Raw genomic sequence first — 55376 nt, forward strand, 5'->3', positions numbered from 1 at the left:
GTGCCCGGGAAAGACCGGGCAAGGGAAGGGGGCGTCGTCTCACAGGGCGAGAGGGCATCCCCCGCCGTGTCCCCGTCCCTGTAAGAACGACACCGGTACCCTAACGCGAATTCGCTCGCGTTAGTGTTTCACGGACGATACGTGGCATGACCCCACACCGCAATACGGAGCCCCTGTGACCCCCGCGCACCAACCGCCGGGAGAGATCCGCCCCGGAGGACGCACCGCCCGCACCCGCGCGGCCGTACTCGCCGCCGTGCAGGACGAGTTGAGCGAGGGCGGATTCGCCGCGCTGAGCATGGAGCGCATCGCCCAGCGCTCCGGCATCCACCTCGCGACGATCTACCGGCGCTGGCGCTCCGTGGAGGGGCTCGTCTGCGAACTGCTCATGGAGGCGTCCACCGCCATCCCGCTCCCGGACACCGGCAGCCTCCCCGAGGACCTGCGGTTGCTCGCCCGTCGCATCGGCACCTTCTACACCGCGGCACCGATGCGCCGCCTGGTCGAAGCGGTCGTCTCCTCCGCCGGACGCAACTCCCGCGCCGAGGCCGTGCTCGCCGACTTCTTCCACGACCGGCTGCGGCTGGCCGGCGGGCTGGTGCGGCGCGGCATCGAGCGCGGCGAGGTACCGCCCGACACCGACCCGGAAGCGGTGATGTCCGCCGTCGGCGCGCCCTTCTACTACCGCATCCTCATCGCCCGCGGCCCGGTCGACGCGGACCTCGCCGAGTCCACCGCCACCGCGGTCTGGGCGGCGACCCTGGCCGGCGCGTACCGGGCGGGCGGCGCGGCACCGGTCGTCGTACGGCAGCGCACGGACTGTACGGAGCGCCGCGGCCCGGCCCCCACGGACTGACGGCCGGGCCGGACGGGCGCACCCTGGAGGGAGAGGCGTCTCCTCGGAGGTGAGCATCATGACGGCGAACACCGTGGTCGGCTGGCACATCGAGATGGAGTTCCAGGAGGACACCCACCACACCCGCGCCGCGGCGCTGGTCCGGCTACCGGACGGCACGGAGGTACGCGGGCACGGCTACGCCAGCCGCCACCCGGTCGACTCCAACCAGCCGCGCGTCGGTGAGGAGGTCGCGGCCGCCAGAGCCCTCCACGAAGTGGAGGAACGGCTGCTGAGCAAGGCCCACGGCGAGATCGACCAGGCGTCGGGACGGACGTCCCACCCGCTGACGGTCTGACCGCGCGCAGCGACGCGACGGCCGGTGGCCCCTTCCGGGACCACCGGCCGTGGTGTGCGCAGGTGCGGGTCAGCCGCGGAGTTCGGCCATCCACGCCTCGACGTCCTCGGAGCGGCGGGGCAGCGCGGAGGAGAGGTTCCGGTTGCCGTCGGCGGTGACGAGGATGTCGTCCTCGATCCGGACACCGATGCCGCGGTACTCCTCGGGGACGGTCACATCGTCCGCCTGGAAGTACAGACCGGGCTCGACGGTCAGCACCATGCCGGGCTCCAGCGTGCCGTTGACGTACGCCTCGGTGCGGGCCGCGGCGCAGTCGTGGACGTCCAGGCCGAGCATGTGGCCGGTGCCGTGCAGCGTCCAGCGGCGCTGGAGACCCAGCTCCAGGACGCGCTCGGCCGGGCCCTCGACGAGGCCCCACTCGACCAGCTTCTCGGCCAGCACGCGCTGCGAGGCGTCGTGGAAGTCGCGGAAGTTCGCGCCCGGCTTCACCGCGGCGATACCGGCCTCCTGGGCCTCGTACACCGCGTCGTAGATCTTGCGCTGGAGGTCGGTGTAGCGGCCGTTGATCGGCAGGGTGCGGGTGACGTCCGCGGTGTAGAGGCTGGTGGTCTCCACACCGGCGTCGAGGAGCAGCAGGTCACCGGAGCGGACCGGGCCGTTGTTACGGACCCAGTGCAGCGTGGTGGCGTGCGGACCGGCGGCGCAGATCGAGCCGTAGCCGACGTCGTTGCCCTCGACGCGGGCGCGCAGGAAGAACGTGCCCTCGATGTACCGCTCGGAGGTCGCCTCGGCCTTGTCCAGGACCTTCACGACGTCCTCGAAGCCGCGGACCGTCGAGTCGACGGCCTTCTGCAGCTCGCCGATCTCGAAGTCGTCCTTCACCACGCGGGCCTCGGAGAGGTAGACGCGCAGCTCCTCGTCCCGCTCGGCGGTGACCTTGTCGCGCAGCGCCGCCTCGATGCCGGCGTCGTGACCGCGGACGACGCGGACCGGGCCGGTCGCCTCGGTCAGCGCGGCGGCCAGCTCGCGGACGTCCTTGCAGGCGACGCCGAGCAGCGCCGCGGACTCGGTGAGGCTGTTGCGGCGGCCGACCCACAGCTCGCCCATGCCGTCGAGCCAGAACTCGCCGTTCTCACGGTTGGAGCGGGGCAGCCGGTGGATCGTCGCGTCGTGGCCGTCCGCGCCGGTACGGGGCTCCAGGACCAGGACGCTGTCGTCGGTCTGGTCGCCGGTGAGGTAGACGTACTCCGTCGACGCGCGGAAGTCGTACTCGGTGTCGTTCGAGCGGGTCTTGAGGTTGCCCGCCGGGATCACCAGACGCTCGCCGGGGAAGCGCGCGGAGAGCGCGGCGCGGCGGCGAGCGGCGTTCGGCGCCTGCTCGATCGGCTTCAGGTCGCGCAGCTCGGTGTCGGCCCAGCCGCTCTGCATGCTCGCGGCGAGCTCATCCGAGACGCCCGGGTACAGGCCGTTCTTGCGCTGCTTGATCGGCTGCTCGTCCTCGTCCGGGGTCTCCGGGGTGAGCTCGTCCGTCACGGTGCCTCCTAGTAAAGACTGAACCGCACTCCATCGTATGTGCGGACGGAAAACGGTCCAGAGGGCGGAAGGTGTGACGTCTCAGGCACTTCGTCCTTCCTCGAAGTGGACGGCGAGCAGGACGACGTCCTCCGGGGAGGCCGGGTCGTCGAGCCCCTGGGGCAGCAGGCGGCCCAGCACGTGATCGATGAGGGCCTCGGGGTCCCGGCGGACGGCCCGGGGCGCCCCGGCGGCGGCCGCGTGCAGCCGGGCGAAGGCGCGGTCGGGGGAGTCGCCGGTGCGGTGCAGCAGCCCGTCGCTGTAGAGCAGCAGCGTCTCGCCGGGCGCCGGGTGGATCTCCACGCTCGGCGCCTCCCAGCAGGCCAGCATCGTCAGCGGCGCGGAGAGCGAGGTCTCGACGAACTCGGTCCGCCGCTCCCCGGTGAGCAGCGGCGGGCAGTGCCCGGCCCCGGCCAGCGTCAGCGTGCGGGGGAACGTTCCGCCGGGCCCCGCCGGCACCGCGCCGCCCGGCGCCCCGGACGACGCGCCGCCCGGCGCCTCCGTGAAGGCGAACAGCACCGTGGCGGAGCGGTCCGGCTCGGTCAGCCGCAGCAGCAGCTCCAGGTCGGAGAGGACGGCGACCGGGTCCTCGCCCTCCATCACCGCGTAGGCGCGCAGCGACGCCCGCAGCCGTCCCATCGCGGCGACCGCTTCGGGCCCGTATCCGGAGACCGCGCCGACGGCCAGCCCGAGGGCGCCGTCCGGCAGCGGCAGCGCGTCGAACCAGTCACCGCCGCCGCGCGGCCCGGTCGCGTGCCGTACCGCCAGCCGGACGCCGGGCACCCGGGGCAGCCGGTGCGGCAACAGCCCCTCGGCGACCGCCGCCGCGGCCCGCTGCTGCCGGTGCAGCTCCAGCACCCGGGTCAGATGCCCGGCGGCGTATGTGCGGTACAGGTCCAGCAGATGGCGGCGGTGATCGTCCGGCTCGGCCGGTTCGTCGTAAAGCCAGACGGCGACCCCGAGCCGCCCCACGGGCGCGGCGTCCAGCGGTACGGCGTAACTGGCCGCGTACCCGAGCCGCGTCGCGACCTCCCGCACCCGCGGATCGAGCCCCGGGGTCCCGAGGACGTCGGGCTCGGCGACCCCGGGGCGACCGGACGCGGCGGGGAGCTCCGTGTCGGCCGCGGGCACGGGGTGGCCGAGGGCGGGCTCGGTGTCGGCGGCCGGTCCGGGGCGGGCGTCGGCGCCGGGGGCGTGCGCAGGTGTGCCGTGCGCCGGGGGCGTGGGGTGCGGCCGGGCGGCGGGGGCGGTGTCCGGCACGGCGGTCGGCTCCGGGAGGCCGTCGAGCAGGCGGCCGTACGCCAGGGCGGCGCGCGGGACGGTTTCGAGCTGGCCCAGTTCGGCGTGGCAGAGGCCGAGACCGGCGGTGGTGACGGGGCCGAGGCCGTCGGCCGGTTCGAGGACGAGCAGTCCCCGGGGCGCGCCGACGAGCGTGGCGCCGGCCCGCAGCACCTCATGGAGCGCCGCGTCCGGTGTCCGGGTGCGGGTGAGCCGTTCGGTGAGGTCGTGGAGGGTCGTCAGCCCGGAGATCCAGCCTGCCATCCGGTCCTGGACGACGGCGGTCCGGTCGGGCGGCGCGGCCTCGGCGGGGGCGCCCTGCCCCGGGGAGGCGTCGGCTTCGGCGGCGTCCGGCCCCGGTGGTGTGTCGGGGGCGAAGGGGTGGCCGGCGGCCGGGGGCGCCGCGGGGGCGGCGGCAGTGTGCGCGTGTTCGGAAGAAGAAGGATCGATTCCGGCCACATTCGGGATATGGGAGGCGCTCACGAGCGGCGACGTCCGACGGGCCGGTCGTTTTCCCAGCTCAGCGCCGATTGGGGTGGGAAATGCAGCCTTTTGTTGAGCGATGTTGCGCGGCCCTGCCGCCGATTCGCTGCCCGGAATACCATCGCAAACCCCCATATCGTGCCGCTCAGCTCTCCACGCCTCCACATCTACACGGACCGGAGATGTGATGTCCAGCACTGTTCCGTGAGGGTTTGCCGCCTCCACTCACCCCTTTCGCGTGGCCTGAAAAGGGCCCTGCCCAAGGCGATTTGAGGTCGACTGGCCGCGATCGGCAGCGCGTCATATGCACGATGGCGGGTACGTACTCGGAGAGATGCGGGGCCAGTTGGGGCCGCACCGGAACCCACCGGCAGGCACGGGCGTCATTACGGAAGACGACCGCGACGCACCCACAAGTGGCGAGATCGCACCACCGCACCGCAAGCGCCCCCGGCGCGCCACCTCCCGCCACGTTCCACGCTCGGCGTACGGCGTGATGCGTTGCCCCTTCGACAACGCGGTGACCAAGCTCCACGTGGCGTGACCGGCCCCGGGCCGGACGATCGGGACGCACCACGCGCCGCGCAGCGGGATGAACCGGCATGTAGTGCGATGGACGCAACCCTCGGCGTTAACGAAAGGAACGAGCGCTCATGCGCGAGATCCTCGGCAGGCGACGCAAGTACCTGTTCCGGCGCACCGGGAAGTCGGCCCTGATCGGCGCGGCGCTCCACTGCGCCACCGAATGGCAGTGGCCGGTGGTGCCCGGCGTACGGCTCCGCTCCGGCGCCCGGCCGCCCGGCGCCCGGTCCGGACGCGGTGAACGCGCGGCGCCACGGTGCAGCTGTCCCGACGCCGGGTGCGTCGTACCGGGCGCGCACCCCTTCGAGCCCGGACTGCTCGCGGCGACCACCGACGCCCGGATGGTCCGCTGGTGGTGGACGAACCGGCCGGACGCCCCGGTGATCCTCGCCACCGGTGGCCGCGCGCCGTGTGCGGTGAGCCTCCCGGCCACCGCCGGTGCGCGGGCGCTGGCCGCCCTGGACCACTTCGGCGTCCGCCTCGGCCCGGTGGTGGCCACCCCCACCCGCGTCGCGCTGCTCGTCGCGCCGTACGACCTCGCGGAGTTGGGCGAGCTGCTGCACTCGCGGGACGAGGTGCCCAGCTCGCTGCGGTTCCACGGCGACGGCGGCTATCTGGTGCTGCCGCCCTCGCAGACCGGCGCCGGCGCGGTCCGCTGGGAGCGCGCCCCCGCCCCCACCCCCGCGGCGCCCTGGCTCCCCGACGTGGCCACGATCGTCGACGCCCTGGTCACCGCGAGCAACCGCACCCCGGACGGCAGCCGCCTCGCCTACTGAGGCGGGGCACCCGCGACCTCGATGGGCGCGCGCGTGCGGTGCGCGCGCCCCCGCGGTCCGGGCGGCCCGGTCCGCCGACCCGCCACGCAAATCACCCGGATGGCGCAGCGGTACGCGCCAGGAAATCCCGCGGCGGGGGCGGCGGCTGACGCCCTGTGACCTCGCCGGAGCCTCAGACGTGACGTCCGCCCCTCTCCGCCGCCCCGTCCCTACGCCCACCGTGTGCGGTACGGGGCAACTCCGCGGCACCCGGCGGGGATTCGCGGGCGCAAGCGCTCAGGGCAACGCCGTACAGGCCGTACGGGGCGGGGCTTCGGGGGCCGGGCGGAGCGGCGGGGGTGGCGCGCCGGGCGGCCGGAGAGGCGGGCGGGAGGCGCGGGCGCGGCGGGGACGGAACACCCGGCCGCGGACATGGAAACGCCCGGTCGCTGGCGACGGGGGATGCACCAGCGACCGGGCTCCTAGAACCGTAACAAGAGATCGGCGGTTCGCAAATTCGATCGCGGGATTCCGGACGCCTCTTTACCCGTAAGTAGAGGGGGTTGTGACGGGAGTCACGTCCGAGGCGTCCGGGGTCGTCACTGTCAGCTGAGCGTGACCTGACGGTTGGTGAGGCCGCCGCGCGCCCGGCGCTCCTCCGAGGTCAGCGGCGTCCCGTCGGTGAGCGCCTTCGCCAGCCGCTCACCGAACGCGACCGCCGGCGCCGTGACGTCCTCGGCGCTCATCGACGACGGCAGGTCCCACACCGGGACGACGAGCCCGTGCGCGCGGAACGAGCCGACCAGCCGGGTGTCCTCGCCGAGCGACGACTCCCCGGCGGCGTGCAACCGGGCCAGCGCGTCCAGCAACTGCTCCTCCGGGTGCGCGGTGACCCAGCGCAGGTGGTTCTTGCCGGGCGCCTCGCACCAGTACGCGCCCTCCAGACCGGCGATCCGGGCGGTGGGCAGCGCGGCGGCGTTCGCCCGCTCCAGGGACGCGGCGACCTCGGCGGACGCCTGGTCGGCGTTGTCCACCCAGAACTCGAACCCGGTGTGGACCTCCGGCGTGAAGGGCGCCTCGGTGTCCAGCAGGTCCTGGAGGCGCGGGCCGTCGGCGTCCGGGCGCCCGGCGGTCACCGGGGTGCCCGGCTCGGCGACCAGCGCGCGCCGCAGGGTGTCCGCGAGGTCGCGGCTGAGGTCGCCCGAGGAGGTGTCGTTCTGCAGCCCGATCAGGACCGCGCCGTCGTCCCGGCGCAGCGCGGGCCACGCCATCGGCAGCACCGTCGCCAGCGTCACCGACGGCACACCCTCGGGCAGCCCGTCCTTGAGCGTCAGCGGGACGGTCGCGGCGGGCACCAGCTCGCGCAGCGCGACCCAGTCGCACTCGCCGGGCAGCCCCTCGAAGGGGCGCCGCACCAGCTCGGTGACGGCCTGCGCCGCGCTCCGGCCGTGGCAGGCCTTGTAACGGCGGCCGGAACCGCACGGGCAGGGCTCCCGGGCGCCGACGACCGGCACCGGCCCGTCGTGGGCGGAACGGGCGGCGGCCTGGGGCTGGGGGCGGCGCTTCTTGGCCATGGCGGCGGTGTCTCCTGGTCGATCCGGTGCGTCGGGACGCGTGTCGGCGCGAGCCTAGAGGAGTACGCGCGCGGGCGCTCCGGCCGAGGGCACGGTACGCCGCGCGCAGGGTGCGCGGGCCCAGGGCCTGGCCGGATCCGGGCGGTGCGGAACGGCTGTGGCGCGGGGTGCGCGGGGTGCGGGCCGACCGGGGGCGGGAGCGGGCACCTCGGGGGCGCGTGGCGCAGGGCGCGCGCCGGGGCCGCCGTCCTCCCGCCCGCCGTCTCAGTGCGGTGGCAGCGGGTCGTCGAGGTCCGGGAAGGCGGACAGGTCGGCGAGGTCCGACAGCTCGGGCAGGCCCGGCAGACCGGCCCGGGCGGCAGGACCGCCGCGCTCCGCGTACGTGGCCTCCGGGCTCGGACTCGGGGCGGGGACGGTGGCGGACGCCGTGGCCGTCGGCGTCCTCGCGACGCGGTCGGCGAAGGCGTCCCGCAGCGACAGCTCGGCCCAGACCGTCGTCTCGCCCTCGATCACGTCGCGCACCCCCCAGTCGCGGGAGAGCGAACGGATGATGGCCAGGCCCCGGCCGCCACGGGCGGTGATCGAGGGCGTGGCCGGACGGGGACGGGTCGGCCCGCCGCCGTCGGTGACCGCGACCGTCAGCCGCTCCCGGTCGTCCACCCGCCAGGAGGCGAGCACCGCCTCGTACGGCGCCTCCCCGCGGTCGTCCTCCGGCCCGTACGCGGCGCCCTTCTGGCGCGGCCCGTACGCACCGCCGCGGCAGGCACCGTACGCACCGCCCGGGTGCCCGGAGCCGTCGCGCACCGTGTCGGGCAGATGCTTCGCGTCCAGCGGGCGGGCATGCCGGCAGGCATTGCTCAACAGCTCGGACAGCACCAGCGCCGCATCATCGATGACCGTGTCCGGAATTCCTCTTGCCGACAGCTCGCCGCGCATGCGTCGCCTGGCCATGCCCACGCCCGCCGGACCATGGGGTACGGCCATGATCGACGACGTCGGCACCTCCTGTGCCACCATCAACGCCACCCCCGAGACCTCCTTTGCCCCACGCCACGGGATGAATTCCCCAATGGACTGGACCGGAAACCGGCCACATACCGAGCAGTGACGCATCCGACATGTGGTCCCACAGGGCGCAGGCGCGGGCGCGCGGGCGGAGGGGGCGGCTACCCGAGGCCGAGCTGGTTCCGTACCTGTTTCGGGCGGTTCGTGATGACCGCGTCCACGCCGAGATCGCGGCAGAGCGCGACATCCTCGGGCTCGTTGACCGTCCACACATGGACGCGGTGCCCGGCACGGTGGGCGCGTTCGACGTACTCCGGGTGGGCGCGCAGGATCCGGATCCCGGGGCCGGCGATGGCGACGCCGGGCGGCAGCCGCCCGTCGCGGAGGCGCGGCGTGAGGAACTGCATCAGATACACCGACGGGATCTCCGGCGCCGCGGCCCGCAACCGGTGCAGCGAACGGGCCGAGAAACTCATCACCCGCACCGCGGGCCGCTCCGCCGCCGGGCGCCCCGGCCGGGCGGTGTGCCCGAAGCGGCCGAGGAGGGTCACCAGACGCTCCTCCACCTGTCCGGCCCAGCGGGTGGGGTGTTTGGTCTCGACGGCCAGCTCGACGCGCCGGTCGGCGTCCGCGACCAGCTCCAGGAGCCGCTCCAGGGTCAGCACGCCCGTCCGCTCCGGGTCCGCGTACCGCAGGTCCGGCGCCTCCGGCTCGTCCGGCGCGGCCTTCCAGGAGCCGAAGTCGAGCGTGGCGAGATCGGCCAGCTCCAGGGCGGAGACGGCGCCGCGCCCGTTGGAGGTGCGGTTGACCCGCCGGTCGTGCACGCACACCAGGTGGCCGTCGGCGGTGAGCCGGACATCGCACTCCAGGGCGTCCGCGCCGTCCTCGATGGCCTTCCGGTACGCGGCGAGCGTGTGCTCCGGCGCGTCCTCGGACGCGCCCCGGTGGGCGACGACGGACGGGGTGGGACGGCCCGGACCGGAGTCCTGGGCGGGGCGTGCACAGTTCACCGCGTTATCGTGCCATCCGCCGTCCCGGGGCCGCCCCGCGCTGACCGGGGACGGCTACAGGGGATGCGCCGTACAGGTCCGGCACCAAGGATGGGGACGGTCACAGCCTCGCCTTACGGTGCGCTGACGCACGGTGGGAAAGGCTGAGGCCGAGGCCGCCCCGGACCGGCCGGGACTCGCCCGGACCGCCGGGATCCGGAATCCTGGAGCCCGGTTCGTGGTCCCGCGGACGCGTCCCCGGCACCGAGGACCGGAACGTCCGGACACCGGAGCCCGGCCCCGTACCGCGGCGGACCGGAGCGCCACAGGGCGCCCCGGCCGACCGGACGCCCAGGGGCGGGCCGCGGGCCGGCACAGTCGTGAGCGAGGAGAGAGCTGTGAGCACCGAGAACGAGGGCGCTTCCGTCCCGCCGGAGGCCGAGCCGCAAACGGCGCCCCAGGCGCCGGCCGGCGCACCCACGTCCGCCTCCGCCGCCCCGGCTGCCCCGTCGGCCCCGGGCACCCCGCCCCCGCCCACGGCGGCCCCGGCCCCCGGGTTCGCCCCTGGCGGAGAGCCCGGACCCACGGCGCCCGGTGGCACGGCTTCCGGACCCGCCGCGTCCGGTCCCCCCGCCGGTCCTGCCGCCTCCGGCCAGGAGCCGCCGCACGGCCCGGCCGGGCACCCCGGTGCGCCGGGGCCCGGCGCCTCCGGCCCGTCCGCCCCCGGCGCGTACGGCGCTCCGGGCGCCCCCGGTGGTGAGCCCACCGCTCAGCTGCCGTCGTACGGCGGTGGCGGCGGCTGGGGCGGACAGCAGCCCCCGTACGGCGGCGGTGGCGGCGGCAACGGCTGGGGCGCCCCGGACGCGCAGCCGCCCCGGCGGCGCAGCGGCGGACTCGTCGCCGCGGTGCTGGTGGCCGCGCTGGTCGCGGGCGGTGTCGGCGGCGGTATCGGCTTCTGGGCCGCGGGCCGCGACGACCACGCCTCGACGACGGTCACCGGTTCCGGCGACACCGGCGCCCTCAACCGCAAGCCGACCTCCGTCGCCGGGATAGCGGCGAAGGCGCTGCCCAGCGTCGTCACCATCGAGGCGCAGGGCGCGACCGGCGAGGGCGGCACCGGCACCGGCTTCGTCTACGACAAGCAGGGCCACATCCTCACCAACAACCACGTCGTCGCCAGCGCCGCCGAAGGCGGCCGGCTCACCGCGACGTTCTCCGACGGCAAGAAGTACGCCGCCGAGGTCGTCGGCCGGGCCCAGGGCTACGACGTCGCCGTCATCAAGCTGAAGAACGCCTCGGGCGCCAAGCTGAACCCGCTGCCGCTCGGCAAGTCCTCCCAGGTACAGGTCGGCGACGCCACCATCGCCATCGGCGCCCCCTTCGGCCTCTCCGGCACCGTCACCACCGGCATCATCAGCGCCAAGGACCGCCCGGTCGCCTCCAGCGACGGCGGCGGCTCCAGCGCCTCGTACATGAGCGCCCTGCAGACCGACGCGTCCATCAACCCCGGCAACTCCGGCGGCCCCCTGATGGACGCCGGCGGCAACGTCATCGGCATCAACTCCGCGATCCAGTCGGCCGGCAACGGCGGCATGGGCGGCGAGGGCGAACAGTCCGGCAGCATCGGCCTGGGCTTCGCCATCCCGATCGACCAGGCCCGCCGCGTCGCCCAGGACCTGATCCGTACGGGCCAGCCGATCTACCCGCAGATCGGCGTCCAGGTCTCGATGAAGGACACCGGCAACGGCGCGACCATCGCCGAGACCGGAAACGGCGGCTCCGACTCCGTCACCCCGAACGGCCCGGCGGACCGCGCGGGCCTGCGCCCCGGCGACACGATCACCAAACTCGACGACACCGTCATCGACAGCGGCCCCACCCTGATCAGCGAGATCTGGCAGCACAAGCCCGGCGACAAGATCACCCTGACCTTCCAGCGCAACGGCAAGGAGCACACCGCCGAAGTCACCCTGGGCCAGCGCACAGGAGACAAGTGACGCGCTACCCTGACCCCGCGGCACCGCCCGGCGCTGCCGCGGGGAGGCTTGCCCGAGCGGCCTAAGGGAACAGTCTTGAAAACTGTCGTGAGGTGATCCCTCACCGTGGGTTCAAATCCCACAGCCTCCGCAGGTATACGGCCCCTGACCTGGGATTTCCCGGTCAGGGGCCGCTTTCTTTTTCCAGCGCCATTGGCCCGGCGCTGACCGCTCATGGCCGCGTGCGGCCGCGCTGTCTGGCACGGGTGTGGCACGTGCAGAGGGTTCACGCTGCCTGGGGCGGGCGCTGGCGGCCGGGTGCTTAAGTGCCCCGGCTTCTGATCGCCTCGTGGGGGCCGGTGAGGCCATCCGCTGTCTCCGCCTTCGCCACGAGCAGCTGTGTGAAAGGGCTGGCGCAGTGATATCAGCTGCGCCACATGGCGCACTGTATGCGTTTCCATCGCAAAATCTTGGATGTTGTCATCTTTTAGCTTGAGGCTCAGCCGAGCTTTATGGAAAAGCCGATGCGACTGTCAGTCAAGCAAAAGTTGTGTGCAGCGTTTTTCTCCCTAGCCGTCATGGGGGCGGTGACCACTCCGCTCGCTCCTGCGGATGGAAAAGGTGACGGTAAGGAGTGCGAGCACGGCAAGTGTAAAGCGATCCGGGATATCAACAACGGAAATTCATATAACTTCCAGGGTGTCGGAAGTATCACCGCCACCGGGCCGACGCCTCCCCCGCCGGAGCCGTGCAGCACTGGCTCGCAGGACAACAACATCGTCTATACGGCCATGCCTGCGGACATCCTGAAGTGCTCCCAGGTGCCTAGCCTCGGATACGAGGCGACGGGCACGAGCGAGTTCGGCGATGAGGATGGTCCCCTTCCCGTTGGTCGTAATCTCACGCAACTGCGGGTGCTTTTCCAAAGCTATGGTTGCAGCGTTAGCGGGCACTGGAATACCGGTAACTGCGTCACCAACTCCGGTGCGACGTTCACGCACCCCATCACGGCGAAGATCTACGCGGTGGACAACTCCTCGGGTACCCCCGCTCCGGGCGCTCTCCTGGCGTCGGTGACCCAGACGCAGACGATCGCCTACCGGCCGTCGGCAGATCTGACCAACTGCACAGGCACCGACGCGGGCAAGTTCCTGAACACGAACACCGGACTGTGCGCCAACTCGATCGGGCAACTGCTGACTTTCAACTTCCCGACAGGGACTACGCTCCCCTCGCAGGTCATCTGGACTGTGGCGTTCAACACCACCCATTACGGCAATCCACCAATCGGTGAAAACACTGCCTGCTTCACCTCCAACCCCGGCTGCGGGTACGACTCCCTCAACGTCGGCGTCTTCAGCTTCGCCGGAGCGCCGTACCGGGGAACCGACATCGACCCCAGTGGGGCCTTCCTGAAATCGGCTGTTCCCTCCAGCTACTGCGACGGCGGCACCGGCGGCACCGGCGTTCTGCGCCTGGACACGCCCTGCTGGGCCGGCTACCGCCCACTTGGAGAGATCAGAGCAGCCTGACCAAGGCCTCGCCCGGGTGAGACTCCGCCACTCAACCTGAGCACCGCCCAATTACGGTGACCAGCATGGCCGAATGCCCCACGGTTTCGGTGGCGCGGTGAAGCTGAATTGGCTCGCGGTGTCCGCACACTAGTCCACCTCATCTCGATTCGAGTGATCCCGAGGAGGTCACAACATGAGGAAACCGAAAATGAATGCGCTTCGCGCGCTGATCGTCGGCGGCGTCATGCTCGCAGTGATGGGTTGCCCCTTGGCCTATGCCGACGGTCGAGGTGACGACGGAAGCGTCATCAGCGACATCAACAACGGAAACTCGTACAATTACCAGGGCGTCGGAAATCTCACCCTGGAAAACGTTCTGGGAAGCGGCGCCGATTCGCTGCTTCTCGCGCCGATCCGTACTCTGGCCGGCCGTCTGGCCTTCTGACCCACGCCTTCCGAAGCATCCGCCGGTTCTACCGGCGGGCCTTCTGGTTTTTCCGGGTACTGGCATAACCGAATAAAGCAAGGTGGCTTCGTTCACTTCACCGGCAGCCCTTAGAGCCTGTAACACGATCTTGAGGGCTCGTGCAGGCAAACTGCGGCCGACGCCATCGCCCCGGTTTTGGGTGGAAGTAATACATCCGGGAAAGCGCGAGCTGGTCAGTCGGACCGGCCGAGATCCTTGCCGTAGCAGATCTCGACGTACAGACCCGTGCAGTACGCCGGGATCTCGTGGTAGCCGTGGCGGACGTACAGCGAGCGGGCCTCAACCAGGTCGAGGCGGGTGTTGAGGACCGTCCGGGAGGCGCCGAGTAGGCGTGCCTCACTCTCCAGCAGCTCCAGCAGGAGGCTGGCGCCCTTCTTGCCTCGGAAGGCGGGACGCAGGTAAATGCGGGTGAGCTCGGCGCGCTCGGGATCCAACATCAGCAGCCCGCCGCAGGCGACAGCCTCCCCGCCGAAGCGACCCACGACGAACTGGCCCGTGGGCGGCGTCAACAGTTCCACGCCGTCGTTGGCCAGGCCCTGGTCGATCTCCTCAGAGGTCGCGGGTCGCTTCCAGTAGCGGCTGGCGACCTCGTCGTAGTAGTCACGGCGCAGGCGGGTCGCGACCACTGTGCCGAAGGCTTCGGGGGCCAGCTGCCAGGTCATGAGAGTTCTATGGCCGAGGTGCGCCGCCTTCACCAATCGATTTCGGCGGCAGGAACTCGTAAGACGATCACGACCGGGCCTTCTTGAGGCGTCTCCAGCAGATGAGGCTGCAGGCCAGGGCGACGAAGGCGTCGTGGAATTCGGTTCGGCGTTCCCATTGGACGGCGAGGCGTCTGAACTGGTGGAGCAGGGCGAAGGTCTCCTCGACGACGTACCGGAGTTCGCCCAGGTCCTTGATGTCGGGTGCGCCCTTGCGTGAGATGACCGGCAGGATCCGGCGCTTGCGCAGCTCGCGGCGGTTGGGTTTGGAGTCGTAGCCCTTGTCGCCGAGAAGTGCGTCGGGTCGGCGGTGAGGGCGGCCGGGCCGTCCAGCCACGGGCGGGGCCAGTCCAGTTCGCCCGCCGCGTTGTGTTCGGCGAGCAGATCGTGTTACGGGCTTTCAGGGTGAGCCCACCCTGCCAGTGCAGGACCGCCTTTCCCAGGTTCTGTCAGAAAGTGATGCCCATATCAGGGCATTGGAGGGATGCTGCGACGCCTTATGCGAATTCTCGGGGGCTCACCGGTCGGTTTGTTGCGGGGTCCCGCCCATGCCTGGCAGGCGGCCCCGCTTCCGCCGGGATGACCCGGCCCGGCGGCCCGAACGACGCCACCGGCGTCACCGTCACCGACCAACTCCCCGACGGTCTCGCGTTCCTGTCCGCCGACGGCGTCGGCGGCTACGATCCGGCCACCGGGGTGTGGCGCGTGGGCGAATTCGCCGACGGCGCCGCCACCACGCTCGTCCTGCGGGCCAAGGCCACCCGGGCCGGCCGGATCACCAACACCGCCACGGCCGCGGCCAACGAGACGGACCCCGACACCAGCAACAACACCGACACGGTCCTCGGCTGCGCCGAACCGGCCTCCGCCTGCTGCAACCCCTGCGCCACCGACGACTGAGGTGTGTCGCCTCGCCGCTCCCCAGGGTGTGGTTCTCCGGGCGGGTCCACTACGGAAGCCGCACCCTGTCCCCTGGCCCCGCCACGCCTGATTTCCGTGCCGCGCGTGATCTCCGTGCGCGGACCACGACTGCCCGCCGCTCGCCGAACGCCCCACCTCCTGGCGGGCCTCCGCAGGTGGACGGTCCCCGGCCGGAGACTCCCGGCCGGGGCTGAAGCTCATGGTGTTCGCGGGGGCGGTCGGGATCAGATATGATCATGATGCAACTTCGCCTCCGGGAACGGCGGGTGGAGCGTGCGTCTGTGGTCCAAGGAAAGACGCCCACCAACCGGTGGGAAATGTAGGTGCAAGGCCTGCCGGGCGCTCTGGAGAAGGTCCCTTCCTCGTGATGAGGAGGGGACCTTTTGCGTGTGCCTTGAGTTTCTTGTGTGCTTGAGTGCGTTGCCTTGTGTCTGTTGAGGGGCGGCCGGGGGCGGTTCGGTGATGGGGTACGTCGAAGCAGGGGGTATCGCGTATGGGTGAGGTCACGTTCCGGTTTTCGCGGAGCGAAGCAGCGAGGCGGTTTCGGGCGTTGCCGGGGCATGAGGCATGGGGAGCCCTTCAATCGAGGACGAACGGGGTCACCGACGAACTGGTGCTGGCCCGGGTTCATCGCTACAGCGGAAGCAGCGACCGCGAGCCGGCCTTCACCCTGACGACGGCGGAAGAGCCCGTCCGGACGCTGTGCACCGTCACTCCGCAGCCAGTTGCCGCGTACTCCCGGGCCGCATACGCGGTGCATGACGGAGCCGGCCGCTGCGCGGGCCGGATCGTCCGCGGGGGCTCTTCGCCGGGAATTCGGCGGCAATGGCGGATCGAGGATGAGGGGAATCGGTGCAGTGCGGTCGCCCGTAAGGGGAATATCCGCGGTTGGATCGCGTATTGGGCGTTCTCACCTCTGTGGGCCGTCCTGGCGGTGGTCTATCTGGTGGGCGGTGACCTGCACCCGGGCCGTTCGCTGTGGGGCAAGCCTCAGCGTGCCCGCTGGCGGGTGCGGGGCGGGGACGGTGCGCGGAAGGTCGGCCTCGACTTCCATGACGGCCTGTACCGCGCAGACACCGGAGCGCTGGATGCGAGGCTCGTCTATACGCAGGCCGTGCTGTACGGCGTGCAGGTGGCTGCGGGGGAGAGGAAAAGCCGCTGACCACCGGTCGGAGTGGCGGGAATGGCCGGAGCGGTCGGGGTGGTGGGGCAGCCGGTGCCGAGGCTGTTGCCTGGGCGCTCATCGCGCCGGAGGGGTCAGCCTCGGGACGCAGGTGATCCCGGCCGGGCCATGAACCCCCGTTCGGCGAGGGGTGGCAGGCCGAGGCGGGCGCCGGTGTCCTCGTCGAAGGCGTCGAGGAAATCGTGTAGGGCGTCTGCCAGTTGGGGCAGGGAGTCGACGGCGAAGAGGACCTGTTGGTAGCCCGCCACCTGGTACGGGAGGCGGACGAGGTCGGGGATGCGGAAGGGGCGGATGGTGGCGCGGGGGAAGTGGGCCAGTTCGCCGTAGGAGGAGAGGAGGGCGGCGCCGTAGACCTTGGGGTGCCCGTTCTCCCGGGCGAGGCCGTATTCGAGGGTGAACCAGTAGACGCGGCTGATCAGGTCCAGGGCGTCAACCGACCGCACGCGGGCGGCGGCGCGGCCGACGGTGCGGTAGAGGTCGGCGAACCAGGGGTCGGAGAGGTGGATCCCGTGGCCGAAGACGTCGTGGAGGATGTCGGGTTCCGGGGTGTAGAGCGGCATCGCGGGGTGGCGGACGTACTGGACGGCGTGGAAGTAGCCGTCCGCCATGGCACCCAGGAAGCGCTTGTTCGGGACGATGCCGCCGGCGAGCGTGAAACGGAATCCGGTCAGCGGTTGCAGGCGGTCGGAGACCTCTTCGTGCTGCGGGATGCGGTCGGCGGGGATCGGCGCCGTCTCGCGGGCCCGTAGCACCGCCCGGCACACGCGTCCCTGTTGCGCCTCGGTGAGGGCGGCGTGCACGGTGCGCCAGGTGGCGTGTTCGGTGACCTCGTACGCGACCGGGGGCGAGGGGGCGCCGACGCGGTGGCCCTTGGCCGCGGCCACGATCGCGTTCCGGCGGCTGACGTAGGCGTGATCGGCGAACGAGGGGTGGTCCTCGGCGCGGCCGAGGCGCACACCGTGGGGATCCAGCGGGGTCTGGTTCAGCCAATCGATCACAGGGGCATCCTGCACGGCCGGTGGGGTGGGGGAAAGGATTCGGGGCCGTGTGCCGTGTGGCTCCGGGGGTGTCGGGAGCGGCGCCGGTCGCGCCCTGGGCCCGTCGTCCTGCCGGGCCGTGGCCGGATCGCTCCCTTGTCGGTGGTCGGTGGGCCTGTCACACAGGTCGGAGGCGGACGACAGGGGAGGGGGCTCCGGATGTCCGGGGTGGGTGGTGGTCAGGGGATGCCGTCGGAGTGGGCGGTGGAACGGTTCGGGCGGCATGCGGGGCGGCTCGCGGCGGTGGTTCCGGAGGCGTTGGCCAGGGCGCATGGGACCGCTCGTGCGGCGCATCACGCGGCGGGGCTGAAGAAACGCAGCCCTTACGGGGTCACCCTGGCGGAGGCTGTGCGCGAAAATCTGGCGGATGCGGCGCGGGCGCTGGGCGAGGCCGTGCGTGACGTGCGGGGATACGAGTACGCCGTGATCCACGAGTGCGCGCTCTTCCCCTTCAAGTACGCCGACCGGCCCCGGCCGCTCGCCCGTGCCCGGCTGGGTACCGGCGCCTCCCCGACGCGCCGCCGGCTGCTCCTGGGGCACGGGCCGCAGCCGGACGACGGGCTGTTCCCCCTCGGCGACGACCTGAAGACCGAGAGGTACGAGGAGCTGCACGAGACCTTCGAGGCGTTGGGCGCCGCCGCCAAGCTGGTCTGCCTGTTCTTCACCGCGAACGCGGAGGACGGCATCCACGCCATCCACTGGGGCGACGCCCGCCTCGAACCCGACCGCACCTTCACCTGGCTCCACAGCGAGCAGCTGCCCGTCGCGCCTCCGCGCCCGGCGTGAGCGCGGGCCGGGGCCCGGGCCAGGCGTGAGCGCGGGCCGGGCCGTTCCTCCGGCCCCGGTCGGTTGTCAGTGCCCCGTGTCACTCTGGGGGTATGACGGTGGAGGAGCTCGTGCGGCTGCGGCGGGTGCGGGATCTGGTGGATCGGGAGTATGCCCGGCCGCTGGACGTCCCGGCCCTGGCGCGGGTCGCGCTGATGTCCGCGGGGCACTTCTCGCGGAGCTTTCGGGCGGCCTTCGGGGAGACGCCGTACGGGTATGTCATGACGCGGCGGATCGAGCGGGCGAAGGCGTTGCTGCGGCGCGGGGACCTGTCGGTGACCGAGGTCTGTTTCGCGGTCGGGTGCACCTCGCTCGGCTCGTTCAGCTCGCGCTTCACGGAGCTGGTGGGGGAGAGCCCGAGCGCCTACCGGGCCCGTGACCACGAGGCGGCGGCCGCGGTGCCGCCGTGCATCGCGAAGATCTTCACGCGGCCGGTGCGGAGGCGGGAGATAGCCGGGGGCGGGGCTGCCGGAGCCGGCGTCGGAGCCGGTGCTGGTGCCGCCGGGGCCCGTTCCGGAGCCGTCGCCCGCACCGCCTCGCCAGGCCCGTGACCCGGCGGCCTCGCGGGCGCGCACTCCGCTCCCGCCGAACCCGTCACGATTGGAGAAGCGGATCCGGCCGTCGGACCGTAGCGTCGGGCGCATGGACATCACGCTTTCGCAGTGCTTCATCGCCGTCGACGATCACGACCGGGCGCTCGCCTTCTACCGGGACGTTCTGGGCCTTGAGGTACGGAACGACGTCGGGTTCGAGGGGATGCGGTGGGTGACCGTCGGGTCGCCGTCGCAGCCGGGGGTGAACATCGTCCTCGAACCGCCGCTCGCCGATCCGAACGCGTCGCCCGCCGACCGGCAGGCCATGGCGGAGCTGCTGGCCAAGGGGCTGCTGCGCGGGGTGATCTTCGCGACCGACGACTGCGACGCCACCTTCGAGCGGATCCGGGCCGCGGGCGGCGAGGTGCTCCAGGAGCCGGTCGACCAGCCGTACGGCGTGCGGGACTGCGCCTTCCGGGACCCGGCCGGGAACATGCTGCGCTTCACCCAGGCGCGGTCGTAGAGACGGACACGCCGGAGACGGACACGCCGGAGACGGACACGCCGGAGACGGACACGCCGGAGACGGACACGCCGGAGACGGACACGCCGGAGACGCGAGCGAAGCACACGAGAACGAAGCAGACGAGGGCGAAGCACACGAGAGCACGGAAGACGTAGCAGGCGTAGAAGACCTAGCAGGCGCAGGCGCAGGAGGCGGGACGTGGTGGGGATGCAGGGGAGAGGGATATGAGCAGGGGCACGGGTACGCGAGCGGGTACGGGCGGCGGGGCGGCGGGGCAGGCGGCGGGTGGCCGGCATCTCGCGGACAGCCACGAGATGATCCGGGTGCACGGTGCGCGGGTGAACAATCTGCGGGGCGTCGACATCGAGATCCCCAAGCGGCGGCTCACGGTGTTCACCGGGGTGTCCGGGTCGGGGAAGAGTTCGCTGGTGTTCGACACGATCGCCGCGGAGTCGCAGCGGCTGATCAACGAGACGTACAGCGCGTTCCTCCAGGGCTTCATGGCGAGTCCGGTGCGGCCCGAGGCCGATGTGCTGGACGGGCTGACCACCGTGATCAGCGTCGACCAGCAGCGGATGGGCGCCGACCCGCGGTCCACGGTCGGCACCGTCACCGACGCCAACGCGATGCTGCGGATCCTCTTCAGCCGGCTGGCGAAGCCGTACGTCGGTCCGCCCGGGGCGTTCGCGTTCAATGTGCCGTCGGTGTCGGCGGCGGGCGCGATCACCGTGGGGAACGGCAAGAAGGAGAAGGTCACCTTCAACAAGGTGGGCGGGATGTGCCCGGGCTGCGAGGGGCGCGGCACGGTCTCCGCCCTCGATCCGGCGCAGCTCTACGACGACACGAAGTCGATCAACGAGGGCGCGTTCACCATCCCCGGCTACACCGGCGGTGGCTGGAACTCCCGCCTCTACGCGGAGTCCGGTTTCTTCGACCCGGACAAGCCGATCAAGAAGTTCACCGAGCAGGAACTGCACGATCTGCTGCACCACGAGCCGGTGCGGATGAAGATCGCCGGGATCAACATGACCTACGAGGGCCTGATCCCGCGCATCCGGAAGTCGATGCTCGCCAAGGACAAGGAGGCGATGCAGTCGCACGTCCGGGCGTTCGTGGAGCGCGCGGTCACCTTCACGCCCTGCCCCGAGTGCGACGGGACGCGGCTCGCCGCGCACGCCCGGTCCGCCACGATCGGGAAGCTCTCGATCGCGGACGCCTGCCGGATGGAGATCCGGGACCTCGCGGAGTGGGTCCGCACCCTTCAGGAACCCTCCGTACGGCCGCTGCTCACCGCGCTCGGGCAGAGCCTCGACTCCTTCGTGGAGATCGGGCTCGGCTATCTCTCCCTGGACCGCCCCGCGGGCACCCTGTCGGGCGGTGAGGCGCAGCGCGTCAAGATGGTCCGCCACCTGGGGTCGTCGCTCACCGATGTCACCTATGTCTTCGACGAGCCGACCGCGGGGCTGCACCCGCACGACATCCGGCGGATGAACGAGCTGCTGCTGCGGCTGCGCGACAAGGGCAACACCGTGCTGGTCGTCGAGCACAAGCCGGAGGTCATCGAGATCGCCGACCACGTCGTCGACCTGGGGCCCGGCGCCGGTACGGGCGGCGGCACGGTCTGCTACGAGGGGGACGTCGCCGGGCTGCGCGGCAGTGACACCGTCACCGGGCGCCATCTCGACGACCGCGCCCGGATCAAGGCGGCGGTACGGGAGCCGGCCGGTGCGCTGGAGATCCGCGGCGCGCACGCCAACAACCTCCGGGACGTGGACGTCGATCTGCCGCTCGGAGTGCTCACCGTGATCACCGGTGTCGCGGGCTCCGGCAAGAGTTCGCTGGTGCACGGCTCGATCCCGGAGGAGCTGGGCGTCATCTCCGTCGACCAGAGCCCGATCCGCGGGTCGCGGCGGAGCAACCCGGCGACGTACACCGGGCTGCTCGACCCGATCCGTAAGGCGTTCGCCAAGGCCAACGGGGTCAAGCCGGCGCTCTTCAGCGCCAACTCCGAGGGCGCCTGCCCGACGTGCAACGGCGCCGGGGTGATCTACACCGATCTGGCGATGATGGCCGGGGTGGCCAGCACCTGCGAGGACTGCGAGGGGCGGCGCTTCGACGCCGCGGTCCTGGAGTACCGGCTCGGCGGGCGGGACATCGCCGAGGTGCTGGCGATGCCGGTCGCCGAGGCGCTGGCGTTCTTCGCCGCCGGGGAGGCGCGAACCCCCGCCGCCCACAAGGTTCTTGAGCGGCTGGCCGATGTCGGCCTCGGCTATCTCACCCTCGGGCAGCCGCTCACCACGCTCTCCGGAGGGGAACGCCAGCGCCTGAAGCTGGCCACCCACATGGCCGACAAGGGCGGTGTCTACGTCCTGGACGAGCCGACGACCGGTCTGCATCTGGCGGATGTCGAGCAACTCCTCGGGCTGCTCGACCGGTTGGTCGACTCCGGTAAGTCCGTGATCGTCATCGAGCACCACCAGGCGGTCATGGCGCATGCGGACTGGATCGTCGATCTGGGGCCCGGCGCGGGGCACGACGGTGGCCGGGTCGTCTTCGAGGGGACGCCCGCCGCGCTCGTCGCCGCGCGTTCCACCGTGACCGGCGAGCATCTGGCGGCGTACGTGGGGGAATGACGGGCGGGCGGAGCGGGCCGGTGCGGCGGGGCCGGTGGTGCCGGCCGGCCCTGCCGCCTGCCCGTGACGTCGCAGGTCAGGCGGGGTGTGTGCCGTTCGCTCTGCCCGTGGCGAATCTGCGGCGGGCAGAGAAGCGGTACCGGGCGGGCGTCCGGGGCGAAGAGTGGGGTCGACGGCGTTCCTGCCCCGATGAGGAGATCGGATGACTCCACTCACCACCCGTCCGCCCCGCGCGGAGGACGGCGACACCCCGCCCAGCCGCTTCGACGACCATCTCGCGACCCAGCTGCTCGCCCAGCGCATCGTCCTCCTCGGTACCCAGGTCGACGACGTGTCGGCCAACCGGGTGTGCGCCCAGCTTCTGTTGCTGTCGGCGGACGATCCGCGCACCGACATCTGCCTGTACGTCAACAGCCCCGGTGGTTCGGTCTCCGCGGGCCTGGCGATCTTCGACACGATGCGCCTCATCCCGAACGATGTCGCGACGCTGGCGATGGGGTTCGCCGCCAGCATGGGACAGTTCCTGGTCACCGTGGGGGCGCCCGGCAAGCGGTTCGCGCTGCCGCATGCGCGGATCATGATGCATCAGCCGTCGGCGGGCATCGGCGGCACCGTCGCGGACATCGAAATCCAGGCGGAGAACCACCAGTTCACCAAGGAGACCCTCGCGCGGATCACCGCCGAGCACACCGGGCAGAGCGAGGAGACGATCATGCGGGACGGCGACCGCGACCGCTGGTTCACTGCCGAACAGGCCCGGGAGTACGGCATGGTGGACCGGGTGGTGGAGTCGCTCGCCGACATCCGCCCGACCACGGCGCACCGACGGATGGGGCTGTGACATGGGGGCGTACACGGTTCCTTACGTCACCGAGCGGACGCCGCAGGGCGAGCGGTCCTCCGATGTCTTCAGCCGGCTGCTGAACGAGCGGATCATCTTCGTCGGGACCGAGATCGACGACGGGGTCGCCAATGTGGTCATCGCGCAGCTCCTGCACCTGGAGTCGGCGAGCCCGGAGAGCGAGATCTCGCTCTACCTCAACTCGCCCGGCGGCTCGTTCACCTCGCTGATGGCGATCTACGACACGATGACCTACGTACGGGCGCCGATCTCCACCTGCTGTGTCGGGCAGGCGGCGTCGTCGGCGGCGGTGCTGCTGGCCGGTGGCGACCCCGGGCGGCGGTTCGTGCTGGAGCATGCGCGGGTACTGCTCGGCCAGCCCGCCAGCGGCGGACAGCAGGGCACCGTCTCCGACCTGGGCCTCGCCGCCAAGGAGATGGCCCGTATCCGGGCGCAGGCCGAGGAGGTGCTGTCCCGGCACACCCACCACGACGTGGCGACGCTCCGCGCGGACATGGACCGGGACAAGGTGCTCACCGCCGAGGAAGCCGTCGCCTACGGGCTCGCCGACGAGGTGCTGAGCCGACGGCTCCTCCCTGCCTGACCTGCGGGTTCGGCAGTCGGTCGGCGCTGCGGCGGTGCCCCGCCGCAGCGGCCGCGGTCCGTCAGGCGGCGAGGCCGAGGGCGTCGTACCGGGCCGTGGGCGAGGTGCGGCTGCGGCCCGTCCGGCTGCGGCCCGCCCGGCCGCGGACGTGCCGGGTCAGCTCGTCCTGGGTGAGCGAGAGCAGGTCGGCGAGGTCGAGCCCGAGGGCCCGGGCGGCGGCCGCGAGCACCTCGGACGACGCCTCCTTGCGGCCGCGCTCCAGCTCCGAGAGGTACGGCATCGAGATCCGGGCGGCCTCCGCGACCTCCTTCAACGTGCGCTGCTGGGCCAGCCGTTCGCGCCGCAGCGCATGGCCGACGAGGTCGCGCCACAGGGGCTCGCGGGGCGCGGGCGCCGGTGGGTCGCCGGCCGGTCGCCGCGGCGGGTGCGTCGCCGCGCCGGAACCCGGCCGGGAGGGCTGAGAGGGCTGGGAGGGCTGCGGGCGCAGCGGGATGACGTGGGCTTCGTTCCGCGCATGAGTGCTCACCCCTTCAGCGTAGGGATCCGGGGCGCCGGGGGAAGGGCGCGGCGTTCCGCCCTGGGTGAAGCGGGGCGGAACGCCGCGGGGCGGGGCTTGGCGCGAGCCGGGGGGCCTTGCCGGGCGAGCCCTGCCGCGGGGCCTCCCGGCCGCGTCCGGCGGAGGCGGACGGGGGACCGGCCGAGGGGCCGATTCCGGCCCCGGGCGGCGCCTCGCCCGCCTCCCGGCCGCGTCCGGCGGCGCCTCACCTCCCGAGGCATTCACGCCACCACCCCTGACCTGACTATTCCCGGTCAGGAGTGCTTTTCTGCCCAGATTTTGACGGGGCGTCGGCCCTTTCTGCTGTAAATTCCGACCGCTTTCCGCGACGCCCCGCAGGGTGCTCGGGAGCCGTTTGTCCTCGCTGTTTTAACGCTGCATTACACCACCGCGACGTCGGTTGACCGGGTTTGCCGGACCGTGTGCGATGACCGGGAAACGATTCCCGGGCGGCGGTACCGCGCCCACCTTTCCCGCGCACCCGGAAGGACACGATGACCGTCATAAGACGTACCCGCGCACGCGAACTCGTGCACGAGGGCACTCTGGCGCTCGCCGAGGGGGGAAGCCCTCGCCGTGCACGTACCGCACTTCATCCCCGACGAGGTGGTGAAAGCCGTACGCGAGGAGGTGCTGCCCCATCCGGACAGCGTGGAACTCGTCAACCGCAGTGCGTTCGGCGAGCTGACCACCGCCGTAGCCGACACCGTTCAGCGCTCCAATTTCCGCGGTGTCCCTCCTCAGGAGGCGTATGCCCGTGCGTTGCGCGCCGGTGACGACCGGCGGGCGCGCGACGAGGAAATCCTCGGCCGACTCACCGTCCCCACGCAGGTGTTGCGGTGGGACGAGGCGGTGAAGGTCCCGGATCATGCGGGATTCCGGCGCCGACCGCGGTGATGGCGGCGCTGTCGCCGTTCGTGGGGCGGCTCACCGACCGGTTCGGGCCGCGCCGGCTGCTGCTGACCGGCTTCGCGCTGTTCACCGTCGCGGCGCTGCTGTTCACCCGGCTCACCGCGGACGCGCCGCTCACCGTGATCGTGGCGGCGCTGGTGGCGATGGGCCTGGCCTGGGGCTGTGCGCTGGGCCCGGCCACCGTCTCGGCGCTGTCGTCGGTGCCGGAGCGGCAGGCGGGCCTGGCGATGGGTTCGTCCTGGACGTTCCACAACCTGGGCGGCGCGATCGGCCTCGCGGTCGGCATCGTCCTCTACCGGGTGCGGGCGGACGCGTATCTGACGTCGGAGCTCGGCGCGCAGGGCGGTTCCTGGACGCGGGAGGTCGCCGCCGGCCCGGAGCGGGCCGCGGCGCTGCTGACGCGGCACACCTCGCTCGCTCCGACGGAGGTCACCGACCTCTTCCAGCGGATGTTCGCGCACGGTACCCAGGCCGCGATGTGGCTGGTGGCGGGGGTGTCCGTCGTGGCGCTGCTGGCCCTCGGCGGGATCTCGCTCGTCGACCGGCGGCGGGGCGGCGCGGACGCGGCGGACGGTCCGGCGGTCTGAGGCCCGCGTCCCGGCGGGGAGATGCCGCTGTCCGCCGGATGTCCCGGGGGCAGCGGCATCGGCCGTCGGCGGGCGGTCAGACCGTGAAGTAGTTGTTCCACGCGTCGACGAGGGCCTGGCGGACGGACGCCGGCATGTTCGGGGTGTTGAAGGTGCCGGTGACGCCGTAGTAGTAATACTGATTGTCGTTGGTCGCCATGTGGTCCTGGCCGGGAACGTCGACGTGCCGGCTGAAATGGATGTTGGCGAATTGCGCGAAAACGGTGCACACGTAGTACACCCAGTTTCCCGTGTTGTTCTCCTTGGAGTTACTGATCGTCCAGTCCGACATGGACACGGTGGTACTCCCTTTCCGGCGTCGTGCGCGGTGCGGTCGAGGCGCCGGCGGCACGGCCGAGGGAACGGCCGCCGGTGCCCGGTGGGTCACTTCGCGGAAAGGGTGATGTCGCCGGTCATGCTGACGGTCATGCCGTAGTCCTGCGGACTGCTGTGGACCTCGGCGAGGACGAACTCCCCGCTACCGTCGTTCCACTGGCCTTTGACCTTCCAGTCCTCGTCCCACACGATGCAGTTGCCGCGGCCCGTCTGGACGTTGAGCGGGTTGTCCTTGTGCTGCGAGATCCAGGCGTACACCCCGCCGTCGTACGTCCTGGGCCCCACGGACCTGCTGTCGCCGGGGTGCTCCTTGTTGACGAAGGAGACCTGGGAGTTCGACTGGTTGTCGCAGCCCCTGATGCCGGTGGTCATGAAAACCCCCCTGAGTCGGTTCGTGGCGACCAGGAAACTACCGGCGGGCCGGGTGCGGAACGGCCCGGCAATCCTTTGGCCGAGAGTGCCGAGATGGCGGTACGGAAACTCTTGCGGAGATTCCCGGATTGCTGTGGCGGGGCCGGAAAGGCCGCTTTTCGTGGAATACCGGCGGCGGAATTCGTCCGGGTGTCCAGCCGTCTCGGAATTCTTCGTACGCGTTCGGGGGGAATGCGCCGGGCGGCGGTGGAGCGGAAAGATGGTACGGGTGGGGGTTTGCTTCGGGCGGGACGGTTCCGGTGCTGATCGGGGCGGTACGGTGGAGTGGCGGAATCGGTTCTGCGAAACGTACCGGCGGCGCGGCCCGTGGCGGGCCCGAAAACGTCGGAAGGCCGAAAGTGAACGGTGGGGGAGCGGGTCTGATGCGTGGTGGAACGGGTGGCGGACGGCGCTTCGGCGCGGTGACCGTACGGCGGGCCACGCCCCGGGACGCCCGCCGCCTGAGCCGGCTGGTCCGGACGTCGCGCGCGTACGAGGGCCCGTACGCGTCGATGGTCGAGGGGTACCGCGTCGGGCCCGACTACATCGAGACGCACCGGGTCTTCGTCGCGGAGGCGGCGGGGGTGCCGGAGGCCGGGCGGGCGGCGGACGGGGCCGGCCGCCGGGTGCTCGGGTTCTACGCGCTGGTGCTCGATCCGCCGGAGCTGGATCTGCTGTTCGTCGCCGACGAGGCGCAGGGGCTGGGCGTCGGGCGGCGGCTCGTCGCCCATCTGCGGGCGGAGGCCCGCCGGGCCGGCCTCGACCGGGTGCGGGTGGTCTCCCATCCGCCCGCCGAGGGGTTCTACCGGAGCGTCGGTGCCCGGCCGGTCGGCGTGGTCCGGGCGCGGCCGCCGGCGGTGCGGTGGGACCGGCCGGAGCTGGTGATCGAGGTCGCGGAGGCGTCGGACGGGGCGTGAGGCGGGCCCGTGGCGGCCCGCCGTCCGGCTCTTGACACCTCCAGGGTTTCTGACGGACAGTCAGAAACCCTGGAGGTGCGGGCACTCCGCGCCGTCCGCGCCCCGAAGGGGAGGCCGTCGACGTGCACCTCGCGCCCACCGCACGCCAGCAGGAACTGCGCACCGAACTCCGCGCCTATTTCCGTGAGTTGATGCCGGACGGGCCGCCCGGAAGGGCCGCCGCGCAGCGGGCCGTGCTGCGGCGGATCGGCGCGGACGGCATGCTGGGCCTCGGCTGGCCCCGGGAGTACGGCGGGCAGGGCCGCGGCCCCGACGAGCAGTTCGTCTTCTTCGACGAGGCGTACCGGGCGGGCGCACCCGTCTCGATGGTCACGCTCAACACCGTCGGCCCGACCCTGATGGCGTACGGCACCGAGCGGCAGCAGGCGTACTTCCTGCCGCGCATCCTCAGCGGGGAGACCGTCTTCGCGATCGGCTACACCGAACCGGAGGCGGGCACCGACCTGGCGTCACTGCGCACCCGCGCGGTCCGCGACGGTGACGGCTGGCGGATCGACGGCTCGAAGATCTTCACCAGCAACGCCCACCAGGCGGACTGGATCTGGCTCGCCTGCCGCACCGACCCGGACGCGCCCAAACACCGCGGCATCTCCCTGCTGCTCGTCCCGACGGACGCGCCCGGCTTCTCCTGGACACCCATCGAGACGGTCGGCGGGCTGACGACCACCGCGACGTACTACGACGGCGTCCGGATCCCGGCGGACAACCTCGTCGGCGCGGAGAACACCGGCTGGCGGCTGATCACCCACCAGCTCAACCACGAACGGGTCGCGCTCGCCGCCATCGGGATGCAGGCGGAGGACGTCTACGAGGCGGCGCTCGCCCACGCCCGGACGCCCGATCCGGCGACCGGGCGGCGGCCCGCGGACCGCCCGTGGGTGCGGTCCCGGCTGGCCGAGGCGTACGCCCGGCTGGCCGCGACCCGGCTGCTGAACTGGCGGCTGGTCGGCGACGTCGGCGCCGGGACGCTCGCGCCGGGCGACGCCGCCGGGGTGAAGTTCGCCGGGACGGAGAGCGCGGTCGAGGTGTACCGGCTGTGCCAGGAGGCGGTGGGCGAGGCGGCGCTGATCCGGGCCGGAGCGCCCGGCGCCTTCGGGGGCGGGGTGCTGGAGCGGATGAACCGGGCGGCGCAGATCAACACGTTCGGCGGCGGGGTGAGCGAGATCCAGCGGGAGCTGGTCGCGACCATGCGGCTGGGGATGCGGAGGGGGCGGCGGTGAGCGGTGGGGACGCGGCGCGGGGCGCGCCGCACGCGGCGGTGACCGGCGACGACGCGCTGTACGCGCGGCTCAAGGCGTTCGAGGGGCGGCCCGCGGCGACCGGCGGACGCGGTAAGGACCCGGTCAACGCGGCGATGATCCGCCACTGGTGCGAGGCGATGGGCGACGCCCACCCCGCGTACCGGGGGCCGGACGCCGTCGCCCCGCCGACGATGCTCCAGGCATGGACGATGGGCGGCCTCTCCGGCCACGAGGGCCGCTCGTCCGCGTACGACGAACTGTCCGCGCTGCTGGACGGCGCCGGGTGCACCGCCGTGGTGGCCACCGACTGCGAGCAGGAGTATCTGCGCCCGCTGCGGCCCGGCGACGAGATCACCTTCGACGCGGTCATCGAGTCGGTGTCGCCGCGGAAGACGACGAAGCTGGGCAGCGGGTACTTCGTCACGACGCGGATGGACGTCCGGGCGGGCGGCGAACTGGCGGGAACGCACCGGTTCCGGATCTTGAAGTACGTGCCGGCCCGTAAGGGAGACCCCGAGCCCGCCGCCGCGCCCCGTAAGGGAGACCCCGAGTCCCCCGCGGCGTCCCGCGAGGGAAACCCGGACGCCGCGCCCGCCCGCCCCCGCCCCGTGATCAACCGCGACAACGCCGGATTCTGGGCGGGTGTGGCCGGGCACCGGCTGCTGATCCAGCGCTGCACCGGCTGCGGGCGGCTGCGGATGCCGTGGTTGCCGGGGTGCGCGCGCTGCGGATCGCCGGAGTGGGACACCGTCGAGGCGGCCGGTGGCGGCACCGTCCACTCGTACGTCGTGATGCACCATCCGCCGTTCCCCGCCTTCGACCCGCCGTACGCGGTCGCGCTGATCGCGCTGGACGAGGGGGTGCGGCTGGTCGCGGGCGTCACCGGTGTGCGGTACGACGAGGTGCGCATCGGGATGCCGGTGCGGCTGGAGTTTCAGCAGGTCAGGGACGCGAAGGGGGCGTGGGAGCTGCCGGTGTTCCGCGCGGAGCCGGGGGCCGCGCGGGCGCCCCGGGAGGAGGGCTGAGATGGACTTCACGCCGACGCGGGAGCAGCGGGCGGCGGCCGGACTCGCCGCGGAGATCTTCGGCGACCGGTCCACGCCCGAGCGGCTGACGGCCCTGGGCACGGACGCCGACACCGCCCTGTGGAAGACGCTGTGCCAGGCCGGACTGCCGGGCTCCGTCACCGAGACCGGGCTGCTCGGGCTGGTCCTGCTGCTGGAGGAGGCCGGACGGACCACCGCACAGGTCCCGCTCGCGGCCACCGCCGTGTACGGCGTCCTCGCGGTGGCCGCGCACGGGGCGCCGGAGCAGCGGGCGCGGCTGCTGCCGGAGCTGACCGACGGCGGGACGGTGGCCACCGGCGCCTTCGGGACGGGCGAGCCACCCGCCGTACGGGCCCGCGCCGGGGCCGGGGCCACCGCCCACCTGACCGGCACCGTGCCCGTCGTCCCCTGGCTGACCTGCGCCGATCTGGTGCTGGTGCCCGACGCCGACCGGGAGCTGTGGCTGCTGCGGACCGACGCGCCGGGCGTCGCCGTCACCCCGGTCGCGACCACCGCGCCCTGGTCCGCCGGGCACCTCGACCTCACCGGAGCCCCCGCCGAACGGCTCGGCGGCGCCCCGGGCCTCGCCGAGGCCGGCCCGTACGCGTCCGTGCTGGCCTGCGCCCGGATCGCGCAGGCCGGGCTCCAGGCGGGTGTCTGCGCGGGCGCCCTCGCGCGGGCCGTGGCGCACACCGCCGAGCGGCAGCAGTTCGGCAAGCCGCTCGACGCCCACCAGGCCGTCCTGCTGCGCGCCGCCGACGCCCATCTGGACACCGAGGCGATCCGGGTCACCGCATACGAGGCGGCCTGGCGGCGGGACACCGGGCGCGCCGCCGCACCGCACGCGCTGACCGCCGCCTGGTGGGCCGCCGAGGCCGGGACCCGTGTGGTGCACGCCGTCCAGCATCTCCACGGCGGCCTCGGCGCCGACGTCGGCCACCCCGTCCACCGGCACTTCCTGTGGGGCCGCCACCTCGCGGCCGACCTCGGCGCGGGCGGTCAACTCCTGGAAGAACTGGGCCAGTTGCTCGTTGAGGACGAGGACGAGGACGAGGAGGCGGCCGCATGAGCGACGAGGCGCGGCGGAAGGCCCCCGCCCCCGGCGACACCCTCCCGCCCCTGCGCATCCCGATCACCCGCACCCTGATCGTCTCCGGGGCGGTCGCCTCCCGCGACTACCAGGACGTCCACCACGACGCCGAGGCCGCCCGCGCGAAGGGCTCGCCGGACATCTTCATGAACATCCTCACCACCAACGGCCTCGTCGGCCGCTACCTCACCGACCACTTCGGCCCCGGCACCGTCCTCCGCAAGGTCGCCATCCGCCTCGGCGCCCCCAACCACCCCGGCGACACCATGGAGTTGACGGGCACGGTCACCGAGGTGGACGGCGCGGCCGTACGGGTCCGGGTGGTCGGTGCGAACGGCCTCGGGCACCACGTCACCGGCACCGTGACCCTCACGGTGCCCCTCACCGGAGGGAGCGCCGCCCCATGAGCGTGCGCCGCGCGGACACCCTGGGCGGCCGGGCCGCCGTCGTCGGCATCGGGGCCACCGAGTTCTCCAAGGACTCCGGCCGCAGTGAGCTGACCCTCGCCGCCGAGGCGGTACGCGCCGCACTCGACGACGCCGGGCTCGCCCCCTCCGACGTCGACGGGCTGGTCACCTTCACCATGGACACCAGCCCCGAGATCGCCGTCGCCCAGGCCACCGGCATCGGCGAACTCTCCTTCTTCTCCCGTGTCCACTACGGCGGCGGCGCCGCCTGCGCCACCGTCCAGCAGGCGGCACTCGCCGTCGCCACCGGCGTCGCCGAGGTCGTCGTCTGCTACCGCGCCTTCAACGAACGCTCCGGCCGCCGCTTCGGCTCCGGCGTCCAGCACCGCGAACCCTCCGCCGAAGGCGCCGCCCTCGGCTGGAACCTCCCGCCCGGCCTCCTCACCCCCGCCTCCTGGGTCGCCATGGCCGCCCAGCGCTACCTCCACACCTACGGGCTGACCCCGGAGGCGTTCGGCCACGTCGCCGTCGTCGGCCGCCGGTACGCGGCGACCAACCCGGCGGCGTACTTCCACGGCCGCCCGATCACCCTCGCCGACCACGCCGCCTCCCGCCCCGTCGTCGAACCGCTGCGCCTGCTCGACTGCTGCCAGGAGACCGACGGCGGCCAGGCGCTCGTCGTCACCACCGCCGAACGCGCCCGGGACCTGCGGCGCCCGCCCGCCCTGATCACCGCGGCGGCCCAGGGCGCCGGCCGCGCCCAGGAGCAGATGACCAGCTACTACCGCGACGACTTCTACCCGTCCGACCTCGCCGGTCTCCCCGAGATGGGCGTCGTGGCCCGTCAGTTGTGGCGCACCTCCGGCCTCGCCCCCGCCGACATCGACGCCGCGATCCTCTACGACCACTTCACCCCGTTCGTGCTGATGCAGCTGGAGGAGTTCGGCTTCTGCGCCCCCGGCGAGGCCCCCGCCTTCGTCGCGGACGGCGCGCTCCCCCTCAACACCCACGGCGGCCAGCTCGGCGAGGCGTACCTCCACGGCATGAACGGCATCGCGGAGGCGGTACGCCAGGTACGCGGGAGTGCGGTGAACCAGGTGGCGGATGTGGCGAAGGTACTGGTCACGGCGGGGACGGGGGTGCCTACGTCGGGGCTGGTGCTGGGGCGGGACGGGGGGTGAGGGACGGTGACTGGACCGTCGCCCCCGACGGCTCCGAGCGCTGGATCAACGCGAAGGACGCGAACGGCAACGTGCTCTTCGAGCGCACCGTTCCGATCACCCAGCTCGACAAGAACGTGTTCACCTACCGGGTCTTCCCGAACGCCGGCGACACCAGCGTGTACTACGACATCGTGCACACCAAGACCAACCACGCCGAGCCCGGCACCGACGGCCGCGGCCCCGGCGCGAACGGTCACCAGGGTGGCAACGGCAAGTACCACTTCAACAACGGCAACGCCCACTGATCGAGATCCGCTGAATCGAGCTGCCCGCCGTCGAACGGAAGGGCAGCGGTTGAAGGACGATTCAGGAGGCGGACGGCTCGATCTCCCCCGCGAAGACGATGAGCTGGTCGATGAGGCTCCGTCGCAGGTGGACGATGTCCGTTCCCGCCAGGCGGGGGCCGCCGTCCGGTGTGGTGAAGACCCATTGGTACCGGGCCCACTCGTGAGGCATGTCCACCGCTGAGCAGCGCACCATCGTGCCGGTCCCCGCCGGGTGGCGCCGGATGTCCAGTACGAACCGCTCGACCGCCGCGATTCCTTCGGCGCGGCCCAACGGCCCCCAGAAGACCACGTCTGAGGTCAGGGCCTGGGAGAGCAGGGAAGCCACATGGCTGTCGTCCGAGGCGTTGAACGCGGAGATGAACGTGTCGATCGCGGAGCGTGCCGTCTCTTCCTCCATGCCCCAGTGATACCAGCCGTCGCGTGTGCGCTCGTCCCGCGAGCGGCCTTCGGAGCACCGTGAACCAGCCCGGTCACACACCCTGGCGGGTGGGGACGCTCGCACGGGCGAGGACGGACAACGTGAACGGGCGGAGCGCGTCGGTACGTTCCCACTCCGCAGGATCGACTGTCTCGCGTTGCCGGGCGTACTCGATCGGCTGGAGCCGGTGCTCAAGCAGGAGGGCGTTCATCTGCTCAATGCTGAGGAACGTTTGCCAGGGCTCGCCCTGCTCGGCTGCCGCTGCCATGACCAGCTCCGCATACGACTGCCCCGCCTCGTCGCGGTGTCCGTCCGGGAGGAGGTGCTCCACGATGAGCTCGGTACCGGGCGCGAAGCCGCTGATGACGGCCAGGGTCTGCCCGATCGCCTCCGAGGTCAGGTACATCGTGACCCCGAGCCAGCTGACCAGCGCGGGCCGGCCCGGGTCGAAGCCGGCCCGCACGAGGTGACCGGTAAGTGAGCGGGCGGACTCCTTCTCGAAGTCGACCGGGACGAAGAAGGCGGACGGCGGCACCGTCGTCCCCTTCTCAGCCAGCAGGCCCTGCTTCCAGCGCTGGGTCGTCGGCTGGTCCACCTCGAACACCCGCACGCGATCGGCCAGTTCCGATCGGTAGGCGAAGGAGTCCAGTCCCGCACCGAGGATCACGTACTGGTCGACGCCCCGGCCGGCCAGCTCGGCCAGTCGGTCCTCGGTGTAGCGGCTGCGCGTAACGGCTGTCGTCCGCGCGCCGGACAGGACCGGGTGCCCACCGTAGGACCGGTGGTAGCCGAGGAGTTCTTCGGCACGCTCACCCAGGAAGGTCTGCGCCAGAGTGTCGGCGAAGATCGAGGGAGTCTCGTCGACAAGGAGGTGTGCCGCGCGCGCTGCGGCCGACATGAGTGCTGTCTGGCTGGGTTGTCCGTTGTTCATCATGAGCCCGGACATTAGCCTGGAATTGTGACATAGTATCACAAAAACAAAACTTTCGAAAGGGCTTCCGAGCTCCGTTTCGGTAACGAATGCGATCAGCGCGCGCAGTCCGGGCAGTTGACCGCCCGCAGCCATTCGTCGAGGCGTCGGAGAGGTGGGGCACGGGTCTGCCTTTCGGTTTGGTGGTGCGGGGGCCGCTCCGGCCATCGGGTCCGACTCAGGCGGGGGCCGGAGCGGCGTTCATGGGGCCAGCAGGGCGCGGAGGGTCGGGTAGCGCACGGCGCGGCAGCGGGTGCAGCGCCGGGACTCGTCCGGCTGCGGCTGCCAGTCGCACCGGTGGGGCGCTGAGGTGGGCTCTGACGAGACCTCTGTCTGAATGCCGGTGTCTTCGTGGGAGTTCGCGGAGCCACTTGTTGTCGCGGCCCTCCCGGATGACGTCGCGTGGACGCATACGGCGGCGTGTGCGGCGGCTTGTGCTTTCCACCAGCGGCCCGCCGCCAACGCGCCCTGTGTGGCGTCCCGTGCGCCGCGCTCGTAGAGGGAACGCCAGGTGGCGCAGCCGTCAGCCATAGCTCCACCCTTGGCGCATGCCCGGGAGCGTGAGGCGGTCGTAGACGTTCAGGGAGGCGGCCATCTGCTGTGCTGCTGCGGCAGGGAACGATCCCTCGATCACCACATGGGCCGTTTCCACGGTGCGGCCTGTGCCCCAGACGGCCACGTCATAGCCGTAGCTGAGCAGCGACGCGCGGAGCATCTGCGCCGACTTCACGCCCGTGCATTCCTGTTCGGATGCAGGTGGGCGCGGTGTCACGGTCCTGATGGCGTAGTGGTGCCGGTCTCGCCACAGCGCGTCGGCGATGCGCTGCACGACCGTCGGCGCGGCGGTACCGAGAGGGATGCCGGGATAGAGCGGAGTCGTGCCGTCGTCCGCCAGGAGCTGGCGTTCCCCGATGCCATCGATGCGCAGGCGGGCCTCATCGGCGGCGAACGCCAGCTTCATCGTTGCGGTTTCGTAGGTGGTACGAGGGGTCACTTCGCCGCCCTCCCTTCGTGCCCGGGGCGGTGGTTGGGGTGTTCCCGGAGGTAGATGCGGGCGTCTGCGGCGGCGGACTGGTCGCGCGTCCTGGACGCGTTGCGCAGCAGTTCGCCCGCGGCGACGCATGCGGGGCAGCCGGAGTGGACCGTCAGGCCGCCGCTGCCGAACGGGTCGTCGGTCCAGACGGAGTTCCCACTCACCTGAGGGGCCTCCCGTCGTGCGCCGCACGGTTTGCGCGCCGGGCATTGTTCGTCTCTTTCAGCTTGTCGCTGAGGTCCTTGGTGCTCCCGGCATCTTTCTTTTCCTTTTTCATCGACTCCTTTTTCATCGACCGGCTGACGGCCCACTCGGATTGCTTTAGCTTGGTGTCCGTCGCCAGCTCGCTTTTGGCGAAGCCCTGCATGATGCGTACCTCCGTAACTGCGTTCCCCTGGTGGGTGGTTAGTGTCTACACCGGCTGAACGCGGGCCCTGGGTCGTACGGAGGGTGAAACTCTTTACGGGGGCCTGTTAAAGCTTTATCCGGGCCTGTTAATGAGGTGATGAGGTTTTGGCCGATACTCCGATGACGCCTGCGCACTACATCGGTGGAGAGTTGATCCGCCGGAGAGAAGAGCGCGGTTGGGCGCAGAAGAACCTGGCGCGGCAGGCGGGCATGTCCCCCAGCCGGGTCGCACAGATCGAACGGGCCCATGTCCCCGGCACGTTGGAGAATTTCCAGAAAATCGACCTTGCGTTCGGTGATCCCGCCCCGGGGTTCTTCGAGAGGTATTGGCGGTTCATGGAGGAGGCGCCACTTATCAGGAACTGGTTCGCTCGGTACGTACAGTTCGAGAAGATCGCCGTTTCGATCAGCGAGTACGCAGCAAGCGTTGTTCCTGGGCTGCTTCAGACCGAGGACTACGCCCGCGCCTTGCTGCACGTGGGCACGCTCACGCCGGATGAAGCCGAGACCGTACTTGCAGGCCGACTGGCGCGACAGGAAGTTCTGACGCGTGCTGAGGACCCGCCCCCGGCCTGGTTCGTGATCGATGAAGCCGTTCTGTCACGGCCGGTAGGGGGGCCTGCTGTGATGGCCGCCCAACTCGGCCACATACTCGACATGGCCGCCCGCCCCAACGTGTTCGTTCAGGTCGTGCCCGTCTCCGTGGGCGCACACCCGGCCCTCGGTGGCCTGCTCGCCGTGCTCGCCCTGCCGGAGGGGCCCAGCGTGGCGTATCTGGAGGGCTCGGCTCTCGGTCACCTGGTGGAAGAATCGGCGCGGGTCGCTCGGTACGGGCTGATCTACGATCGCGTCCAGACGATGGCACTCAGCCCCGAGGAGTCAGCGTCAACCATCCGTCGCGCAATGGAGGGCTACGCATCATGAGCACCAACCCGCAGCACGATTTGGCCGGGGCGGACTGGATAAAGTCGAGCTACAGCAGCCAGGAGGGCGGGTCGTGCGTCGAGGTGGCCCGCAACCTCGTCCCGGCGCTGGGTGTCCTCCCCGTCCGCGACAGCAAGGACCCCAACGGTCCCGCGCTGGCCTTCCCCGTCGCCTCTTGGGCCTCGTTCGTGGAGTTCGCGAAGGGCTCTGACGTCTGACTCGGGTCGATCCCGCCCACACGCGGCGACGCCCGGTGCCGGCTTGCGGCTCCGGGCGTCGGGTTCTTGTGACGTGTGAACCTGCGAGGTGGGCTTCCTTCGGCGGCATTGTCCGCATCAGGTGATGGAGGTCGCCTTCCGGTCTCCCCGACCTTCCGGCCTCTCAGCCCGACCCTTGCGTATTCGAGAAGATCGGTGATCTCTCGCGAGGTCACTGCCCTCTCTTGCGGATGCGCTCCGGTCGAACTCCCTCGCTCGCCCCGCAGGCTGTTATTTATATTACTCAGCACCCTTGCGGGTGAAAAGCCCCTTATGAAGATTTTTTGCCCGATTTGGGGTGAGGTGTGATCCGCCGTGGCCGGTGCGGTACGCGCACCCCTCCAGGGCGGTTGCCGCCCGCCTCCGTCGTCCGACGGAGGCGGATCGTTCCCCGGGGGCACGTCCCCCACCGGACCGGGTGCCGATACTGAGGGCATGTCCCTGGTCAGCCGTGTTGTCGCGGCCCCCCGCGCGCTCGTCGGCACCGCGTGGGGGCGCGTGGTCGTGGAAGGGGCCTTCGCCGCCGTCCTCACCCTTCCGGTGTGCGTGGCGGGGCTGAGCCTGTGGGAGCTGCCGCGGCCGGGGCTCCAGCTCGCCGCGATCCCGGTGGCCGCCGTCCTGTATCCGCTGCGCCGCCGTCATCCCGTACCGGTCCTGCTGCTGTCCGCCGCCGCGACGGGGCTGCTCCCGTTCCTGGGGCCGGTGACCGGCGCGATCGCCTACACCGCCGCCCGCCTGCTGCTTCCCGGCCGCCGGCGTACGGGCCCGTGGCTCTGGGCGGTGGCCCTGCCGCTCGGCGCGGCGGTCGTGGCCGGCGCCGCCTCCTGGACCGGTCCGGCCTCCCTGCCCTACGCCGTCGCCCTCGGGCTGGTGCTCGCGGTGGTCGCGGTGGTGGTGCCCGGGCTGGTCGGCACGGTCTTCGGGCAGGAGGACCGGGTGGTGGCGGCGCTGCGGGAGCGGGCGGACGCGGCCGAGCGGGCGCGGGCCCTCGCCGACAGCGAGGCCCGCATCCGGGAACGGTCCCGGATCGCCTCCGAGATGCACGACCTGGTCGGCCACCGGCTGAGCCTGGCCTCCCTCCACGTCGGCGGGCTGGAACTCGCGCTGGAGAAGTCCGCGCCCGCGCTGCGGCCGGACGCCGCCGTGGTGCGGACGAGTGTCCGGGACGCGCTGCGCGAGCTGCGCCAGGCGCTGGGCGTCCTCGACCCGCTGGGCGTGACCACCCGGGCCGAAGGGGCGCTGACGGAGGACACCGGCACCCGCGCCGACGTCGCGGAACTGGTCGCCGGATCGGCCGCCGGCGGGATCGACGTCCGCCTGGAGTGGACGGGACCGGACCTGACGGCGGCGGGGATGCCGGTCCGGCGCGCGGTGCACCGGCTGGTGCGCGAGGCGCTGACCAACGTGCACCGGTACGCGACGGACGCCGCGGTCACCGTCGCCGTCACCCACGGCGACGGCCTGGTGCGGGTCGTCGTCCACAACACCGCCCCGGCGCCGACCGCGGTCGCCGGGGACGGCGGAACGGGCCGCGGCCTGTCCGCGCTGCGCGAGCGCGTGGAGTTCCTGGGCGGGTCCTTCACCGCCGGGCCGCTCCCCGACGGCGGCTTCCGGCTCACCGCCGGTCTCCCGACGGACCCGGACAGAGCCGCCCCGGCGCCCGGCAGCGCCGACCCGGCGCCCCTGCCCGCGGCCGCCCCGGCGCCCCCGGCCGCGTACCGCCGGGCGATGCGGACCTCGGTGCTCGGCGGGGCGCTGGCCGGACTCACGGCGCTGATCCTGCTGGGGATCGGGTTCGCGTACTCCACCTCGCCCCGGCAGCCGTCGCCCCCGCCGAGGCCCCGGATCGGCATGACCCTGGAGGAGTTCGGCAACACCGGGCGCGGCGACTACGTGGGCGCGCGGGCCGCCGCTGCCGGACGGGAACCCGGCCGCCCGGCCGCGGCGGCCGGCTGCGTCTACACCTTCGGCTCGGTCCCCGCGTCCGCGTCGCCCGGACACCGGCCGACCGGCGCCCCGACCGTGGAGCGCTACTGCTTCGACGGCGGCCGGCGGCTGATCGCCATCGATTCCTTCACCGTTCCGACGGTGCACGACAACGCCCCCTGGGAGAGTCCGTGACCCACGCCGCCGATCCGATCCGCATCCTGCTCGCCGACGACGAGGAGATGATCCGGGCCGCGGTCCGGATGATCCTCGGCCACGCGGACGGCATCGAGGTGGTGGCCGAGGCCGCCGACGGCCGGCAGGCGGTGCGGGAAGCCGCCGCCCACCGCCCCGACCTGGTCCTGCTGGACATCTACATGCCCACCCGCGACGGGCTCGCCGCGATCGTCCCGCTGCTCTCCCTGGACCCGGCTCCCCGGGTGCTGATGCTGACCACCTTCGGCACCGACGACAACGTCCTGACGGCGCTGCGCGCGGGCGCGACCGGCTTCCTCCTCAAGGACGCCGGTCCCGAGGAGCTGATCCGGGCGGTGCGGGCCGCGGCCGCCGGGGACTCCGTGCTGTCCCCGCAGGTCACCGGCGCCGTCGTGGCCCGCATGATCCAGGACTTCAAGCCCGTACCGCCCGAACTCGACGAGCGGATCGCCCGGTTGACCGAACGGGAACGGCAGGTGCTCACACTGATCGGCGAGGGGCTGGCCAACCGGGACATCGCGGGCAGACTCGGCATCACCCTCGGCACCGTCAAGACCCATGTCGAGGCCGTCCTCGGCAAGACGGGCACCCCGGGCCGCGTCCAGGCCGCCCTCCTCGCCCACCGCACCGGCCTGGTGTCCTGACCCGGGCGTCGGCGGCCCCGCTCCGGCGCCCTTTCCTCCGCCGGATGACGGAGCCGACGGCCTCCCCGAGGAGGACCCGGCCGCGGGCCCCCGCGCGCTCCATCTGTCCGACGACGGAGCCGATTTCCCCTCTCGCGAACGATGTCCGCGCAGGTCAGGCGGGATGACGATGGTGCGTGTTCCCGTCCCGCGCCGCATCCGGCGCCCTCGTCCCCCGTCGGAGTGTCATGGCACCGAAGCGCTTCCCCCCGTCCCCGCCCCTCGACGGTGCGCACCGTACGCCCGGCATCGCGGCGTGCACGACGGACCTCACGAAGGTCTACGGCACCGGCGACACCCGGGTGACCGCCCTGGACCGCGTCACCCTCGCCTTCCGGGAAGGGGAGTTCACCGCGATCATGGGCCCGTCCGGCTCCGGCAAGTCCACCCTGATGCACTGCGTCGCCGGGCTGGACTCCGCCACCTCCGGCTCCGTACGGATCGGCGCCACCGAACTGGGCACGCTCACCGACCGGCAGCTCACCGAGGTGCGCCGGGACCGGATCGGCTTCATCTTCCAGGCGTTCAACCTCCTGCCGACCCTGACCGCACGGGAGAACATCACCCTCTCCTCGGACATCGCCGGGCGTCCGGCCGACGCCGCCTGGCTGGACCACGTGGTGGCGACGGTCGGCCTCGCCGACCGCCTCGGCCACCGCCCGGCCCAGCTCTCCGGCGGTCAGCAGCAGCGCGTCGCCATCGCCCGCGCCCTGGTCGCGCGGCCCGCCGTCGTCTTCGCCGACGAGCCCACCGGCAGCCTCGACTCCCGGACCGGCGCCGAGGTCCTCGGCTTCCTCCGCGACTCCGTACGCGCGTGGGACCAGACCGTCGTGATGGTCACCCACGACCCGGTGGCCGCCGGCTACGCCGACCGCGTCGTCTTCCTCGCCGACGGCCGCCCCGTCGACGAGATGAGCGCGCCCACCGCCGACCGGGTGCTCGACCGCATGAAGGCATTCGACGCCGCCGGCCGCACCGCCTGACGTGGCCCGCCCCGCCCCGTAGCCGCCCGCCCCGCGCGCGGCCGGCCCCCGCTCTCCCCTCTCCCACGCCCCGGAAGCCCACCCATGCTGAGAACAGCCCTGCGCAACGTGCTGGCGCACAAGGCCCGTCTGCTGATGAGCGTCCTCGCGGTCTGCCTCGGCACCGCCTTCGTCAGCGGCGCCCTGATCTTCGGCGAGACCGCCGTCGCCGCCCACCGCGCCGCCGCCTCCGAGAACTACGCCGACACCGCCGTCCGCCTCACCCCCGCGCCGCCGCGGCCCGGCGAACCCGCGCCGAAGGGGCGACCGCCGGCGCTCGACGACGCGCTCGCCGCGGAGGTGGCCGGTGTGCCCGGGGTCGCCTCCGTACGGCCCTCGGTGTCCGGCTCCGCCGTGCTGAACGCCGCCGACGGCACCCCGCTGCGCAGCGACGAGGCGGGCGGCAACCGCGCGGACGCCTGGCTGCCCGGACGCGACGGCACGGACCCGCGCTTCCCGCTCGCCGGCGGCCGGGCGCCCCGCAACGCCGGTGAGATCGCCGTGGACAGCTCCACCGCCGCCCGCGGCGGGTTCGCCCTCGGGGACGAGATCACCCTCGCCACCGACGGCCCGGTCCTGACCAAGCGCCTCGTCGGCACCGTCACCACCGAGGACACCCGCATCACCGCCGGCGGTACGCTGACCCTCTTCGACAAGGCCACCGCCCGGAAGCTGTTCGCCCTCCCCGGTGCCTACAGCTCCCTCGACCTGTCGGCCACGCCCGGCGCCGACGGAACCGAGCTGGCCCGGCGCGTCACCGCGCAGCTCCCCGCCGACCGCGTCGAGGTCATGACCGGCGCCGACCTCGCCGAGCAGCAGAACCGGTACGTCGGCACCCGGATCCGCGGCATCGAGAAGATCGCGCTGATCTACGCCGTCGTCGCCCTCTTCATCGGCTCGTTCCTGATCGTCAACACCTTCACCGTGCTCGTCGCCCGCCGCGGCCGGGAGATCGCGCTGCTGCGGGCGATCGGCGCCTCCCGCCGCCAGGTGATCCGCTCCCTGCTGTGCGAAGCCGCCGTCATCGGTCTGGTCTCCTCGGTCCTCGGCCTCCTGCTCGGCATGGGCGTCGCCGCCGCCCTGCCCCACCTCCTGACCGTCGACGGGACGCCCCTGCCCACCGGGCCCCTGGTGATCGGCCCGATGCCGGTCGCCGCCGCCCTCTTCCTGGGCATGGGCGTCACCGTGCTCGCCGCCTGGCTGCCGTCCCGCAAGGCCGCGAGGATCGCCCCGGTCGAGGCGATGCGCACCGCCCAGCAGCCGTCGCCCGCCGCCCGCTCCCGCCTCCGGGCCCTCGCGGGGGCGCTGACCGCCCTCGGCGGCGCCGGGCTGCTGATCTCCCTCTCCGGTGCCCAGGACGCCTCGGACGAGAACCTTCAAAGCGCGTTGTTCGGCGCGTTCCTCCTGGTCATCGGCGTGCTCCTGCTCGCCCCGACGCTGGCGGGACCCGTGATCCGGGCCGTCGGACGGCTCACCGCCCGGCTCGGCGTCACCGGCCGCCTCGCCCGCGAGAACGCCCTGCGCGACCCGCGCCGCACCGCCGCCACCGCCGCCGCCGTGCTCGTCAGCACCGCGCTCACCACCGGCCTCGCCACCATCGGCCACTCCGGCGCCCAGGCCCTCGACCGGCAGGCCGCCGCCGGTCTCACCGCCGATTACCTGATCCGCGCCGACCGGCAGGCCGGCATCGACCCGGCCACCGTCCGCCGGATCGCCGCCACCACGGGCGTTCGGACGGCGAGCGCCGTCGCCGACGCCCGGCTGATCGTCGGCGGCGACGTGTGGAGCGTCACCGGCGTCGATCCCGCCACCGTGCGCTCCGTGCTGAGGCTCGACTTCGTCGCCGGTTCCCTCGACGGCCTGCGGCCGGGCCGTATCGCCGTCTCCGAGACCACCGCCCGCGAGCGCGGCCTGACGGTCGGCAGCCGGGCCACGACCAGCCCCGGACCCGGCACCGACGAGGCGAGGACCTACACCGTCATCGGCGTCTACCGGGACAACCCCACCGCCGCGGACGCCCTCGGCGACCGCGGCGAGATGCAGCGCGCCACCGACCGGCCCGATTCCGTCCAGCGCGTCCTGGTCGCCGCCGACGGCGTCTCCCGGGCCGGCCTCCGCGACGCCACCGGCCACAACCCGCTGCTGACGATCGAGAGCCGCGAGGAATTCGCCCAGGAGGCCGCCGGCGCCATGGGTACCGTGATCTCCCTGATGTACGGCCTGCTCGTCCTCGGCGGTGTCATCTCCGGCCTGGGCATCGCCAACACGCTGGCCCTGTCCGTCGCCGACCGCACCCGGGAGATCGGTGTGCTGCGCGCCCTCGGCATGCACCGCGCGGGCATCCGCGCCGTGATCCGGCTGGAGGCGCTGACCGTCGCCGCCTTCGGCACCCTCCTCGGCCTCGTGAGCGGCGTCTTCGGCGCCTGGGCCGTCAGCGCGCTCGCCAACGGCTCGATCCCGCAGTACTCCTTCGCCCTCCCCTGGGGGACGCTGCTGCCGACCTGCGCGGCCGCGCTCGCGGTCGGCACCCTCGCCGCCGCCCTCCCGGCCCGCCGGGCCGCGCACCTCAGCCCCCTGGAGGCCGCCGCGGCGGCCTGACCCGCGTGGCGCCGCCCCGTGTCCGCGGCGCTCCCCGGCCCCTCCCGGGGGCGGCCGGGGAGCGGGCGTGCGGAAGGCGGTTGACCCCCTGCGGCGGGCGGTTAATCTGTGCGCGGCGCGTCCGGTGGCGGATGCGGTGAGGGGGTGGTCGGGGTGGATCTGCGACGGGTGCGGAAGGTCGTGACCGGCTTGCTGCTCGGGGTGATCCCGGGACTGCTGCTCGGCGGCTGGGGGCTGTCCATGATGCTCTCCGGCCCGGACTGCGGCGGCGAGGCGATGCGGGACGGCGACATCTGCCTCCAGCGCCACACCACCCGGTACGACTACGACGAGTCGAAGCGGAACGACCTCATCGGCGGCATCATCCTCGTCTCCGTGGGCGGCCTGCTGACCGTCGTCGGCGGCTGGTTCGGGGCGTCCGCCGCGCACCAGAAGTACAAGGATTCCCTGCCGCGCCTGGCCCGCCCGGCCGGAAGCTGAGCACGGGCCGCACGCGCCCCCCGGGGGTCTCCCCCCAAGGGGCGACGGCGCCCCCTCGGGGCGTGTTCCAGGGGTACGGGTCAGGGTCTCCCTCCGCCCGAAGGAGGTAGGGGGAACCCCACCCGTACAACTTCAGACGGACGGCGCTTCGGCACCTTCGGGCGATCCGCCGGGGGGTGAGCCGCTTCTAGCGTGGAGCCATGACCACGCCAGCGTGCACACTCCCCGCGCAGCCCGCCGCCGCGCGCCCGTCGTACCCGTCGTTCTCGTCGTACGTACGGGCCCGGGGGCCGGTGCTGATGCGGGCGGCGCGGTCGCTCACCGACCCCAACGACGCCGAGGACCTGCTCCAGACCGCGCTGGCCAAGACGTTCGTCGCCTGGGACCGCATCGAGGACCACCGCGCCCTGGACGGCTACGTCCGCCGGGCGCTGCTCAACACCCGCACCTCCCAGTGGCGCAAGCGCAAGGTGGACGAGTTCGTCTGCGACGAACTGCCCGAGCCGGACCCGGTGCCCGCGCCCGACCCCGCCGAACTCCAGGGCCTGCGGGACGCGATGTGGCGCGCCATCATGCGGCTGCCGCCCCGCCAGCGCGCCATGGTCGTGCTCCGCTACTACGAGGACCTGAGCGAGGCGCAGACCGCCGAGGTCATGGAGGTCTCGGTCGGCACGGTCAAGAGCGCCGTCTCCCGCGCCCTGGCCAAGCTCCGCGAGGACGAGGAACTGGCCCCGGCACTGTTCGGCTGACCGGGGCCGCCGCTCCCCAACTCGCTTGCGGGGAAGGGGAGTTCGCTCAGCAGTCGCAGCAGCACCCGTCGCAGCAGCAGCCGTCACACCCGTCACAGCAGCAGCCGTCGCAGCAGTCGCAGTCGCACCCGTCGCAGGCGGAGTGGCAGCACCCCTCGTGCTTCTTCCGCGACCAGGGGCCCTCGTAGCTGCTCGCGCAGCAGACCTGGCAGGAGCAGCAGAGGCCGACGGCGACCACGCACCCGGCGAGCAGTCCGCGCGGCGGCTTGGGCGGCTGCGGAGCCGGTGCGCCGCCGTGCGCCCCGTCGCCGCCCCCGTGCGAGCCGCCGTGGCCCCCGCCCCAGCCGCCGTCCATCCCGCCGTCGTACCGGTTCGGCGGCGTCGCCCCGCCACCCGGCTGCGGCCGCTGCGCGCCGTTGAGATGCTGCGGCCCGGTGGCGTACGGGTTGCCGCCGGCGGGCGCGTTCCCGCCGGGCCCCGGCGTCCCGTACGGGTCGGGGTCCCCGTAGGGGTTTCCGTACGGGTTCGGGCTCCCGTACGGGCCAGGAGCCGCGTCCGGGTTCCCGTACGGGCCGGAGGCGCCCTGCGGGTGGTTGAGACGGGGGACGCCGCCGGGGCCGCCGGCGTGAGCGGACCCGCCCGCGCGCCCGCAGGACTCCGTCCCGAACGCCCGGTCCACCGACCGCCGCAGCTCGTGGACGAGCAGGACGTGCGCCAGCTTCCCGTCGGTGAAGGCGACGTCGCGCAGCGCCAGCCGGATGCCGTGCAGCGCGTCGTCGCAGAGCCGACGGGCCTCGGGCAGGGAGGCGCCGGTGGCGGCGAGCGGGTTCCAGGCGCCCCCGGCGGCGTCGGCCGCGCGGTCCTCCACGGCGTCGAGGAGGTGCGCGAGCCGCCCGAAGAGACGCCCGGCCTCGGCGAGCGGGGCGGCGTTCGCCGGGCGTCCGGCGAGCACCGCGGTGTGCGCGAAGGCCGCCGCCGTCGCCGTCTCGGTCGGCTCGGTGATCACCGTCAACGGCGTACCGGGACCGGCCAGTTGCTCGATCCCCGTTTGCCGGTCGACCGCGTCCACGAGGACGGCGGTGTCGAAGCCGAGCCCGGCACCCGTACGGGCCCCGGCCCGGTCCCACCCGGCGGCGACCTTACGGGCCGCGGCGGCCACCGGGCGGCGCCGCAGCAGCCCGTCCCGGTCCGCGACATGATCGCGGAGCTTCGCCGACGCGAGGACCAGCGAGACCGACGCCGCGAGCCGCGCCCCCTCGCCCCTGGCCACCGACGCGGTCCGCATCCCCCGCAGCGGACACGGCCCCGCGGTGCGGCGCCCGCCCGGCGCGGGACCGCGCTGCGCGTCGGTCAGCACCGAGACGATCAGCCCGTCGTAGTTGGTGACGACCCGCGCGAACTGCCCGTGGTCGGCGCGGAGCGCCAGACACAGCCCGCACAGATGCGCCATCCACTCCGCCTTCAGCCCACCGGTCAGCCGGTGCGCGCAGGGCCTGACGATCCCGAACATGTGAGGAACCCCCGTGTACGACGCGTGGGCGGCACGGCCCCCGATGGCCCCGCCCCGCGGCCGGAATCGTACCGGCCGGGTCCGGTCCGGTCAGGGGCGGTCAGGGGCCGGGCCGTCGCCCGCCGCCGGCCTGCCGCACTCGGCCAGCAGCCGGTCGGCGGCGCGCTCGATCTCGGCGATCCGGTCGGCGACCCCGGGCGGCCCGGCGCCCCCGGCCTCCCGCAGCGCGCCCTCCGCCTCGGTGAGCTGCCCCACGACCTCGGCCAGCCGTGCCGCCTCCGCGGCCCTGTCCGGCGGTGCGCCCGGTGGCGGGCCGTCCGCCGTGCCCCCGGGGCCGTCAGCCGCGTCGGATTCCGTACGGGCATCGGCGCCCGTACCCGCGGGGAGCGGGGTGAGTTCCGTGCCGGAGCCGGGTGCCGCTCCCGGAAGGGGCGGGGCGGCGGGCCGGTTCGGGGCGCCGCCGGCGAGGAGGCGGCGCAACTGCTCGGACTGGGCGGCAAGTTGGCGGTTCTTGCGGTACAGGTCCAGGAAGACGTTGACCTTGGTGCGCAGCAGCCAGGGGTCGAAGGGTTTGATCAGGAAGTCGGCGGCGCCCACGGTGTAGCCGCGGTAGGCGTAGTTCGGGTCGACCTCCGCGCCGGTCAGCAGGATGACGGGGACGTCCTTGGTCTGGTCGAGCCCCTTGATGTTGGCGGCGGTCTCGAAGCCGTCCATGCCCGGCATCACCACGTCGATCAGCACCACCGCGAAATCCTGCCGGAGCATCGCCTTCAGCGCCTCCTCGCCGGAGCGGGCGCGGACGATGTGGGCGAGCGACCCGAGCACGGCTTCCAGCGCGGCGAGGTTCTCCTCCATGTCGTCGACGATCAGGAGCGCGGCGGTGTCCGCGGGCGCGCTCATGACGGCCGCTCCGAGGGCCCCTGGCCGACGCCGCCCGGCCCCTCGTCCCCGCCGTCCGGCCCGGACACCGCACCGCCACCGCCGTCCCCGCTGCCGGGGTCCAGGAGGCGGCAGATGGCGGCCAGCAGGCGGTCCACGTCGACGGGCTTGGGGACGTAGTCGTCGGCACCCGTCTCCAGCGCGCGTTCCCGGTCGCCGGGCATGGCCTTCGCGGTGAGGGCGATGACGGGCAGCTTCGCGTAGCGAGGAGCCTTCCGCAGGGCCTGGATCATCTCGTAACCATCCATTTCCGGCATCATGATGTCCATCAGCACCAGGCATACGTCGGGCGTCCGGTCCAGGACCTCCAGCCCCTCGCGGCCGTTCTCGGCGTACTTCACGCGGAGGCCGGCCCGGCCCAGGACATGGGTCAGCGCGAAGACGTTGCGGATGTCGTCGTCGACGACGAGGATCCGCCGGCCGGCCAGCACCTGCCCCGAGTGGCCCTGTAGCCAGTCGCCCAGGCGGGAGGTCTCCGGCCAGGTGACCTCCGGACCACCGGCGGCCCAGGGTTCCGCCTGCGGCGGAGCGGGCGTCGGCGCCCTCGCCTCCGCCGCGGACCCCGGCCCCACGGCGGAGGCGGACCCGGGCACGGTCTGCTCCGGCCCGGGGCTCACGGGCTCCGGCGCATCCCGCCCGACCGGCGTGCCCCCGGGCCCGGCGCCCTCGGCCCCGCCCGTTTCAGCCGCCCCCGCGTCGGCCGGGCCGGAGCCGGGGTGTGCCCCGGCCCCGCCGGCCACCGGCCCGGCCCCGGCATCCGCCTCCGGCAGGGCGCCCGGTGCCGCCGGGGCGGCCGTCATCCCGCCGGTCACCGCCGGGAGTTCGAACGCGGCCGACGGGCCGGTGTGGTGCGCCGGTACGTACAGCGTGAAGACGGAGCCGACGCCCGGTTCGCTCTCGGCGGTGATCCGGCCGCCGAGCAGCGTCGCCATGTCCCGGCTGATGGACAGGCCGAGCCCGGTGCCGCCGTACTTGCGGTTGGTGGTGCCGTCCGACTGCTGGAACGCCTCGAAGACCGCGCCGAGTTTGTGGGCGGGGATGCCGATACCGGTGTCCTTGACGGCGAAGGCGAGGATCGGCCCCGGCGCGTCCGGCGGCCCGGTCTCGGCGGCGTCCGGCCCGGCGACCGTGACGGACAGCTCGACGCTGCCGGTCGAGGTGAACTTCAGCGCGTTGGAGAGCAGGTTGCGCAGGATCTGCTGGAGGCGCTGCTCGTCGGAGTACAGCGCGCGCGGCACATCGTCCGCGACCGTGATGTCGAAGCTGAGGTGCCGGTCGCGGGCGAGTGGCCGGAACGTCGCGCGTACGTAGTCGAGCAGCTTGATCAGCGGCAGCTCCTTGGGGTGGACGTCCATCCGCCCGGCCTCGATCTTCGCCAGGTCCAGGATGTCGTTGATCATCTGGAGCAGGTCGGAGCCGGAGCGGTGGATGGTGACCGCGAACTCCACCTCCTGCGGCGAGAGCCGTCCCTCGGGGTTGTCGGCCAGCAGCCGCGCCATCACCAGCAGCGAGTTCAGCGGGGTGCGCAGCTCGTGTGACATGTTCGCCAGGAACTCCGACTTGTACTGCGAGGACGTCGCCAGCAGCGCCGCCTTCTCCTCCAGCTCCGCATTGGTCAGCTGGAGCTCGTCGGAGCGGCGGCGCAGCTCCGCCGTCAGCCGCTGCGACTCCGAGAGCAGCGACTCCGTACGGGCGTTGGCGATGATGGTGTTGACGGAGACGCCGATGGTGTTCACGAACTGGTCGATGAAGGCCAGGTGCACGTCGCTGAAGCGGCTGAACGACGCCAGCTCGATGACGCCGAGCACCTGGTCCTCGAAGAGCACCGGCAAGATGACGAGACTGACCGGTGGGGCCGCGCCCAGCCCTGAGCTGATCGTGATGTAGTCCGCCGGAACCGACTCCACCAGGATGCGTTTCTTCTCCGTGGCCGCCTGGCTGATCAGCCCCCCGGCGGGGGAGCCCCGCCCGGACGGTGCGTGGCGGACCTCGGCCCGTCCGGTGCCGTACCCGGCGATGAACTCCAGGCCCTCGCCCGCCTCGGCGCCCGCCTCTGCCAGGAAGAACGCCCCGAACTGCGCGTTCACCAGCGGTGTCAGCTCCCGCAGGATCAGATCGGCGACCTCGACGAGGTCGCGGTGGCCCTGCATCAGCCCGGCGATGCGGGCCAGGTTGGACTCCAGCCAGTCCTTCGCGCGAGTCGTCTCGCGGAGGTTGGCGACCATCAGGTTGACGTTGTTCTTCAGCGCTGCGACCTCGCCCTGCGCCTCCACCGAGATCGACCCGGACATGTCGCCCTGGGTGACGGCGGAGGCGACCTCCGCGATGGCCCGCACCTGTGTGGTGAGGTTCAGCGCCAGTTCGTTGACGCTGGTCGTGAGCTGTTTCCAGGTGCCGTAGACACCCTCGACACGTGCCTGGCCGCCGAGCCGTCCCTCGCTGCCGACCTCGCGGGCCACCCGCGTCACCTCGGACGAGAACGACGACAGGGTGTCGACCATCGTGTTGATGGTGGTCTTCAGCTCCAGGATCTCGCCGCGCGCGTCCACGTCGATCTTCTTCGACAGATCGCCGTCGGCGACGGCGGTGGCGACCTGCGCGATGTTGCGGACCTGCGACGTCAGGTTGGACGCCATGAAGTTGACGTTGTCGGTGAGCCCCTTCCACACGCCCGAGACGCCGTGCACCTCCGCCTGGCCGCCGAGCTGCCCCTCCGTGCCGACCTCGCGGGCCACCCGTGTGACCTCGTCGGCGAACGCCCGCAGCTGCTGGACCATCGTGTTGACGGTGTCCTTCAGTTCCAGGATCTCGCCGCGCGCGTCCACGTCGATCTTCTTCGACAGATCGCCGTTGGCGACGGCGGTGGTGACCTGCGCGATGTTGCGGACCTGCGAGGTCAGGTTCAGCGCCATGGAGTTGACGTTGTCGGTGAGGTCCTTCCACACCCCCGAGACGCCCCGGACCTGCGCCTGGCCGCCCAGATTGCCTTCGGTGCCGACCTCGCGGGCGACGCGGGTGACCTCGTCGGCGAAGGCGGAGAGCTGGTCGACCATGGTGTTGATCGTCGACTTCAGCTCCAGGATCTCGCCCTTCGCCTCCACGGTGATCTTCTTGCCGAGGTCGCCCTCGGCAACGGCGGTGGCGACCTGCGCGATGTTGCGGACCTGCGTCGTCAGGTTGTCCGCCATGAAGTTGACGCTCTCGGTGAGGTCCTTCCACACGCCTGACGCACCCCGGACCTGCGCCCGTCCGCCGAGCTGCCCGCCGGTGCCGACCTCGCGGGCGACGCGGGTGACCTCGTCGGCGAAGGCGGAGAGCTGGTCGACCATGGTGTTGATCGTCGACTTCAGCTCCAGGATCTCGCCCTGCGCGTCCACCACGATCTTCTGGCTCAGATCGCCGTTGGCGACGGCGGTGGTGACCTGCGCGATGCTGCGGACCTGCGACGTCAGGTTGGACGCCATGAAGTTGACATTGTCGGTGAGGTCCTTCCACACGCCTGACGCGCCCCGGACCTGCGCCCGTCCGCCGAGCTGTCCTTCGGTGCCGACCTCGCGGGCGACGCGGGTGACCTCGTCGGCGAAGGCGGAGAGCTGGTCGACCATGGTGTTGACGGTCAGCTTCAGCTCCAGCAGCTCCCCGGTGGCCTCGACGGTCACCTGCTGGGTCAGATCGCCGCGGGCCACCGCCGTCGTCACCACCGCGATGTCCCGCACCTGCGCCGTCAGCCGTGCCGCCATCGTGTTGACCGCGTCCGTCACCTGGAGCCAGTCGCCGGACAGCCCCTGCGGATTCGCCCGCCCGCCGAGCCGCCCCTCCGTGCCGACCTCCCGCGCGACCCGCGTCAGCTCACCGGTGAACAGCGACAGTTCATCGACCATGCGGTTGACGCCGCTGCCCAGGCGGCGCAGATCGCCGCAGAGCCGACGGCTGCCGTCGTGCAGGTCGACGTGTTGCGTCAGATCACCGTCCGCCACCGCCTCCAGTACCCGGGACACCTTCGCGACGGGCACGACCAGCGCGTCCAGGACGGTGTTGGCGGCGTCGACGTCCGCCGCCCAGGCGCCCTGGCCGGGCCCAGGCGCGATCCGCTCGTCGAGTCGGCCCTCCCGGATGATCTCGTGGCGTACGCGCTGCAGCTCGCTCGCGAGATGCGCGTTGCGGGCGACGATCTGGTGGAAGACCCCGGCGACCTCCGCGAGCACCCCGTCCGGTTCCCCCGTCACCCGGGCCGAGAAGTCGCCGTCGCACAGCGCCCGCATCGCGGCGAGCAGCGGCCGCAGCTCCCGTACGGGTATCCCGTCGGGGGCCCGGGCGGCCGGTCGTCCGGCGGCCCCGGGGCTCGGCGGTGGGGGCGGTGTTCCGGGGCTCGGCGCTCCGGTCCGGGTGGCCGGGCCGGAGCCTGAGGGGGGCGTGGCGGGCCCACGCCGGACCGGGTCGTGTGCCATGGCGCACTCTCCCCAAGCGATCCGCTGTGCACGGTCCGCCGACCGTCTCCTCACGACCGGCGGGCTGTCCAATTAGTCATGTATGCCTTAGTTTAAGTGCAGGTAAATCGTTCTGCTCAGGCGTATGCAGGGGGCCGCCGTGGGACCGCTGTCCGCGCAGACGACCGCGTCCGTGTCCCGGAAGGGACTCCCGGCGAACCAGCTCGCGCCCGCCGCCGCGCGCCGCTTCGTCCGCGCCGCGCTCACCGGCCACGCGTCCGCGGCGGACGCGGGTACCGAGGGCCTCGTCGACGACGCTGTCCTTCTGACCAGCGAACTCGTCACCAATGCGGTGATGTACGCGGGCACCGACATCGACGTCAGCTGCCGCCTGGAACGCGGCCACCACCGCCCGCCCGGTGTCGGTCGCGCGGGCCGCCCGGAGGCCGTCGGCGTGGTGATCGAGGTCGTGGACCGTCACCCGTCCCGGAGCTTGCGCGACGCCTCCACCACCCCAGGCCCGTCCCCCCACGCCGAACCCGGCTACGGCCTCCAGCTGATCCGTGCCCTGTCGGAAGCCTGGGGCGTGACCTACCGGCGGGCCGAGAAGGCCGTCTGGTTCCGCCTGGAAACCCCCGACCGGGACCCGGACGCAACCCCGCCCCGGGAACGGGCCTCCGCCGCCGGACTCCGCCCCGATCCCGCGGGCCCGCTCACGGCGGAGGCAGTGACGGCGCCCGGCGGTCTCGCGCGCACGGACCGCGAGGGAGGCGGCGAGCAGCCGGACCGGGCCGACGGAGGAGACCGGGCCGACTGGGCCGACCTGGGCGGACCCGTCCTCCTCGCCGAGACCAGCGAACTCCTCGCCGACCAGCTCGACCAGGACCTCGTCGCCGCGCTCGTCGCCCAACTGCTCGTCCCCCGGCTCGCCGACTGGTGCGGCGTCTGGCTGCGGTCCGACGCTTCCGGCGCCGCCGGCCTGCACCTCTCCCGCGTCTGGCACTCCGACGAACGCCGCCTCGGCCCGCTCCGCGCCGAGCTGGAACGCGACCCCCCGGTGGACGTCGTCACGGCCCCCGGCACCGCCTGGCCCTGGCCCGAGAGCGCCGGCGGCGGTCCCGAGGGCGGGTCCGCCCTCGCCTTCCCTCTCGTCTCCCAGGGCGGGGAACAGGGCATGCTGCTGCTCGGCCGTGCCGGACGGCTGCGGATGACCGACGGCGTCACCCGCACCGTCGACGCCGTCGCCCACCGTGTCGCCCAGGCCGTCGACAGCGCCCGCCAGTACACCCGCCAGCGCACCATCAGCCGCGCTCTCCAGCGGCGTCAGCTGCCCGCCACCCTCGCCAGCATCACCGGTGTGGACACGGCCGTCGTCTACGAACCGCACGGCGAGGGCCTCACCGTCGGCGGCGACTTCTACGACATCTTCCCGCTGGGGGAGCGCCGCTGGTGCTTCCTCCTCGGCGACGTCCAGGGCAAGGACCCCGAGGCGATGTCGGTGACCGGCCTCGCCCGCCACCTCGTACGGCTCCTCGCCCGCGAGGGTCACGGCGTCGAATCCGTCCTGGAACGCCTCAATGCCGCCATGGCCGAGGAGAGCGCGGAGGCCCTCGAAGCCGGTGGCGAACAGGCCGGCCCGCGTTTCCTCAGCCTCCTGTGCGGCGAGGTGACCAGCGACCCGGGCGTCCCCGGCGCCGCCGGTTCTGTCGCCAGCGCCGGTCACCCGCTCCCGCTCCACCTGCGCGCCGACGGCAGCGTCGTCCCCGTCTCCGAACCGCAGATGCTCCTCGGCATCGACGAGGGCGCCGAGTTCAGCGCCAGCCCGTTCACCCTCGCCCCCGGCGAGGCGCTGGTCTGCGTCACCGATGGCGTCACCGAACGCCGGTGTGGCAGCTGGCAGTTGGACGACAACGACGGTCTCGCCGGAATCCTCCGCGACGGCTGGGGCCTGGGCGCCAACGCCCTCGCCGAACACGTCCGCCGCGTCGCCCACGACTTCGGCCCCGGCCCCGTCGAGGACGACCTCTCCGTCCTCGTCCTCCAGGCGGTCCCCTCGGCGACCCGGCCCCGTGCCCGCGGCTGACGCCGCGAGCGCGGGACCGATGGCCGGCCCTCCAGGTGCCGGATGCGCCCCGCCCCGGGAATGCCGCGGCCCGGGGGTGCTACCGCGGCCACCCCAACGCGCGTCGGCACGCCTCCTCCAGCGCCCCCTTGGTCTCCTCGTCCGCGCCCCCCAGGAACTCCGCTTCCAGTTCCGCCACGAGGTCCCGCGCCCTGGCGAGCAGCGCGCGGCCCTTGTCGGTCAGCTCCAGCCGGGCGCGGTGCCCCTGCCCCTGGAGGTTGCGCTCCACCGCCCCCCTCTCCTCCAGCAGGAGAACGGTGGCGCGCATGCTCTGGCTGGTGACGCCCGCACGGCGGGCGAGATCGCTGTACGACAGGTCGGCGTCGCGCGAGAGATGTCCGAGCGCGCTGAACAGCCGTACCGACAGGCCGATGCCGACGAGCCGTTCCTCCATCTGCTCCTGTAGGCGCCGACCGGCGGCGATCACCAGAATGACGGTCGACGGTGCACCCTCCGGCGCCTTGCTCACCTGAGACTCCCTACCGGGGCTCGCCGTTCCCGAGCCCTCGGTGTTCAGTGTCCCAGGCCGCCTCTCAGGCCGACGGCACCACGACCCCGAGCCGCTCGGCGGCCCGCTCGGAGACCTCCCGGAAGGCGGCGTTGTCCTCGTCGAACTCCCGCATCGAGGCCGCGGTCAGCTCGGGTCCGGCCAGCTCCGGCGTGCCGACGCCGAACAGCGGCTGCGGGGCGTACTCCCAGCCCAGTTCGGACAGGCGGGCGGCCTCGGTGCCCCGGAACTCCTGGAGCAGCCGCAGCGCGATCTCGATGCCGCCGGTCGCCGGGCCGGCGGTGATGCGGTTGCGGTCCGTAACGACGCGGTTGGTCGGCACCAGGGTCGCGCCGTAGTACGGCAGCAGGTCGTACGCGTGGAAGTTGGTGGTGGCCCGGTACCCGCGGAGCAGCCCGGCGGCGCCCATCAGCAGGCTGCCCAGGCAGACGCCCGCGACCCACTTCGCGCGGCTGCCGCGGTCGGCGAGGAACTCCAGCGTCTCGGTGTCCTCGCACAGTTCGGCGGGGACCGCGCCCGCGAGCAGGACGTCGAGATCGGCCGGACAGTCCTCGAACGTGGTGGTCGCCCGCGTGGGGAAATGGGGGAAGCCCTCGATCTCGTCCCGGTTCTTCCAGACGAGATGCACGTTCACCTCCGGCTGGAAGCCCAGCAGCGTCTGGAATCCGATGACGTCGACCGGCAGGTACCCGGGACACACCAGGATCGCGACTTCGAGCGGGCGCAGTTCAGTGGTCATGTTCCTTCTTCTCCTCGCCTCGACGGGGCGTGCGCTAGCGACTTGTAGTGAGGCTACAAGAGAGACTGTAAGTCTCACTTAAAGAAACGCCCCGGGCCGGTCATGGCGGGGCTCCCGGGGAGGGCGGCGAGAAGAATCTGACCGCGGGCGGAGACCGGCTCGCTGGGGCGTGATTCAGACGGCCGAGGGCGCTTCCCGGCCTCCGTTACCGATCGCCTCCATCAGCCGCGCATGGGTCCCCGCGTCCGCGGCGGCCACCAGGCCGCGGCCCGTCGCGCCGAGCGGGGCGCCGTCGATGCCGGTGACGACGCAGCCGGCGGCCCGGCACAGGGCGATACCGGCGGCGAAGTGCACGCTCCCGGAGAGGTCGCCGCCGTCGGTGACGTACGCGGCGCGCCTGCCGGCGGCGACCCAGGCCAGCGCCAGGGACGTGGAGAGCACGCGCGGCCGGAAGTGCGCGGCGAACCCGGGGCGGGCCAGCAGGTCCACGGCCCGGAAGCCGGGGGCGCTCGGGAACGGCGGGTCCAGGTTGACGTCCACCAGGCAGGTGGCGGGCGTGGGCGTCAGCGGTGTATCGGCGCCGGCGTGCCGTACCAGGGCGGTCGTCCCGTCGGTGAAGAAGATCTCGTCGCTGAAGGGGTCGGCCACCGCCGCCGCGCCGTCGCGCAGCGCCACGTTGACGGCGACGGTCAGGGCGCCGGTGGCGTAGTTCAGCGTCCCGCACAGGGGATCCACCAGCCACTGTCGTGCGGCGTCGGCGGCGCCCCGGCGGCCGCCTTCCTCGCCGAGCACCGCGTCATCGGGCCGGGCGGTGCGGATGACGGCCAGGATGGCCTTCTCGGCCGCCACATCGGCGGCGGTGGCGAAGTCCCCGTCGCCCTTGTCGATACGGGTGAGCCGCCGGCCGTACATCGCGCGGACCACGTCCGCACCGGCCCGCGCCCCGGCCACCGCGACGTAGACATCGCCGGAATGCGCACAGGAGGTGTTCACGCCGCGCAGGCTACCGGGGCGGAGCCGCTACAGCCCGTAGGACGTTCCCCGGTCACCGCACCGGGGTCTGCGCCGGCCAGACCAGCGCCTGGGCGACGATGACGCGCTCGCCGTTGAAGGTGACCGCGGG

General features: G+C 72.6%; 55 protein-coding genes and 1 tRNA gene (1 of these 56 running past the window's edge). 33 read left to right on the forward strand and 23 right to left on the reverse strand.

Features of this window, described 5'->3' with window-relative positions:
- Positions 1–175 precede the first annotated feature (175 nt).
- A complete protein-coding gene (locus tag ACF1BH_RS16965; protein ID WP_391643252.1) occupies positions 176–856 on the forward strand; it encodes a TetR/AcrR family transcriptional regulator in 681 nt (226 codons plus the stop codon).
- 58 nt (positions 857–914) lie between these two features.
- Positions 915–1193, forward strand: a complete 279-nt coding sequence (locus ACF1BH_RS16970) for a DUF1876 domain-containing protein (protein ID WP_391643253.1) — start codon at positions 915–917, stop codon at positions 1191–1193.
- A gap of 69 nt (positions 1194–1262) precedes the next feature.
- On the opposite strand, the gene ACF1BH_RS16975 is transcribed toward ACF1BH_RS16970, so the two are convergent.
- Together ACF1BH_RS16975 and ACF1BH_RS16980 are read right to left on the reverse strand one after the other, a co-directional pair.
- The gene (locus ACF1BH_RS16975; protein ID WP_391643254.1) at positions 1263–2726 is read right to left on the reverse strand and encodes an aminopeptidase P family protein; all 1464 of its coding nucleotides are present in this window, start codon (positions 2724–2726) and stop codon (positions 1263–1265) included.
- 81 nt (positions 2727–2807) lie between these two features.
- On the reverse strand, positions 2808–4307 hold the full coding sequence (locus ACF1BH_RS16980; RefSeq protein WP_391643368.1) for a PP2C family protein-serine/threonine phosphatase: 1500 nt from the start codon (positions 4305–4307) through the stop codon (positions 2808–2810).
- Positions 4308–5179: 872 nt separating this feature from the next.
- Here ACF1BH_RS16980 and ACF1BH_RS16985 point away from each other — a divergent pair.
- Positions 5180–5884 (forward strand): bifunctional DNA primase/polymerase, encoded by a 705-nt coding sequence (locus tag ACF1BH_RS16985; protein WP_391643255.1) that lies wholly within the window; start codon positions 5180–5182, stop codon positions 5882–5884.
- Positions 5885–6468: 584 nt separating this feature from the next.
- Here ACF1BH_RS16985 and ACF1BH_RS16990 read toward each other — a convergent pair.
- The 3 genes from ACF1BH_RS16990 to ACF1BH_RS17000 all read right to left on the reverse strand — a co-directional run bounded on the left by ACF1BH_RS16990 (position 6469) and on the right by ACF1BH_RS17000 (position 9452).
- Entirely contained in the window at positions 6469–7437 is a 969-nt protein-coding gene (locus tag ACF1BH_RS16990; RefSeq protein WP_391643256.1) for a DUF5926 family protein, read from the reverse strand.
- Between the two features lie 264 nt (positions 7438–7701).
- The gene (locus ACF1BH_RS16995) at positions 7702–8550 is read right to left on the reverse strand and encodes an ATP-binding protein (protein WP_391643257.1); all 849 of its coding nucleotides are present in this window, start codon (positions 8548–8550) and stop codon (positions 7702–7704) included.
- 53 nt (positions 8551–8603) lie between these two features.
- Entirely contained in the window at positions 8604–9452 is an 849-nt protein-coding gene (locus ACF1BH_RS17000) for a glycerophosphodiester phosphodiesterase (protein WP_391643258.1), read from the reverse strand.
- 377 nt (positions 9453–9829) lie between these two features.
- On the opposite strand from ACF1BH_RS17000, the gene ACF1BH_RS17005 reads away from it, so the two are divergent.
- From ACF1BH_RS17005 to ACF1BH_RS17020, 4 genes are all read left to right on the forward strand, one after another.
- The gene (locus tag ACF1BH_RS17005; protein ID WP_391643259.1) at positions 9830–11428 is read left to right on the forward strand and encodes a trypsin-like peptidase domain-containing protein; all 1599 of its coding nucleotides are present in this window, start codon (positions 9830–9832) and stop codon (positions 11426–11428) included.
- Positions 11429–11470: 42 nt separating this feature from the next.
- Positions 11471–11558, forward strand: a tRNA-Ser gene (locus tag ACF1BH_RS17010).
- 373 nt (positions 11559–11931) lie between these two features.
- Positions 11932–12939 (forward strand): hypothetical protein, encoded by a 1008-nt coding sequence (locus ACF1BH_RS17015; RefSeq protein WP_391643260.1) that lies wholly within the window; start codon positions 11932–11934, stop codon positions 12937–12939.
- Between the two features lie 175 nt (positions 12940–13114).
- Positions 13115–13366, forward strand: a complete 252-nt coding sequence (locus tag ACF1BH_RS17020) for a hypothetical protein (RefSeq protein ID WP_391643261.1) — start codon at positions 13115–13117, stop codon at positions 13364–13366.
- A 215-nt stretch (positions 13367–13581) separates the two neighbouring features.
- On the opposite strand, the gene ACF1BH_RS17025 is transcribed toward ACF1BH_RS17020, so the two are convergent.
- Complete coding sequence (locus tag ACF1BH_RS17025; RefSeq protein WP_391643262.1) at positions 13582–14070, reverse strand: GNAT family N-acetyltransferase; 489 nt, start codon at positions 14068–14070, stop codon at positions 13582–13584.
- A 67-nt stretch (positions 14071–14137) separates the two neighbouring features.
- Positions 14138–14446 (reverse strand): transposase, encoded by a 309-nt coding sequence (locus ACF1BH_RS17030; protein ID WP_391643263.1) that lies wholly within the window; start codon positions 14444–14446, stop codon positions 14138–14140.
- 242 nt (positions 14447–14688) lie between these two features.
- On the opposite strand from ACF1BH_RS17030, the gene ACF1BH_RS17035 reads away from it, so the two are divergent.
- A complete protein-coding gene (locus ACF1BH_RS17035; RefSeq protein ID WP_391643264.1) occupies positions 14689–15009 on the forward strand; it encodes a DUF11 domain-containing protein in 321 nt (106 codons plus the stop codon).
- 514 nt (positions 15010–15523) lie between these two features.
- Positions 15524–16192 (forward strand): hypothetical protein, encoded by a 669-nt coding sequence (locus ACF1BH_RS17040; RefSeq protein WP_391643265.1) that lies wholly within the window; start codon positions 15524–15526, stop codon positions 16190–16192.
- Positions 16193–16287: 95 nt separating this feature from the next.
- On the opposite strand, the gene ACF1BH_RS17045 is transcribed toward ACF1BH_RS17040, so the two are convergent.
- Positions 16288–17211, reverse strand: coding sequence for a phenylalanine 4-monooxygenase (locus ACF1BH_RS17045; RefSeq protein ID WP_391643266.1), 924 nt, complete (start codon positions 17209–17211; stop codon positions 16288–16290).
- A gap of 387 nt (positions 17212–17598) precedes the next feature.
- On the opposite strand from ACF1BH_RS17045, the gene ACF1BH_RS17050 reads away from it, so the two are divergent.
- The 6 genes from ACF1BH_RS17050 (at position 17599) to ACF1BH_RS17075 (ending at position 23212) form a co-directional block, all read left to right on the forward strand.
- On the forward strand, positions 17599–18036 hold the full coding sequence (locus ACF1BH_RS17050; protein ID WP_391643267.1) for a hypothetical protein: 438 nt from the start codon (positions 17599–17601) through the stop codon (positions 18034–18036).
- 92 nt (positions 18037–18128) lie between these two features.
- Positions 18129–18626 (forward strand): helix-turn-helix transcriptional regulator, encoded by a 498-nt coding sequence (locus ACF1BH_RS17055; RefSeq protein ID WP_391643268.1) that lies wholly within the window; start codon positions 18129–18131, stop codon positions 18624–18626.
- Between the two features lie 91 nt (positions 18627–18717).
- A complete protein-coding gene (locus tag ACF1BH_RS17060; RefSeq protein WP_030288615.1) occupies positions 18718–19131 on the forward strand; it encodes a VOC family protein in 414 nt (137 codons plus the stop codon).
- 317 nt (positions 19132–19448) lie between these two features.
- Positions 19449–21767 carry an ATP-binding cassette domain-containing protein gene (locus ACF1BH_RS17065; protein WP_391643369.1) on the forward strand — a complete coding sequence of 773 codons (2319 nt, stop codon included), beginning with the start codon at positions 19449–19451 and terminating at the stop codon, positions 21765–21767.
- Positions 21768–21969: 202 nt separating this feature from the next.
- On the forward strand, positions 21970–22608 hold the full coding sequence (locus ACF1BH_RS17070) for an ATP-dependent Clp protease proteolytic subunit (protein ID WP_391643269.1): 639 nt from the start codon (positions 21970–21972) through the stop codon (positions 22606–22608).
- A gap of 1 nt (position 22609) precedes the next feature.
- Entirely contained in the window at positions 22610–23212 is a 603-nt protein-coding gene (locus ACF1BH_RS17075; RefSeq protein WP_391643270.1) for a ClpP family protease, read from the forward strand.
- A 61-nt stretch (positions 23213–23273) separates the two neighbouring features.
- Here the strand turns inward: ACF1BH_RS17075 and ACF1BH_RS17080 are convergent, their stop codons facing one another.
- Entirely contained in the window at positions 23274–23738 is a 465-nt protein-coding gene (locus ACF1BH_RS17080; protein WP_391643271.1) for a helix-turn-helix domain-containing protein, read from the reverse strand.
- Between the two features lie 606 nt (positions 23739–24344).
- Here ACF1BH_RS17080 and ACF1BH_RS17085 point away from each other — a divergent pair.
- Together ACF1BH_RS17085 and ACF1BH_RS17090 are read left to right on the forward strand one after the other, a co-directional pair.
- The gene (locus ACF1BH_RS17085; protein WP_391643272.1) at positions 24345–24665 is read left to right on the forward strand and encodes a hypothetical protein; all 321 of its coding nucleotides are present in this window, start codon (positions 24345–24347) and stop codon (positions 24663–24665) included.
- A complete protein-coding gene (locus tag ACF1BH_RS17090; RefSeq protein ID WP_391643273.1) occupies positions 24665–25267 on the forward strand; it encodes an MFS transporter in 603 nt (200 codons plus the stop codon). Before ACF1BH_RS17085 ends, ACF1BH_RS17090 begins: the two co-directional genes overlap by 1 nt.
- Before the next feature lie 76 nt (positions 25268–25343).
- Here ACF1BH_RS17090 and ACF1BH_RS17095 read toward each other — a convergent pair whose 3' ends face one another.
- Together ACF1BH_RS17095 and ACF1BH_RS17100 are read right to left on the reverse strand one after the other, a co-directional pair.
- Entirely contained in the window at positions 25344–25598 is a 255-nt protein-coding gene (locus tag ACF1BH_RS17095; protein WP_391643274.1) for a hypothetical protein, read from the reverse strand.
- Positions 25599–25690: 92 nt separating this feature from the next.
- Positions 25691–26014, reverse strand: a complete 324-nt coding sequence (locus ACF1BH_RS17100; RefSeq protein WP_391643275.1) for a hypothetical protein — start codon at positions 26012–26014, stop codon at positions 25691–25693.
- Positions 26015–26436: 422 nt separating this feature from the next.
- Here ACF1BH_RS17100 and ACF1BH_RS17105 point away from each other — a divergent pair, with 422 nt between their 5' ends.
- The 7 genes from ACF1BH_RS17105 (at position 26437) to ACF1BH_RS17135 (ending at position 32282) form a co-directional block, all read left to right on the forward strand.
- A complete protein-coding gene (locus ACF1BH_RS17105) occupies positions 26437–26970 on the forward strand; it encodes a GNAT family N-acetyltransferase (protein WP_391643276.1) in 534 nt (177 codons plus the stop codon).
- 122 nt (positions 26971–27092) lie between these two features.
- Complete coding sequence (locus ACF1BH_RS17110) at positions 27093–28250, forward strand: acyl-CoA dehydrogenase family protein (RefSeq protein WP_391643277.1); 1158 nt, start codon at positions 27093–27095, stop codon at positions 28248–28250.
- Complete coding sequence (locus ACF1BH_RS17115) at positions 28247–29296, forward strand: bifunctional MaoC family dehydratase N-terminal/OB-fold nucleic acid binding domain-containing protein (RefSeq protein ID WP_391643278.1); 1050 nt, start codon at positions 28247–28249, stop codon at positions 29294–29296. Before ACF1BH_RS17110 ends, ACF1BH_RS17115 begins: the two co-directional genes overlap by 4 nt.
- Position 29297: 1 nt before the next feature.
- The gene (locus ACF1BH_RS17120; RefSeq protein ID WP_391643279.1) at positions 29298–30386 is read left to right on the forward strand and encodes an acyl-CoA dehydrogenase family protein; all 1089 of its coding nucleotides are present in this window, start codon (positions 29298–29300) and stop codon (positions 30384–30386) included.
- Positions 30383–30814 carry a MaoC family dehydratase gene (locus tag ACF1BH_RS17125; protein WP_391643280.1) on the forward strand — a complete coding sequence of 144 codons (432 nt, stop codon included), beginning with the start codon at positions 30383–30385 and terminating at the stop codon, positions 30812–30814. The genes ACF1BH_RS17120 and ACF1BH_RS17125 overlap by 4 nt, the downstream gene beginning before the upstream one ends.
- Entirely contained in the window at positions 30811–31995 is a 1185-nt protein-coding gene (locus ACF1BH_RS17130) for a lipid-transfer protein (RefSeq protein ID WP_391643281.1), read from the forward strand. The genes ACF1BH_RS17125 and ACF1BH_RS17130 overlap by 4 nt, the downstream gene beginning before the upstream one ends.
- Positions 31992–32282, forward strand: a complete 291-nt coding sequence (locus ACF1BH_RS17135; RefSeq protein ID WP_391643282.1) for a DUF4822 domain-containing protein — start codon at positions 31992–31994, stop codon at positions 32280–32282. Before ACF1BH_RS17130 ends, ACF1BH_RS17135 begins: the two co-directional genes overlap by 4 nt.
- 61 nt (positions 32283–32343) lie before the next feature.
- Here ACF1BH_RS17135 and ACF1BH_RS17140 read toward each other — a convergent pair whose 3' ends face one another.
- The 5 genes from ACF1BH_RS17140 to ACF1BH_RS17160 form a co-directional block, all read right to left on the reverse strand.
- A complete protein-coding gene (locus ACF1BH_RS17140; protein WP_391643283.1) occupies positions 32344–32721 on the reverse strand; it encodes a nuclear transport factor 2 family protein in 378 nt (125 codons plus the stop codon).
- Positions 32722–32794: 73 nt separating this feature from the next.
- Positions 32795–33640 carry a class I SAM-dependent methyltransferase gene (locus ACF1BH_RS17145; RefSeq protein WP_391643284.1) on the reverse strand — a complete coding sequence of 282 codons (846 nt, stop codon included), beginning with the start codon at positions 33638–33640 and terminating at the stop codon, positions 32795–32797.
- 595 nt (positions 33641–34235) lie between these two features.
- Complete coding sequence (locus ACF1BH_RS17150; protein ID WP_391643285.1) at positions 34236–34673, reverse strand: hypothetical protein; 438 nt, start codon at positions 34671–34673, stop codon at positions 34236–34238.
- Positions 34674–34702: 29 nt separating this feature from the next.
- Positions 34703–34909, reverse strand: a complete 207-nt coding sequence (locus tag ACF1BH_RS17155) for a hypothetical protein (RefSeq protein ID WP_391643286.1) — start codon at positions 34907–34909, stop codon at positions 34703–34705.
- Complete coding sequence (locus ACF1BH_RS17160) at positions 34906–35112, reverse strand: hypothetical protein (RefSeq protein ID WP_391643287.1); 207 nt, start codon at positions 35110–35112, stop codon at positions 34906–34908. The genes ACF1BH_RS17155 and ACF1BH_RS17160 overlap by 4 nt, the downstream gene beginning before the upstream one ends.
- A gap of 146 nt (positions 35113–35258) precedes the next feature.
- Between ACF1BH_RS17160 and ACF1BH_RS17165 the strand changes: the two genes are divergently transcribed.
- From ACF1BH_RS17165 to ACF1BH_RS17200, 8 genes are all read left to right on the forward strand, one after another.
- Positions 35259–36077 (forward strand): helix-turn-helix transcriptional regulator, encoded by an 819-nt coding sequence (locus ACF1BH_RS17165; protein WP_391643288.1) that lies wholly within the window; start codon positions 35259–35261, stop codon positions 36075–36077.
- A complete protein-coding gene (locus ACF1BH_RS17170; RefSeq protein ID WP_391643289.1) occupies positions 36074–36295 on the forward strand; it encodes a DUF397 domain-containing protein in 222 nt (73 codons plus the stop codon). The genes ACF1BH_RS17165 and ACF1BH_RS17170 overlap by 4 nt, the downstream gene beginning before the upstream one ends.
- A 474-nt stretch (positions 36296–36769) precedes the next feature.
- The gene (locus tag ACF1BH_RS17175; protein ID WP_391643290.1) at positions 36770–38455 is read left to right on the forward strand and encodes a sensor histidine kinase; all 1686 of its coding nucleotides are present in this window, start codon (positions 36770–36772) and stop codon (positions 38453–38455) included.
- A gap of 47 nt (positions 38456–38502) precedes the next feature.
- Positions 38503–39120, forward strand: coding sequence for a response regulator (locus ACF1BH_RS17180; RefSeq protein ID WP_391643370.1), 618 nt, complete (start codon positions 38503–38505; stop codon positions 39118–39120).
- A gap of 227 nt (positions 39121–39347) precedes the next feature.
- Positions 39348–40142 carry an ABC transporter ATP-binding protein gene (locus ACF1BH_RS17185; protein WP_391643291.1) on the forward strand — a complete coding sequence of 265 codons (795 nt, stop codon included), beginning with the start codon at positions 39348–39350 and terminating at the stop codon, positions 40140–40142.
- 84 nt (positions 40143–40226) lie between these two features.
- Entirely contained in the window at positions 40227–42779 is a 2553-nt protein-coding gene (locus ACF1BH_RS17190) for an ABC transporter permease (RefSeq protein ID WP_391643292.1), read from the forward strand.
- Positions 42780–42959: 180 nt separating this feature from the next.
- Positions 42960–43259: a hypothetical protein gene (locus ACF1BH_RS17195; RefSeq protein ID WP_391643293.1), complete on the forward strand. Its 300-nt coding sequence runs from the start codon at positions 42960–42962 to the stop codon at positions 43257–43259.
- Positions 43260–43459: 200 nt separating this feature from the next.
- Positions 43460–44008 (forward strand): SigE family RNA polymerase sigma factor, encoded by a 549-nt coding sequence (locus tag ACF1BH_RS17200; protein ID WP_391643294.1) that lies wholly within the window; start codon positions 43460–43462, stop codon positions 44006–44008.
- A gap of 46 nt (positions 44009–44054) precedes the next feature.
- Here the strand turns inward: ACF1BH_RS17200 and ACF1BH_RS17205 are convergent, their stop codons facing one another.
- The 3 genes from ACF1BH_RS17205 to ACF1BH_RS17215 form a co-directional block, all read right to left on the reverse strand.
- Entirely contained in the window at positions 44055–45518 is a 1464-nt protein-coding gene (locus tag ACF1BH_RS17205; RefSeq protein WP_391643295.1) for a DUF5685 family protein, read from the reverse strand.
- A 90-nt stretch (positions 45519–45608) separates the two neighbouring features.
- A complete protein-coding gene (locus ACF1BH_RS17210) occupies positions 45609–46418 on the reverse strand; it encodes a two-component system response regulator (RefSeq protein WP_391643296.1) in 810 nt (269 codons plus the stop codon).
- Positions 46415–50719 carry a HAMP domain-containing protein gene (locus ACF1BH_RS17215; RefSeq protein WP_391643371.1) on the reverse strand — a complete coding sequence of 1435 codons (4305 nt, stop codon included), beginning with the start codon at positions 50717–50719 and terminating at the stop codon, positions 46415–46417. Before ACF1BH_RS17215 ends, ACF1BH_RS17210 begins: the two co-directional genes overlap by 4 nt.
- A gap of 310 nt (positions 50720–51029) precedes the next feature.
- On the opposite strand from ACF1BH_RS17215, the gene ACF1BH_RS17220 reads away from it, so the two are divergent.
- Positions 51030–52967 (forward strand): SpoIIE family protein phosphatase, encoded by a 1938-nt coding sequence (locus ACF1BH_RS17220; protein WP_391643297.1) that lies wholly within the window; start codon positions 51030–51032, stop codon positions 52965–52967.
- Between the two features lie 79 nt (positions 52968–53046).
- On the opposite strand, the gene ACF1BH_RS17225 is transcribed toward ACF1BH_RS17220, so the two are convergent.
- The 4 genes from ACF1BH_RS17225 to ACF1BH_RS17240 all read right to left on the reverse strand — a co-directional run.
- Positions 53047–53475 (reverse strand): MarR family winged helix-turn-helix transcriptional regulator, encoded by a 429-nt coding sequence (locus ACF1BH_RS17225; RefSeq protein ID WP_391643298.1) that lies wholly within the window; start codon positions 53473–53475, stop codon positions 53047–53049.
- 64 nt (positions 53476–53539) lie between these two features.
- Entirely contained in the window at positions 53540–54253 is a 714-nt protein-coding gene (locus tag ACF1BH_RS17230) for a DJ-1/PfpI family protein (protein ID WP_391643299.1), read from the reverse strand.
- Positions 54254–54427: 174 nt separating this feature from the next.
- Positions 54428–55255: an inositol monophosphatase family protein gene (locus ACF1BH_RS17235; RefSeq protein WP_391643372.1), complete on the reverse strand. Its 828-nt coding sequence runs from the start codon at positions 55253–55255 to the stop codon at positions 54428–54430.
- Between the two features lie 43 nt (positions 55256–55298).
- Positions 55299–55376 carry the end of a DUF1737 domain-containing protein gene (locus ACF1BH_RS17240; protein ID WP_391643300.1) on the reverse strand. The gene runs 117 nt beyond the window's last position, so only the last 78 of its 195 coding nucleotides appear in the window; its start codon lies beyond the right edge, outside the window — the gene reads right to left on this strand; it ends in the stop codon at positions 55299–55301.

This window comes from Streptomyces sp. NPDC014733 (assembly GCF_043083385.1).
In the GTDB taxonomy this organism is placed as follows: Bacteria; Actinomycetota; Actinomycetes; order Streptomycetales; family Streptomycetaceae; genus Streptomyces.

Coding starts and splice junctions, on each gene's coding strand:
- ACF1BH_RS17145 (WP_391643284.1), bottom strand. CDS start 33,640: ATGTCGGCCGCAGCGCGCGCGGCACACCTCCTTGTCGACGAGACTCCC.
- ACF1BH_RS17120 (WP_391643279.1), top strand. CDS start 29,298: ATGGACTTCACGCCGACGCGGGAGCAGCGGGCGGCGGCCGGACTCGCC.
- ACF1BH_RS17100 (WP_391643275.1), bottom strand. CDS start 26,014: ATGACCACCGGCATCAGGGGCTGCGACAACCAGTCGAACTCCCAGGTC.
- ACF1BH_RS17230 (WP_391643299.1), bottom strand. CDS start 54,253: ATGACCACTGAACTGCGCCCGCTCGAAGTCGCGATCCTGGTGTGTCCC.
- ACF1BH_RS17075 (WP_391643270.1), top strand. CDS start 22,610: ATGGGGGCGTACACGGTTCCTTACGTCACCGAGCGGACGCCGCAGGGC.
- ACF1BH_RS17070 (WP_391643269.1), top strand. CDS start 21,970: ATGACTCCACTCACCACCCGTCCGCCCCGCGCGGAGGACGGCGACACC.
- ACF1BH_RS17065 (WP_391643369.1), top strand. CDS start 19,449: ATGATCCGGGTGCACGGTGCGCGGGTGAACAATCTGCGGGGCGTCGAC.
- ACF1BH_RS17150 (WP_391643285.1), bottom strand. CDS start 34,673: ATGAAGCTGGCGTTCGCCGCCGATGAGGCCCGCCTGCGCATCGATGGC.
- ACF1BH_RS17105 (WP_391643276.1), top strand. CDS start 26,437: ATGCGTGGTGGAACGGGTGGCGGACGGCGCTTCGGCGCGGTGACCGTA.
- ACF1BH_RS17020 (WP_391643261.1), top strand. CDS start 13,115: ATGAGGAAACCGAAAATGAATGCGCTTCGCGCGCTGATCGTCGGCGGC.
- ACF1BH_RS16980 (WP_391643368.1), bottom strand. CDS start 4,307: ATGGCAGGCTGGATCTCCGGGCTGACGACCCTCCACGACCTCACCGAA.
- ACF1BH_RS16970 (WP_391643253.1), top strand. CDS start 915: ATGACGGCGAACACCGTGGTCGGCTGGCACATCGAGATGGAGTTCCAG.
- ACF1BH_RS17035 (WP_391643264.1), top strand. CDS start 14,689: ATGACCCGGCCCGGCGGCCCGAACGACGCCACCGGCGTCACCGTCACC.
- ACF1BH_RS17220 (WP_391643297.1), top strand. CDS start 51,030: ATGCAGGGGGCCGCCGTGGGACCGCTGTCCGCGCAGACGACCGCGTCC.
- ACF1BH_RS17140 (WP_391643283.1), bottom strand. CDS start 32,721: ATGGAGGAAGAGACGGCACGCTCCGCGATCGACACGTTCATCTCCGCG.
- ACF1BH_RS17025 (WP_391643262.1), bottom strand. CDS start 14,070: ATGACCTGGCAGCTGGCCCCCGAAGCCTTCGGCACAGTGGTCGCGACC.
- ACF1BH_RS17175 (WP_391643290.1), top strand. CDS start 36,770: ATGTCCCTGGTCAGCCGTGTTGTCGCGGCCCCCCGCGCGCTCGTCGGC.
- ACF1BH_RS16990 (WP_391643256.1), bottom strand. CDS start 7,437: ATGGCCAAGAAGCGCCGCCCCCAGCCCCAGGCCGCCGCCCGTTCCGCC.
- ACF1BH_RS17210 (WP_391643296.1), bottom strand. CDS start 46,418: ATGAGCGCGCCCGCGGACACCGCCGCGCTCCTGATCGTCGACGACATG.
- ACF1BH_RS17015 (WP_391643260.1), top strand. CDS start 11,932: ATGCGACTGTCAGTCAAGCAAAAGTTGTGTGCAGCGTTTTTCTCCCTA.
- ACF1BH_RS17170 (WP_391643289.1), top strand. CDS start 36,074: ATGAGCACCAACCCGCAGCACGATTTGGCCGGGGCGGACTGGATAAAG.
- ACF1BH_RS17125 (WP_391643280.1), top strand. CDS start 30,383: ATGAGCGACGAGGCGCGGCGGAAGGCCCCCGCCCCCGGCGACACCCTC.
- ACF1BH_RS17095 (WP_391643274.1), bottom strand. CDS start 25,598: ATGTCGGACTGGACGATCAGTAACTCCAAGGAGAACAACACGGGAAAC.
- ACF1BH_RS16995 (WP_391643257.1), bottom strand. CDS start 8,550: ATGCGTCACTGCTCGGTATGTGGCCGGTTTCCGGTCCAGTCCATTGGG.
- ACF1BH_RS17205 (WP_391643295.1), bottom strand. CDS start 45,518: ATGTTCGGGATCGTCAGGCCCTGCGCGCACCGGCTGACCGGTGGGCTG.
- ACF1BH_RS17190 (WP_391643292.1), top strand. CDS start 40,227: ATGCTGAGAACAGCCCTGCGCAACGTGCTGGCGCACAAGGCCCGTCTG.
- ACF1BH_RS17060 (WP_030288615.1), top strand. CDS start 18,718: ATGGACATCACGCTTTCGCAGTGCTTCATCGCCGTCGACGATCACGAC.
- ACF1BH_RS17090 (WP_391643273.1), top strand. CDS start 24,665: ATGGCGGCGCTGTCGCCGTTCGTGGGGCGGCTCACCGACCGGTTCGGG.
- ACF1BH_RS17215 (WP_391643371.1), bottom strand. CDS start 50,719: ATGCGGGCGCTGTGCGACGGCGACTTCTCGGCCCGGGTGACGGGGGAA.
- ACF1BH_RS17160 (WP_391643287.1), bottom strand. CDS start 35,112: ATGCAGGGCTTCGCCAAAAGCGAGCTGGCGACGGACACCAAGCTAAAG.
- ACF1BH_RS17055 (WP_391643268.1), top strand. CDS start 18,129: ATGACGGTGGAGGAGCTCGTGCGGCTGCGGCGGGTGCGGGATCTGGTG.
- ACF1BH_RS17180 (WP_391643370.1), top strand. CDS start 38,503: ATGATCCGGGCCGCGGTCCGGATGATCCTCGGCCACGCGGACGGCATC.
- ACF1BH_RS17040 (WP_391643265.1), top strand. CDS start 15,524: ATGGGTGAGGTCACGTTCCGGTTTTCGCGGAGCGAAGCAGCGAGGCGG.
- ACF1BH_RS16985 (WP_391643255.1), top strand. CDS start 5,180: ATGCGCGAGATCCTCGGCAGGCGACGCAAGTACCTGTTCCGGCGCACC.
- ACF1BH_RS17185 (WP_391643291.1), top strand. CDS start 39,348: ATGGCACCGAAGCGCTTCCCCCCGTCCCCGCCCCTCGACGGTGCGCAC.
- ACF1BH_RS17130 (WP_391643281.1), top strand. CDS start 30,811: ATGAGCGTGCGCCGCGCGGACACCCTGGGCGGCCGGGCCGCCGTCGTC.
- ACF1BH_RS17200 (WP_391643294.1), top strand. CDS start 43,460: ATGACCACGCCAGCGTGCACACTCCCCGCGCAGCCCGCCGCCGCGCGC.